A 57180-nucleotide genomic window follows, 5' to 3' on the forward strand; every position below is an offset into this window, starting at 1 on the left:
CAGTGACACGACAGGGATGGCGTCAATTACGGTAACTTTCAAACCCGGCACCGACATCAAACTCGCCCAGATGGATCTGCAAAACCAAATTAAAATTGTGGAATCCCGCCTGCCGCAGTCGGTAAGACAGAATGGGATAAATGTTGAGGCAGCTAATTCCGGTTTTTTAATGATGGTGGGGTTAAAATCGCCAAGCGGAGCCTATCAGGAAGCTGACTTAAGCGATTATTTTGCAAGGAATGTTACTGATGAACTCCGTCGCGTATCTGGTGTAGGTAAAGTCCAGCTTTTTGGCGGAGAAAAGGCACTCCGCATATGGCTGGACCCGATGAAATTACACAGCTATGGGCTCTCTGTTACGGATGTATTAAGCGCCATCAGTCAACAAAACGTGATTGTTTCACCGGGCAGAACCGGAGATGAACCCGCGACGAGCAGTCAAGAGGTGACCTATCCAATAACGGTAAAAGGGCAGCTCTCTTCGGTTGAAGAATTTCGCAATATCACGATTAAATCACAGGTCTCAGCCGCCCGGGTGACACTGGCAGACGTTGCCCGCGTGGAATCCGGGTTGCAAAGTTACGCATTTGGCATCCGTGAAAATGGCGTGCCTGCAACGGCTGCCGCCATTCAGTTGTCTCCTGGCGCAAATGCGATTAGTACTGCGTCGGGTATCCGCGCGCGGTTAACAGAACTGTCCGGTGTGCTTCCCGAGGGAATGACATTCACCGTGCCTTTCGATACGGCTCCATTTGTAAAGCTATCGATATTGAAGGTAGTTGAGACATTTGTTGAAGCCATGGTTCTGGTCTTTTTCGTGATGCTGCTTTTCCTTCACAAGATACGCTGTACGCTTATTCCTGCGATTGTGGCACCCGTGGCGCTGCTCGGCACATTTACCGTAATGCTATTAAGCGGTTATTCCATCAATATTTTAACCATGTTTGGAATGATACTGGCCATCGGGATTATTGTTGACGATGCTATTGTTGTGGTGGAGAACGTCGAACGACTGATGGAAGACAAAAAAATGTCTCCACAGGATGCAACGCGAGAAGCGATGCGTGAAATTACGCCGGCAATCATTGGTATTACGCTGGTGCTCACTGCGGTGTTTATACCAATGGCCTTTGCCAGCGGTTCTGTGGGTATTATTTATCGACAGTTCAGCATTTCGATGGCGATATCCATTTTACTGTCGGCATTCCTGGCGCTGACGTTAACGCCTGCGCTTTGTGCAACCCTGCTCAAACCACATGGTATTCATCAGGGTAAAAGCAGCGTATTTTCAGCGTGGTTTAACGCTCACTTTCATCGCCTGACTTCGTTTTACGCCACTGGTCTGGGATTTGTACTGAAGCGTACTGGCCGTATGATGATGATCTACGCTGCATTATGTTTGGCATTGTTTGCCGGGCTGTCCACCTTACCATCATCATTTTTACCTGATGAAGATCAGGGTTATTTTATGTCCTCAATCCAGCTTCCTTCTGATGCCACGATGCAGCGGACGCTTAAGGTCGTCGATACATTTGAAGAGGAGATCGCCCATCGGCAGGCGGTAGAAAGTAACATTATGATTCTGGGATTTGGTTTTTCAGGGTCAGGCCAAAATTCGGCCATGGCATTCACCACCCTCAAGGACTGGAGACAACGCAAAGGAACCACGGCACAGGAAGAAGCTGACCATATTCGGTCCCAAATGGCAAACGTGCCGGACGCCGTAACAATGAGTCTGCTGCCTCCGGCTATTTCTGATATGGGAACCTCATCCGGGTTCACTTATTATTTACAGGACAGAGGGGGGAAAGGCTATCAGGCACTCAAAAAGGCGGCCGATGAGCTTATTGTACAGGCAAATCATAATCCTCACCTTGCCGATGTCTATATTGATGGACTTGGTGAGGGAACAAGCCTTTCCCTGCATGTCGACAGGGAAAAAGCGGAAGCCATGGGGGTTTCGTTTGATGAAATAAATCAAACCATTTCCGTTGCAGCAGGTTCCAATTATGTTAATGACTATACCAATAATGGTCGGGTTCAGCAGGTTATCGTCCAGGCGGATGCGCCATACCGGATGCAGCCTGAACAACTTTTGGCTTTGTCTGTTAAAAACCGTCTGGGGCAGATGCTTCCATTATCCACTTTTGTGACGCTTTCGTGGAATGTTGCACCGCAGCAACTGATACGCTATCAGGGATATCCTGCCATACGCATAACCGGGAGTTCCGCACAGGGAAAATCGTCAGGTACCGCAATGGCGGCAATGGACAATCTGGCTAAGCACTTACCACCGGGGTTCGCCGGTGAGTGGGCGGGAAGTTCGTTACAGGAAAAAGAGTCTGCATCACAGCTTCCGGGTCTTATTGTGCTCTCGGTACTGGTGGTATTCATGGTGCTGGCTGCTCTTTACGAAAGCTGGTCCATTCCCTTCGCGGTCATGCTCGTTGTTCCTCTGGGGCTGCTCGGCGCTGTGCTGGCCGTATCCGTTACAAATATGACGAATGACGTCTTTTTCAAAGTGGGTCTGATAACCCTGATTGGACTTTCCGCCAAGAATGCGATTCTGATTATCGAGTTCGCGAGACAATTGATGAAAGAAGGAAAGAGCCTTATTGACGCCACATTGACGGCTGCAAAGCTACGCTTACGGCCAATTCTGATGACTTCTCTGGCTTTCACATTAGGTGTTGTTCCGCTGATGCTTGCCAGTGGAGCCAGCGACAGCACGCAGCATGCGATTGGTACCGGTGTATTCGGCGGGATGATTAGCGGAACGCTACTGGCCATTTTCTTTGTTCCGGTATTTTTCGTGACGATCACACGATTTACAGGCATGCGAAAATACAGACTGGGGAATAGCCGGAACGGCTAATCTCTGCCCTGTGTTCCGGCCAGTTTAAAGCAGACTTCTTGCTGAACTGGCTGGCATTACATTATCAAGGACATTATGACCATCATTACCACTCAAAGATTAATCATTCGCCATTTTAAGGAAGAGGATGCGGCAGCTCTTTTCGATTACCTCTCTTCACCACGTACTCCTTGCTTTAAGGATGAAAAGTTACATTCACTCGCTGAGGCAGAGGTCGACGTGGCTAAACGAGCCTCTGACCCAACACAGTTTGCCGTTTGTCTAAATGAAACCGATACGTTAATCGGACATCTTTTTGCGGACAATAGCAACGAGCCAGACAGCAATACCTGGTCAGTAGGCTGGCATTTTAATCAACGTTTTGAACATCAGGGATATGCAAGCGAGTCAGTTGCTGCACTGTTTGATTATTTATTTAAAGTAAAAGGCGCCAGACGTTTGTATGCCTGGGTGGAAGATTATAATTACTCCTCTCAAAAACTATGCGAGCGACTACTTATGCGACGTGAAGGATGTTTTAAAGAATTTGTCTCCTTTGAAAACGAGGAGGGTAAGGCAAGGTATGACGACACATACATCTATGCGTTACTGCATAAAGAATGGACGAAGTAGAGGACGAAGAAAAATGTCCGCTCCTCGCTCATGGCGGACCTTTGGCTCAGTTAACAGTTCGCGCCGTGCCAGAAGCGGATCTCGCTTACTGCCAGGTATCAGTATTTACGGGAAGCAGATCAGCAGGCTAGGGATATCTATTATTGAGTATTGAACTGAAATCGTATGTATTGGATTTAAAATCGTTTGCGGGTGGGATATAGGCATTGAGCTTTTTACTGATGCTTGATACTCTCAGAGCACAAGCAGCGACCCAACACCATACTATAAAAGCCACAATAACGACGTATAGAGATTTCAAAATCTCTATACCATCACTCTGTGAAGAACCTCTGTATATCTCAGCACCGATATATAATAGCAACGATATTAACACAAAAGGTATTATCCACTTATGGAATTTATGAGGGTATATATTCCCGTTAGTAATTGTGTACATGCCCTGATAACGCAAGACTGCCTTCAAGGACGGAATTAATGACTGTGCATAATCGGAACTCAAGCATATGATTTTATAAGATAAATGCCAATCTCTATGCAGTCCGAACGACTGTAGGCGGAACTGCTGTTCCGCCTTTGCTAACGGATCGGAGATGGGTACAGAAGAGGTTCTAAGCCATTCGACTGCTTTTATCTGCTCGGAGGATGAGCGTGAAAAAAAGTCTCTGCGATGAAACTGAATATACTTTTTTGTAATCGCTCCAATGATAGTAAGAATGACTGCGGAAACCACTTGGTTACTAAATAGGTCCTTTATTACCGATATCATAGCTTTTCTCCTGCTTATCTAATTTCTAAAAGAGATAATATTTTATTTTTTAAAAGCTAAAAAATTTGGTTCCTCAATTTTATAGCAACTACAGTTCCTTTCAAAAGATCTCAGTCTAAAGAATACTACTTTCTCCGGCAGCAACTCCATTACCTGTGGTTTAACACGTAGCATAAAGTCATCAATGGAGCTATCCCGTTCCCGAACTTCCGCTCCTCGCTCAAATTAGACCTTCATCCCAGTCAGATTGCCCACGTCGTGCCAGAAGCGTAAGTAGGAACGCCAGAAGCCCGCAAATATTGATGCTTCGTTTTGCTGGGATGCTTACACCCAAACAAAAAAAGCCCCTGCGCGAAAGCAGGGGCAAGCCATGTCAGAGCTTATTTTTTATTAGTTAAATACCATCCCGCCGTCGATCAGCAAGGACTGACCGGTCATGTAATCAGAATCCGGGCTGGCAAGATAGGAGACGCAGGCGGCGACATCTTCCGGCTCGGACAGCCGACCGAGAGTGATGCGTTTGGCGAACTCGGCGGTACCGTAACCCAGCGGTTTACCGGCGGCTTCGGACACCTGGCGGTCAATTTCGGCCCACATTGGCGTTTTGACAATCCCCGGGCAGTAGCCGTTGACCGTGATGCCCAGCGGCGCGAGGTCGCGAGCGGCGGTCTGGGTTAAGCCGCGTACCGCGAATTTGCTGGAGCTATACACTGCCAGCTCCGGGTTGCCGACGTGGCCGGCCTGGGAACAGGCGTTGATGATTTTCCCGCCGTGCCCCTCTTTCTTAAAGGCCTCGACCGCCGCCTGGATGCCCCAGATCACCCCTTTGACGTTGATGTTGTAGACTTTGTCGACAATCTCCGGGGTGATGGACTCGATCGGCGTGGACGGCGCCACACCGGCGTTATTGACGATGACGTCGAAGCCGCCCAGCGTTTTGCGTGCCTGTTCGACGGCGGCAAACACCTGATCGCGGTCGGAGACATCCACTTTCACCGCCACGGCGTGTCCGCCGGCCTGGTTGATTTCGGAGGCGACCGCTTTGGCGGTGGCATCGTTATAATCGGCAATGGCCACGGCAAATCCATCCTTCACCAGACGAAGCGCGATAGCTTTACCAATCCCCTGGCCGGCGCCGGTAACAAGTGCGACTTTTTTCATTTTCCTTTCCTTATTGTGATGACTTACAGAATCTGACTCAGATGCAGCTGACCCATCAGCAGCGGGTTATCGCGATAATCCACCGGGATGGCCACCACCGCCGGGCCGTCGACATCCATCGCCGCGCGCAGGGTCGGTTCCAGCGCCTCGGCGCTTTCCACGGCAAACCCTTTGGCGCCGAAGGATTCGGCATAGGCTTTAAAATCCATCGGTCCGAACTCGACGCCGGACAGGCGCTGGTATTTTTTCTCTTCCTGGATGGCCACCATGTTGTAGCCGTTATCGACCCAGATGAGATGCAGCACGTTGGCTTTCAGGCGGACGGCGGTCTCCAGCTCCATGCTCGACTGCAGGAAGCCGCCGTCGCCGGAGACGGAGACCACTTTGCGCTCAGGATTGACCAGCCAGGCGCCGATGGCCCAGGGCAGGGCGACGCCCATGGTCTGCTGGCCGTTGGAGATCATCACCTGACGGGCGCGGAAGCTGTACAGGTAGCGGGCGATCCAGATATGGAAGCTGCCCATGTCCACGGTCAGCGTGACGTCGCTGTTGACGATATCCTGCATGGCGCGAACGATGCGCAGCGGATGCAGGGCAAACTGATTCAGCTGCGCGCCGCGGCGGTCCAGCAGCTCGCGCTGGTGCTGGCGGTCGCGGAGGATCTCCGCCGCCTGCGGGGAGAGCACCAGCCGGTGATCGATATTTTGCGCCAGCTTGTTGAGGGTGCCGGCGATATCGCCCACCAGCTCGACATTCGGGGTATAGTTGCGCTCTTCATAGGCGGGCAGCACGTCGATATGCACCAGCGTCGCGTTGCCGCTGTTCCACATCGCCGGTTCATATTCCACCGGGCTGTAGCCGATGCAGATCACCAGGTCGGCGAGCTGCAGCAGACGGTCCCCGGCCTGGTTGTTAAACAGCCCGACCCGGCCGGCGAAGCGAGAGAAGTTATCCTGATTCACCGCCCCGGCGGCCTGATAGGTGCTGGTGACCGGAATATGGCTGGCCTCCAGCAAACGGCGCAGCGCCGCGCTGTTTTCCGGCTGGCTGGCCATCAGGCCGAGCAGGAAGATCGGGTTCTTCGCCTGAGCGATAAGCTTCGCCACCTGATCGATGGCGTCATCCGGCGCGGCGCCCATCTGCGGTGCCCGGCTGGCCGGCAGCACTTTACCGCTGACCGGACCATCGACCACATCCTGCGGCAGGCTGACGAACGCGCTGCCCGGGCGGCCCTGCTCGGCGGCACGGAAGGCGTTGGAGACCACTTCCGCCAGCGCATCCGGCGCCGTCACCTCGACGGCGTATTTGGTGACCGGGCTGAACATCGCCACCGTATCCATACTCTGATGGACCTGCTTCGCCTTATCGGCGCGTTTCACCGCGCCGCCCAGGGCGACCACCGGGTCACCTTCGCTGTTGGCGGTGGCCATGCCGGTGATCAGATTGGAACAGCCCGGACCGGAGGTGACCAGCGCCACGCCCGCTTTGCCGGTAATGCGTCCGACCGCGGCGGCCATAAACGCGGCGTTGGCTTCGTGGCGTACCGGAATAATGCGAATCGAGGAATCCAGCAGTGAGTCGAACACCTTGTCGATTTTGGCGCCGGGGATGCCGAAGATCTGACGTACGCCCTGAGCTTCCAGCTGGCTGACGACGAGATCGGCGCCGTGCGCCCACTGGCGTACCGGATACTGTTTGTCCATGTGAACCCCTTAACTTTCTACGGAACGGATGGCGGCATCGAGATTATCGGGATGCAGATTGGCCTGCAGGAACGCGCTGTCGGCGGGCAGGTCGATCATCAGCTTGTGAATTTCGCCGAAGGTCAACACCCCGTGATCGAGCTGGTAATCCAGCAGGTGACCGCCGCCTTTGCGGTCATCGGTAATAAAGTGCTCGTGATACCCGGCGACGTTGATCCCCTGCATATGCTGCGGGGTACGGAAGCCGACCAGCACCCCTTCGCGCTGGTTAAAGCGGAACACCGGCTGATCGTCGAGGACGTCGGTCATCGCCCGGTACGGCGGCGTCTGGCGCGGCACAGTGCGGGTATGGGCATGGCGGAAATGGCCGTCGATGCGCAGGGCGCAGAACAGGTTGTCAGAGGGAATTTGCTGGTCAATAACGTCGTGCAGTTGCTGGCGGCTCACCGGATGGTCAAAGGTTTTGCGGTACTGCGGCTGAAACCAGGTCATCACCGCGAACGGCGTTTTCTGCTCCGGCTGGGCTTTGCGCGCGCTACCGTCGGCGCGCAGCTGATAGACCTGACTGCTGAAGGCGATCAGCTCCCCGTCCAGCTCATTAAAGGTGCCGAGGCCGAAATCGCCGTGTTTCAGCAGGTCCGCGATGGTGGTGCTGCCTTCGTAAACCCCGCTCAGCAGGGCGCTCATGAGCGATGTCTGATAGAGCACGCTCTCCGGATGCTGTGCGGAAAACGCCCGTAGGGTTTCGCACAGACTCTCTTCGCAGGTGCATTCAGCAGAGTGATTCATATACCACTTCCTCGTTCAACAAATATAAGAAAGGTTAAATAAATGTTGACCCGATTCAGCTCACAGTTCCAATATAGAAACCATGCTGGTTTGAGACGTTTTCGATATGGAACTTCGTTATCTTCGTTATTTTGTCGCCGTCGCCAGGACGCGGCACTTCACCCAGGCCGCCAAGGAGCTGGGTATTTCACAACCTCCGTTAAGTCAGCAAATTCAGCGACTTGAACGAGAGGTGGGGACCCCGCTGTTTCGGCGTTTAACCCGCGGGGTGGAGCTGACGGAAGCGGGAGAGTCGTTCTATGAGGATGCCCGCCAGATCCTCGCCATGAGCGATGCGGCGCTGGAGAAGGCCAAGGGCATTGCGCGCGGGATGAACGGCAGCCTGTCGCTAGGCATTACCAGTTCTGATGCTTTCCATCCGCAAATCTTCACGTTGCTGCATCGTTTTCAGCTCGACCACCCCGGGGTGACCCTGCACCAGATGGAAGACAATATGGCCAATCTGATGACCGCCCTGAGCGAGGCCGAGCTGGATATCGCCTTCGTCCGTCTGCCGTGCGAGAGCAGTAAAGCCTTTAATCTGCGGATTATTGATGAGGAGCCGATGGTCATCGCGCTGCCGCGCGATAACCCGCTGGCGACGCAGCCGACCCTGGCTCTGGAGCAGCTGCGCGACGTGGCGCCGATCCTCTTCCCGCGGGAGGTGGCCCCCGGGCTGTATGAGCTGGTGTACAACAGCTGCCTGCGCGCCGGAATCGACATGGAGCGTGCCTGGCAGTCGTCGCAGATTTCGTCGTCGCTGAGCATGGTCAATGCCGGGTTCGGCTTCGCGCTGGTTCCGCAGTCGATGACCTGCATTCAGCAGCCGAACGTCAGCTATCACCCGCTCAGCGGGGCGCCGCTGAAGACCGACATCGCCATCGCCTGGCGGCGCTTTGAGCGTTCGCGCACGGTGAAACGCTTTCTGGCGATGTTTTAATTGTCTCCCCTGATAATTGGCAGGCCGCATGCTCTTGCTTTCACGTTACAGTTAGGCGGTCTTTCAGTGCTTGTACAAACAGGGAAGGATTATGAAAAAAAGAGTGATGCAGGTGATGTTGCTTGCGGTGCTTAGCGGCTGCACGCCGCTGCACCCGTCCGATTGCCATAAAACCTCGGCCGTCGGCAGCTGTAACTCCGGACGTTTTAGCGACGAGGATGAATATGGGCAGCAGGCAAGGGCGATTAAAAACGCGCTGGAGGCCCAGCTTGCCGATCGATATGCGTGGCACGGGAAAAAGTGCCGTCTGCATCTTGAGTTTGCCCGCGATGGTAAACTGGAAAAAATCGACGCCGTCGAGGGAAATAAAGCATACTGCGCCGCGCTGCGCGAAGCGGCAGCACGGGCGACCTTCCCGGCATTTACCAGTCAGCAAGTCTATGATGCCTTTGCCCGGTCACGTTTTAATATGCAGGGAGACTAGATTGAGGAAAGTCTTTTTTGGTTAACTAACTAATAATTTCCCGAGAGAAAGGAGGGGTAATATTAATATGTAACTGCAATGTGTTTTTTATTGTTTTCAACAGTAGGCTATTGTATTAGCTGATTAAATTAATGCTTTTAAGTATTTCAGGAAATAGAAATTGAATTTCACAGGGTTAAATCATTTGCTGCCTTAAACAAGGAGTGGTCAGTGAATAAAATTAATTTACAGGTGTGGTCAACATTCAGACTTTACGGCAAAATTTGTGAAAATTGCTCCGGCGCAATGGCACTGTGTTTGTTGCAAGCGCTGGCAATGTTGGGTTGTCTCAGCAACCGTGGTGTGGGGGGGGGCATATTACTGGCTATTAACGTTTATAGCTGTTTTAGCCACCGTTGGTTTCCTGGGGTCTCTCATTAGTATTGGTAACACCATCTGTTTCTATACCAGAGACCGGAAAATCGAGTGTTATATCATTTATGCTGTTTTTTATCCTGTGGTGATTGGCGTATTGATCACTGCAGCTGCCACCTTGAAGTCAATTGGCGGTTAGTCAGCCTGTCGCTGCAGTAACAGGGGAGCCATTACCAGACTCCCCGAGTTCGTCTACTGCGCCACCCAGCCGCCATCCATGTTCCACGCGGCGCCGCGCACCTGGGCGGCGGCGTCGCTGCACAGAAACAGCGCCATTTCGCCCAGTTGCTGCGGGGTGACAAACTCCCCGGAGGGCTGTTTTTCCGCCAGCAGCTGGGCGCTGGCCTGCTCCGGATCGACCCCCTCGGCGATGCGCTTATCGATCTGCTGCTGCACCAGCGGGGTCAGCACCCAGCCCGGGCAGATGGCGTTGCAGGTAATGCCGCTGCGAGCGGTTTCCAGGGCCACGGTTTTGGTCAGGCCGACCACCGCGTGCTTGGCGGCGACGTAGGCCGATTTCTCTTTCGACGCCACCAGGCCATGCACTGAGGCTATGTTGATGATGCGCCCCCAGTTGCGCTGGCGCATACCCGGCAGCGCCAGGCGGGTGGTGTGGAAGACGCTGGAGAGATTGATCGCGATGATGTCGTTCCATTTGTCCACCGGAAACTGATCCACCGGGGCGACGTGCTGGATGCCGGCGTTATTGATCACAATATCGACGCCACCGAAGGTGCTTTCGGCATAGTGCATCATCGCCTCGATCTGCCCGACGTCGCGCAGGTCGGCGTCGTGATAGCCGGGGATCTTGCCCAGCGCGGCGACTTCAGCGCGGGCGTGGCTGCTGTCGCCGAAGCCATTGAGTACCACCTGCGCGCCCGCCTGAGCCAGCACTTTGGCGATCCCTAAACCGATCCCGCTGGTGGAGCCGGTGACCAGCGCCGTTTTACCGTGCAAATTCATTTTATTACTCCTTCAATCTGGTATCAGACAATGCCGGTCACATAGAACGTGGCAATGACAAACAGTACCGCGAGGCTTTTGATCACCGTGATGGCGAAAATGCCGCCGTAGGCCTGGCGATGGCTCAGGCCGGTGATCGCCAGCAGGGTGATCACCGCCCCGTTATGCGGCAGGGTATCCATGCCGCCGCTGGCCATGGCGGCGACGCGGTGCAGGACCTCGAGCGGAATATTGGCGGCGTGGGCGGCGGCGACAAAGGTCTCGGACATCGCCGCCAGCGCGATGCTCATCCCCCCGGAGGCCGAGCCGGTGATCCCGGCCAGCACCGTGACGCTGATCGCCTCGTTTAACAGCGGATTGGGAATGGCCGCGAGGGCTTTCGACAGCACCAGGAAACCCGGCAGGGCGGCGATAACCGCGCCGAATCCGTACTCAGAGGCGGTGTTCATCGCCGCGAGAATAGCGCCGCCGACCGCCGTTCGGCTCCCCTCCGCCAGCCGGCCGCGGATATTGCGATAGCCGCAGACCAGCACCAGCACAATGCCGGAGAGCAGCGCCGCCTGTACCGCCCAGATGGCGGTGATTTTCCCCACTTCGGTGACGATAGGCTTCGCCAGACCCGGCAGGGTGAGCTCATGGCTGGCGCCGTACCACTGCGGGATCCAGTGGGTAAACAGCAGATTCAGTACCCCTACTAACAGCAACGGGGCGATAGCGATCAGCGGATGCGGCAGATCGATGTCATCCGGGGTTTCCGGCTCATTTTGCAGGTCGGTCCCATAGCCTTCGCCGCGGGCCTGCGCTTTGCGGCGCTGACGCTCCAGCCACAGCAAACCGAAGATGATGATGAACAGCGAGCCGATAAGCCCCAGCCAGGGGGCCGCCCAGGCGTTGGTGCCGAAGAAGCTGGTGGGAATAATATTCTGGATCTGCGGCGTGCCGGGCAGGGCGTCCATGGTAAATGAGAATGCCCCGAGGGCGACGGTGGCCGGGATCAGCCGTTTGGGGATCCCGCTCTGTCGAAACAGTTCGGCGGCGAAAGGGTAGACGGCAAAGGCCACCACAAACAGCGACACCCCGCCGTAGGTCAGCAGGGCGCACACCAGCACGATCACCGGGATCGCGTGGCGGCGTCCGAGGATGCGGATGGCGGCGGCGACAATCGACCGCGAGAACCCCGACAGCTCAATCAGCTTGCCGAACACGGCGCCCAGCAGAAACACCGGGAAATAGAGCTTCACGAAGCCGACCATTTTTTCCATAAACAGGCCGGTAAAGGCCGGGCCGACCGCGCCCGGGTCGGTGACCAGCACCGCGCCGAGGGCGGCGATCGGCGCAAAGAGGATCACGCTGTATCCACGGTAGGCCGCCAGCATCAGTAACGCCAGCGCGGCCAGGGCAATTATCACACTCATCACGACGTCTCACTCTCATTGTTATTGTAGGGGTACAGAACGCGATACTAGGGCTTCAGGGCATAGCGAAGCTGATGTTCCCGGCGCGACTGGATGCGCTGTTGCCGCGCCTCATCCCAGCGGTAAAAGCCTTGCCCACTGCGGGCACCGGTGTCGCCTCGCGCCACCTTCTCCGCCACCAGCGACATCATCTCCGTCCCGCTGGCCAGCTCTGGCAGCAGGTGCTGGCAAATATCCTGGACCGTTGCCAGCCCGGTCATGTCCGCTGCCTCCAGCGGGCCGACCATCGCATAGCGGCGGCCCAGCGAGGCGCGCATCACCTGGTCCACCACCTCGGCAGAGGCAATGCCGCTGTGGACGATATGCAGTGCTTCGCGCAGCAGGGCGAACTGCAGCCGGTTGCCGACAAAGCCCGGCGCGGCGCGATTGAGCACCACCGCTTCCAGCGCGCAGGCGGCGCAAAAGTCGCTCACCTGGCGCGCCAGATGGGGCAGCGTGGCGCTCCCGGGCACCACTTCCACCAACGGGATCAGGTGCGGCGGATGCCAGAAGTGGGCGATCAGCAGCCGTTCAGGGTGGCGCATGCCCTGCGCCAGCGAGTCCGGCGGCAGGCCGCTGGTGTTGCTGGCGATAATCGCCTCGTCGGCGATCAGCGTTTCCAGTTCGGCATACAGGGCGTGCTTCAGTGGTAGCCGCTCGGGGATCGCTTCTATCAGCAGCGTGGTGTCGGCCAGGGCATTCAGCGCTGGGGTGGGGGTCAGACGGGCCAGCACGGCGTCGCGGTCGGCGGGATCCTGCTGACCGCTGGCCTCCAGCTCGCACAGGATGGCGCTGGCCACCGCCGGAACCTCGGCGAGACGCTGCGGATCGGTGTCATACAGGCGGACGGCGTGACCGTGACGGGCGAAATGACAGGCGATGCCGACGCCCATCAGTCCCGCGCCGAGTACCGCCAGGCGTGGTGTAAACATAGTAGCTCCTGTTAACGTTGAAGGGTCATGGCGATGCCCTGGCCGCCGCCGACGCACAGGGTTGCCAGCCCTTTGCTGGCGCCCCGGCGCTGCATCTCATGCACCAGACTGACGAGGATCCGGCAGCCGGAGGCGCCGATGGGATGGCCAAGGGCGATGGCACCGCCGTTGACGTTGACCTTCTCGCTATCCCACTCAAGCAGCTGACCGACGGCCAGCGCCTGGACGGCAAAAGCCTCGTTAGCTTCGATAAGATCCACCTCGTCCAGCGTCCAGCCGGCGCGCTGCAGCGCTTTGCGGCAGGCGCTCACCGGGCCGATGCCCATCACCGATGGGTCGACCCCGGCGACCGCTGAGCTGACAATGCGCGCCAGCACCGGTAGCCCGAGCGCGTGCGCTTTATCGACGCTCATCAGCAGGACCGCCGCGGCGCCGTCGTTCAGCGACGAGGCATTCCCGGCAGTGACGCTGCCGTCAGCGGGACGAAACGCCGGGCGCAGCTGGGCCAGCTGCTGCTCGCTGGTCTCCGGGCGCGGTTGCTCGTCGTCAGTCACGATTCGCGGCGGCTTTTTGCCCTGCGGGACGCTGACCGGGACGATCTCCTCACGAAAACGCCCGGCGGCGATGGCGGCCGCCGCTTTGCGCTGGGACCCGGCGGCAAAGGCATCCTGGCGCTCGCGGCTGATGTCGAAGGCGTCGGCGAGGTTCTCGGCGGTAATGCCCATGTGGTAGTCGTTAAAGGCGTCCCACAGGCCGTCCAGAATCATGCTGTCCTGCAGGCTGGCGTGGCCGAAACGCAGGCCGTCGCGGGCGCCGTGCATCAGGTAGGGGGCATTGCTCATGCTCTCCTGGCCGCCGGCGATGACGATCTCGGCGTCGCCGCAGCGGATCGCCTGCACCGCCTGCTGAACCGCTTTCAGCCCGGAGCCGCACACCAGATTGACGGTGACCGCCGGGGTGTCCACCGGCAGGCCGGCCCGCAGCGCGGTCTGGCGCGCCGGGTTCTGCCCGCAGCCGGCGGTGAGCACCTGGCCGAAAATCAGTTCGTCCACCGCCGCGGCGGGCAACTGGCCGCGTTCAAGCAGGCTGCGTACCACCGCGGCGCCGAGGTCGACGGCGGAAAGAGGGGCGAAGGCGCCGCGAAAGCTGCCGACCGGGGTGCGTACTGCAGCAACAATGGCAATATCGGTCATGGTCTCTCCTTAGCTGAAGCGCATTTCGCGCACATCGTCGGCCACGATCAGTCGTCCCGCCGTTTTACGCATCACCTCGTCGGGGCTCACTCCCGGGGCCACTTCGCGCAGGACAAACGCGCCGTCGACAATGTCCAGCAGGGCCAGGTCGGTGAGCACCCGGCGAATACAGCCCACGCCGGTGAGCGGCAGAGTGCACTGCGGCAGCAGTTTGGATTCACCGTTTTTTGAGGCGTGGGTCATCACCACGATGATGTTCTGCGCGCCGGCCACCAGGTCCATGGCGCCGCCCATCCCCTTGACCATTTTTCCAGGGATCATCCATGAGGCGATGTTGCCGGCGACGTCGACCTCAAAGGCGCCAAGAACGGTCAGGTCGACGTGACCGCCGCGGATCATGGCGAACGACTGGGCGGAGTCGAAGATGGCCGCCCCGGTTTGCGCGGTGACGGTCTGCTTGCCGGCGTTAATCATGTCGGCGTCGATTGTGGCTTCGTCGGGAAATTCGCCCATCCCCAGCAGGCCGTTCTCCGACTGGAGCATCACCTCAATACCGGCGGGAATGTAATTGGCCACCAGCGTCGGGATACCGATCCCGAGGTTGACGTAGTCGCCGTCGCGCAGCTCCTGGGCGACGCGCATCGCCATTTGTTCACGGGTCAGCATCTCAGTGCCCTCCGGCGCGCAGGGTGCGCTGTTCAATACGTTTTTCGAATTGCCCGACGATCAGCCGGTCGACATAGATCCCCGGGGTGTGGATGGCGGAGGGCGGCAGTTCGCCCGGCGGTACAATCTCTTCCACCTCCACCACCGTAATACGCCCGGCGGTGGCCATCAGCGGGTTGAAATTCTGCGCGGTATGGCGATAAACCACATTGCCGTACCAGTCGGCTTTCCAGCCTTTGACCAGCGCGAAATCGCCGCGGATCGCCTCTTCAAGGATGTAGTGCCTGCCGTCGAACTGGCGCACCTCTTTGCCTTCGTCGACCGGGGTGCCATAGCCGGTGGCGGTGTAAAAACCGGGGATCCCGGCGCCGCCGGCGCGAATTTTTTCGGCCAGCGTTCCCTGCGGGGTGAGCTCAACCGCCAGCTCGCCGCTCAGCACCAGCTGTTCAAACAGCGCGTTCTCCCCGACGTAAGAGGCCACCACCTTGCTGATCTGGCGTGACTCCAGCAGCATACCGAGACCGAAGCCGTCGACGCCGCAGTTATTGGAGACCACTGTCAGCCCCTGCACCTGGCGACGCTGCACCTCGGCGATCAAGTTCTCGGGAATGCCGCACAGGCCGAAACCGCCAGCAAGCAGCGTCATGCCGTCCGTTAACCCTTCCAGCGCCGCTTCATAGCTGGCGACGCGTTTATCCAGTCCTGCCATCTTGTCTCTCCTGCCTTGCGATAGCCTTATCATTGGCGCTGGAGACTGATTTGATAATTTTGAATTTGTGACCCACTCATTTGGAATTTTAATTAATTTCCTGTTAACTAATTTTTTTCAATTAGTTAACAGGAAGAAAAATGAGAATGAGTGTCAAACAGTTACGCGCGTTTTTAGCGGTAGCTCACACTCTGAATTTCGCCCACGCCAGCGAAAGGCTCAATTTGTCGCAGCCAGCCCTCAGTTTGACCATCAAGGGGTTGGAGGAGGCGCTGGGTGGCGCGCTGCTGCAGCGCAGCACCCGCAAAGTGACCCTTACCCAGGAGGGGGAACTCTTTCTGCCGATGGCCCGTCAACTGCTGGCCGACTGGGATAACGTCGAGGAGGCCATGCGTCAGAGCTTTACCCTGCAGCGGGGTAAAATTTCGGTGGCCGCGATGCCGTCGTTTGCCGCCAACGTCCTGCCGGAGGCGCTGAAGGCCTTTCGCGACCGCTATGCCGGCGTGAACGTCACGGTGCATGACGTGATTAATGAGCAGGTGATCGAGATGGTGCGCGAGGGGCGAGTGGAGATGGGCATTGCCTTCGAGCCATCGCCCACCCACAACCTGCTGTTTACCCCGCTGGCGGTGGACCGCTTCGTGGCGATCGTTCCCCGGCAATCGCCGCTGGCGAAGAAAAAGCAGCTCACCTGGCAGGAGCTGTTGACCCTCGATTTTATTACCCTTCAGCGTCCCTCGGCGGTACGCTTGATGCTGGAGGAGGCGCTGGCGCGCAGCGGTCGCCAGCTGGACGTGGCGCTGGAGAGTCACCAGTTGGTGACGGTGGGAAGAATGGTGGCCAGCGGCCTGGGGGGCAGCGCGGTACCGGCGCTGTGTAAAACGCAGATGACCTCCCTGGGGGCCGTCTGCATCCCGCTCAGCGATCCGCCGATTGAGAAATGCGTCGGCGCGATCCATGCCGGGCATATGCCGCTGTCAAAGGCGGCGCAGGCGCTGCTGGATACGCTGAAAGGGTTCTTGCCGACCTGAGCAGGCGGGAGGGGCAAAAAAAACCGGCCTGCTGGCCGGTTTGACAATCAGATTTTGCAGGCGTCGCCGCAATCGTCATCGGCAACGATCGCCTGCGCTTTTTTGTCCGCTTCTTCCAGACGCTCCGCGTTGCGTTCTTCTGCTTCATCCAGGCCGCTGAAGACCAGGTTGTCGAGATCAATTTCCATAAGTTACCTATCGTTGCTGGTTTTTAATCAGCGTCAAGTATAGGGCAAAACCGCCAGCGGATGTAGCCGCTCTCCGCGCCGAACGCACAGAGCGTTAAGTCGCTGAGCGCCAGGCTTCCCCTACCATAAATAACCGTTGACAGACTGGCGTTGGCTTTATTAATCACCAGGCAGAATGATTTCCTGTGTATATATTAAATGAAAGGACAACGAAGGAGTAATTAAGCGTTGACGAAAAGCTTTTATGTTAATATGCCCGCGATTATGGATGAATCTATGGATCTTAATCAATGGAACATACTGTTGCAGGCGCCATCAAAGAATGGCGTAAACATAATAAAGTGATCGGTCAGGTCAAAATAAACTATAAAAAAATTTTACGAAAATGCAGAGAGCTCTCGCTCGCAGGAGGTAAATACAGAGAATATCAAGAACTTTGTGCAAAATATCAGTGCGCGCGGTTGACAGCCGTAACCAAAGGGCTGGTGCCTTTCGAGGATAAACCATTTAAGGCGTATCTCAATAAACGGCTGTCAAAACGACGCAAGCTGGATATTGCCCACGGTTCACTGAATTTTATTGAGAAAACGTTTCACCCTGATGTCTTGCCGCAGCTGTACAATGTGGCGGATTTTGGTCGCGCGATGTTCTCTATTCCTTTGAAAAATGGCGATAATCTTGACGTTAAGCTGTTGGCGTCGCCGTTTCAGGAGGAGGGGGAGCTGATGCTGCAGCTGTTTCTCGGTGACCGGCGCGTCTATAGCGTCTGTTTTTCCTGTACCGATGATGGCCGCGCCTATATTGGCGGCATCCAGGGCGGGAAAGATATCACCAATGACGAAGTGAAGGTGCTGACTAAAGAGCTGCATGGCACGCGGCCGAAAAATATCATCATGAGCGTGCTGTATGGTTTCCTGCGTTATTTCAGCATCACCACCGTCTACGCGATCGATTCCGATTACCACGTGAAAAGCGATCTGGTGAAAGCCAGTTATTCATCGCTGTGGCTGGAAATGGGTGGTGAGAAACAGGATCGCGGCTGGTATAAATTACCGGCGCAAGAGATCAAAAAAAGTATTGAAGAGGTGAAAAGTAAGCACCGCAGCCAGTTTATTAAGCGCGAAGGTGTCAAGGAGTTGATTCAGCTCGATATGGCGAACGCCCTGCAGCACATTACGTTGCGAGCACGGGTGAATTAACGCCTCTCATACGCCAGCCGGGCTGCAGGGGGCTGCTGTCCGGCTGGCGATTTCCTCTTTCCCCAGGTCGCTGTGCCGTAGGTTACTGCCCGCTCTCGCCGATTGGCGGTGACGCGGAGGCGGTGAGCAGCGGAGCGCTGCGCCACCATACCATCAGGGCGACAATCGCGATAACGCTCAGCACGCCGAAGGCGGTGGCATAGGAGTAGTGCCCGGCGATAGACCCGGTTAACGCCGGACTCATTGCCGCCCCGGCGCCCTGCATCAGCATCACCACGCTCTGTCCGGCGTTAACGTGCCCGCTGCCGCGCAGCAGCGAGACGATAAAGCTGGGCACCGCCACCCCCAAAATCCCTGCCGCCAGGCCATCAAGAATTTGCACCGGGACCATCATCGCCGGGGCGTCGCTGGACGCCGCCAGCGCCGCGCGGATGGGCATGATCAGCAGCGCCAGCAGGATGCATCGCCAGTAACCGTATTTGTCGATGCTGCCAGCGACCCGGATGGCCACCGGGATCATCACCACCTGCGAAATAATCACCGTGGCGGCAGCAAACAGTCCGGGATTGAGGTGTCCGGGCGCGGCGGCGATCCGCATGCTCAGCATCGGCAACAGCGCGGCATTGGCGAGATGGAACAGCATCAGGGTCACGCCGGCGATCAGCAGCGGCGTATGGCGGAACAGGATGGCAAACCCCGGCAGGGAGGGCGCGGATGCCGCTTCGATGCCGCGGGCGGCGTCATCGTCTATATCGCCGCCGCGGATCGCCAGCAGGGCGACCAGGGTAAGCAGCGTGGTACAGGCCATCAGAATGAAAATGCCGCCGATGCCCCAGTACCAGGCGATAGCCCCGGCCATTAGCGCGGTGAAAAAATTCCCCGCGTGGTTGAAGGCTTCGTTTTTCCCCATCTGGGCGCTAAAGCCGCGCTGTCTGGCAAGACCGAGGGTAATCCCGGCGATCAGCGGTCCGACAAAGGCCGCGCAGATGCCGCTGGCGACTTGCGAGAGGCCGACCACGCTGGTCTTCTGACTAAACCAGAGCAACAGGGTGGTGAGGGTGATCACCAGGCAAACCCCGGCCAGCAGCAAGCGCTTATGCCGCGAGCTGTCGGTGATGAAGCCGGCGGGCAGGGTCGCCAGCAGGCCGGCGATACCGCCGACGGACATCAGCAGGCCAATGTCCTCCGCCTGCCAGTGACGCTGGGTGAGAAAGATCCCCAGAAACGGGCCGAGGCCGTCGCGCACGTCGGCAATAAAAAAGCTGGTCAGACATAAAGCCCGCAGAGAACGAAGCGACATTTTCTACCTTTAGCATGCACGATCTGCGCGTCGGAATGGCCGGGTCGTGGTTACCGGATGCCTTCATCCTTTATCGCACAGTTCGATGAAACAAAAATGTCCCGCGCTCGTCGGGTACCGTGGCTATGCAACATACCCGCTTGCGGCGGCTTTCGCCAGAGGCGTACGAAAGTTCTGTAGCGGCGCAACCGCGACCTTGTCAGGGTCACGCCTCAGGAGGATCAACCTCCCCGGCTTTGACGATCTGCAGGGCGGCGGGGCTCGCCACGGTGCCGCTGGCAGTAATAAACCCCGGATGGACGGCCTCGCCACTGGCGCTGTCCACCAATGCAATATGCGGCGCGCTGTGCAGCACGTGCTGGTGGCCCCATTCCATCAGGGCGAACAGCACCAGCGCCAGGCTACGGCTTTTATCGGTCAGAACATATTCATACCGTTCGCGGGAGCCGGCTTCCCGGTAAGGCACTTTGCTGAGCAATCCCGTTTCGGTCATGGTTTTTAACCGGGTGGTGAGCGTCTGGCGGGTGATATGGGTGTGCGACAGCATCGTTTCAAAGCGCGTCACGCCGTAAAACGCTTCGCGGAGGATCAACAGCACCCAACGGTCGCCGAGGATTTTCGCCCCTTCCGCCAGGCCGCACAGCGCCGGGTCGAGGTAGGGCAGTGATTTATTTTTTGACATCGCGAGAATGACCTTCTACTCTGAGTTTGAATTTTAGACCTAGATGCTAAGGAGAATAGCGTGCCATTTGTTAACGTGCAAACCATTAAAGGGATCATGACCGCGGAACAGAAAAGTGAACTGCTGCGACGGATGACCGATCTGCTGGTGGAGATTGAGGGGCTGGGCGATCCGCAGTTCCGCCAGTCCGTCTGGATCCGCATTGACGAACATGACCCGGAGCAGTGGAGTCTGGGGGGCGTCCAGCCGACGGCCGCGATGATCGCGGCGAAATTTGCCGCCGCGCGGCGCGACGGATCCCCGGAATAAAACGGGCGGCGAAGCCCGGCCCGGCGATCTGACGCAGAAGAGGGGACAGATCGCCGGGTGATATTGCGATTCGCTATGGTGCAAAAGCGCATTTTGCGGCTAAGGTAACGGTCAGGGAACCCAACAAGCAGGGCGCGATGCCAGACGGCCAGCCTGGCGCCACTCTCAAACCGGTGAAAACAACGGATGTCTACAGAACACATGCTGCCGCTGGCGGTGCAGAACAAAAATATCCTTCGCCTGGCTGCCGCTCAGGCGCTGGCCGGCGCCAACTCGGTGGTCTTCTACGCCACCGGCGCGATTGTGGGTAACGCGATTGCCCCCAGCCCGTCGCTGGCCACGCTGCCGATCACCCTGTTTGTGCTGGGGATGGCGGCCTCCATTCTGCCTTTCGGCGCGCTGGCGCGAACTCGGGGCCGCAAAGCGGCGTTCAGGCTCGGGACTGGCGCCGGGGTGGTGACCGGACTGACGGCCGCGCTAGCGGTAGTGCTGAATTCTTTTCTGCTGTTTTGTCTCGCCGCGATGCTTGGCGGCGCCTATGCCGCCGTGGCGCTCAGTTTTCGTTTTGCCGCCACCGACGGCGTCGCCCCGGCGCGTCGCGCTCGCGCGCTGTCGCTGGTGATGGGCGGCGGCGTGGCCGCCGGGATCATTGGCCCGATGCTGGTCACCGGCACCATGCACCTCTGGCCGGCACATACCTTCGCCGTCACCTTCCTCGCTCAGGCGCTGGTTGCAGTGCTGGCCGCCTTTCTGTTGAGAGGGGTGACGCCGGCGGAGCCCACCGCGGCCAGCGTGCGCGGTGGGCGGCCGCTGCGCGAGATTGTCCGCCAGCCGGGTTTTGCCACCACGGTATTCAGTGGCGCGGTGGCCTATATGGTGATGAATTTTCTGATGACCGCCGCGCCGCTCTCCATGCATATGCACGGCCTTTCCCAGCAGGCCGCCAACCTTGGGATCCAGTGGCATGTGATGGCGATGTACGGCCCGGGATTTTTCACCGGCCGGCTGATCCAGCGCTTCGGCGCAGTGCGAATGGCGGCTGCGGGATTGCTGATCACCGCCGCGTCGGTGGCGGTCGGCCTGAGCGGTCTCGGCGTGTATCATTACTGGCTGTCGCTGATTTTGCTCGGCATCGGCTGGAACTTTGGCTTCACCGGGGCTTCGGCGAAAATCATCGATTTCCACCGCCCGGAAGAGAAGACCCAGGTTCAGTCGCTCAACGATTTTCTGGTCTTCGGCGTAATGATCGTGGGGTCGTTTTCCTCCGGGGTTCTGCTCAACGCCTTCGGCTGGAACGCCGTGCTGTGGGGCTCCCTGGTCCCGGTTGCGGTGGCGTTGTTGACCCTGCTGCTGCGCCCCTTATCCCCACCCCGCGCGTAGCGCCTGGCCTGCCGCTGCGCAGGCCGTCTTTTGCTTTTTTCAGCTATGCATTGCTGAAATTCATCTAACCCCGTGCACGTAAAAACGTCACAGACGCTACATGCTGTAGTAATCTCTACAACATGACAATGCATCTCTTGATCCTTAACCTGACGACGTCTCAAGCCACGCTGCGCATGCGTGTCTGGCGAACCCTGAAGCAGAGCGGGGCGGCGGTCCTGCGCGATGGGGTCTATCTGCTGCCCGACGTGCGCCAGGGCTATGACACTTTCCTCAGCACCTGCCAGGCGATCCGCGCGGAAGGGGGGACCGGGTATGTTTTCACGATTGAGGCGGCGGAAGAAGAGGCGCTCAGGCCGCTATTCGATCGCCGCGAACAGTACGACGCGCTGTTGCAGGATCTGCAGGCGCTGCAGGGGACGTTATCCAACGACGAACTGGCGGCTCAGCTGAAACAGCTGCGTAAAATTCAGCGTGACTACCGACGGATCGAGGCCATTGATTTCTTTCCGGGGGCCGCCCGGGAGCAAGCCGCTGAGCGACTGGCCACTATCGAGCAGGTCATTAATCAGCGGCTATCGCCGGACGAGCCGCAGTCGGTGGCGGGCGAACTGAGCCTGCTGGACAGAGGCGCCTTTCGCGGCCGGCTGTGGGCCACCCGCCGACGCCCGTGGGTCGATCGTCTGGCCAGCGCCTGGCTTATCCGGCGCTTTATTGACGACGAGGCGCGGTTCCTGTGGCTGGCCGCGCCCGAGACCTGTCCGGCGACGGCGGTCGGTTTTGATTTTGACGGCGCGCCATTCAGCCATGTCGGCACGCTGGTGACCTTTGAAGTACTGGTCCGGCGTTTTGCGCTGGAGGCGGTGATCCCCGACAGTCTGGGGCGGTTGATCCACTTCCTGGACGTCGGTGGGGTACCGACCCCGGAGGCGGCGGGCGTGGAGAGTGTTCTTGCAGGGCTGCGGGAAACCATTACGGACGATGACCAACTGCTGGCGACAGCTTGCTCGCTGTTCGACGGCTTACTGAGGTCCTGTGAAATGAGGTCTGGCAATCATGAGCAAAACGGTCGTTCTTCCGCAGACTGACAGTCCTTCCGTCGTCGCTTCCGTCTCCTTCTGGCAGGCATTTCGCTTTTGGCTCAAGCTTGGCTTCATCAGCTTCGGCGGGCCTGCCGGGCAGATCGCCATGATGCACCAGGAGCTGGTGGATAACCGACGCTGGATATCGGAAGGGCGATTCCTGCATGCGCTCAATTTTTGTATGGTCCTGCCCGGCCCGGAGGCCCAGCAGCTGGCGACCTATATCGGCTGGCTGATGCATAAAACCTGGGGAGGCGTCATCGCCGGGGTGCTGTTTATTTTGCCCTCTCTGCTGTTGCTTATTGTCCTGGCGTGGATCTATCTCGTCTGGGGGGATGTCGCGGTGGTGGCGGGGATTTTTTATGGCATCAAACCCGCCGTGGCGGCGATAGTATTGCAGGCGGCGCACCGCATCGGCTCGCGGGCGCTGAAAAATGGCGCCTACTGGGCCATCGCTGCCGCTGCTTTTGTCGCTATTTTTGCGCTGAACGTTCCTTTTCCGCTGATTGTCCTCGCCGCGGCGATAGTGGGTTTTATCGGCGGACGGCTGGCGCCGGCGATATTCGGCAAGGCGGACGCCCACCGTGCGCAAACTCACCCGGGCGGTGCGGCCATCATTGATGACACGACGCCGATCCCGGCCCACGCCATTTTCAGCTGGCGGCGTACCTCTCAGGTGCTGATCGCCGGGATGCTGCTGTGGCTGGTGCCGATGGCCGCTCTGACGCTAATGTTGGGCTGGGCGCATCCGCTGACCCAGATGAGCTGGTTCTTTACCAAAGCCGCGCTGATGACCTTTGGCGGGGCATATGCCGTCTTACCTTATGTTTACCAGGGGGCGGTGACCCACTATGGCTGGCTGACGGCAGGGCAGATGATGGACGGCCTCGCCCTTGGGGAATCGACCCCCGGACCGTTGATCATGGTGGTGACCTTTGTCGGGTTTGTCGGCGGCTACACCAAAGCGGTGTTGGGCGTCGATGATGTGCTGCTGGGGGGCATCGCGGCGGCGTGCCTGGTGACATGGTTTACCTTTTTGCCCTCGTTCATCTTTATTCTCGCCGGTGGGCCGTTTATTGAAACGACCCATAATAAGGTGGGATTTACCGCGCCGTTGACCGCCATCACCGCCGCGGTGGTGGGCGTTATCCTGAATCTGGCGCTGTTTTTTATCTGGCATAGCGTCTGGGGACCGTCCGGTTTCGACCCGTGGTCCGCAGCCATTGCCCTGGGCGCCGCCGGGCTGCTGTTTCGCTATAAGTGGAAGCTGACCTGGGTACTGGCCGCCGCCGCCGCAGTAGGGCTTATCGTCCATATGGCGGGACTGTCCGGCGCAGGATAAGGTCGGCGTTGGGCTGAGAGAAACGTGGCCAGATGGGGGATTGGGGAGGGAGGCCAGTGCCTGAGCTGGCCCTGGCCGGATGGGTGGCAATTATTTATTTACGGGAGGCTCCACCGCGAGATGCAGTTGACAATATTGCTCAACGCCCGCCTTTAGCATGTTAATAATCACCAGCAGCGTGGGTAAGTAAGGCACCAGTTTAACTAACAGCGAACTGATGGGTTCATCAATAATCAGTGCCAGCAGGGTATCCACTTTCTTTTTCCAGGTGGTGTTATATTCCACGCAAAAATTTTTAATATCGGCTGGTTGCGTAGAACGGGCAATCTTTTCGAGTTCCTCGATGGCGTTGAGGGCCGCTTTTATTTTCTCAAGTTCAGTTTGTTGAGTCATGTTAGCCTCACGGTAATCGGAAAAATTAGCTCATTATTTAAATGGATTAAATAACAGCCACGGTAAGGTGTCATCGTACAGCGCTTTCACCGGCACCACGGATAAGTGGAAATGTTTATCGTGCGGGCTGACGCCATGGTAATCCCGCCATACCCAAGGCTGGACAGAAGCGCTAATGATCCGTTTGTTCCAGATAATATATTTAATTCGTTTGTCTTTGCTGGCGACCAGCGCATCGACAATCACCTGAGCATCACATTTATGTTGAGGATCGTGGGTAATATCGATAGCCGTTACCACACCAATATTTCCATCTATCACCTGCGGATTATGATCCGAGTTGGTGTGGGCATGATGTTCATCACCAATGGTGCCATCGCTGTCCTTGTTGCGATGCGGAGCATATTGATTAATCTGATCTCTGAGTATCAGCAGACTCTTTGCGACACGCCATACCATGTTATTTACCCTCCGGATTGAAACAGGGGTTTGAGCTGACCGGCTCTGCGCCATGAACCACGTCCTGATGAACCGGAGAAGGGGGGGCAGGATCGGCGACTGGATCCGCTACTGGGTCTGCTTTTACGCTGCTGACTTGTTGCTTTTTCAGGTTTTTCACTTGCAACAGATAATTAAGAATGACGTTCCAGAACGCCGATCCGCCGCTTGCCATCAGGCCAATACATAATGTCATCAGGTCCGGATGTTTAATGGCCGAGAAACTGCCGGCGACGAAAGGTTGGGTCAAAAACGCCGTCAGAATACCGGCAACCACCGCTAATATCTGCAGGGCAGATTTGCGTCGTCCTTCGATGACCGGATCCTGATTTTCCAGATTAAGCCAGGGAAAATACCCTTTGATTATCTCTACCAGTCTTTCCGAGGCGATACTGATGGCGATCAGCATCGTAATGATGTTTTCAAGTTGCGAAGAAATAGCATCGCTCATATTATCCTCACTATTGCTGTGTTGAATAAAAATAATTTACAACGTTTTTATCATGTGCTTAATTCATAGGGGCAAATTTATGTCGACTCATTTTACGGTCATTTTTTGTCGGACGCGTAATAAACAATCCACCAGAGCGTGTTCGGAATAACTATTTAATCCGGCACGAAAACTGAACCGCGGAATTAACCCGCGATAATAAATTTATCGTCGCTTTTTTGATGAGTATAACGGAGGAAACAGAGACGCCACTCATTCATATGAATGAGTGGCGTAAAAATACTCGCCGCGCGGGCAGGAGGAAGAGAAGCGGGCCAGCGACCGGTTAGCGCGCCCCGCAATGGGGCGCTCAGGTCGTGGGGGTTTCGCGGGTGGCCAGTGCCAGCGGGTTGCTGTCCAGCTCCAGCTGGTCGCGCAGCGCCCAGCCGCGCAGCTTGCCGGGGTTAAGCAATCCCGCCGGGTCGAGAGACTGTTTCACTGCCACGACGTCGGGGCGAATCACGCCCTGTTTGCCGTCCTCAACCTGCAGCACGTGGGGGTTGTTAATCTTGACGTCGTTGTCGCGAAATATCTGCATGATGGCGTTGAGCCGCGCGGGCGTGGTATAGCGCACCAGTTGCAGACCGCTGGCGGTGAGATTGCCCTCGATATCGCGCAGGAATTCAATATGGGAAATCACCTCCCCGGCGAAGTGCTGCTCCATCTGTAAAATTTGCTGCGGATAGCGCAGCGGATCAAACGCCGTCTGGAGATAAGTCAGCGTATTGTCCACCTTGAGCGCATGCAGGGTGGTGTGGTTCCAGCAGTATTCCATTAACGAGGCGTTTTGCGTCCGGGCCTCGTCGCTGGCCTGACGGATGGCGTTGCTCCCGCGATGGCGCTGTAACAGGCTGGCGCAGAGTCCTTCGCTCTCCTCGGCGATCAGGCTGATAACCGCATGCTGCCCGGTGCGGTAACGATCGTTGAGGTGGCTAAAGTAGTCGGCGATCGGCGTGGCCAGCAGCGCGACCTGACGTTTCACCAGCCCCGGCGAGCGGACGCAGGTGTTGGCATAGTTCAGCGCATCGGCGAAATCGTCAAACACGTCCAGGCGTTCAATCCACTGGTGCATGGGTGCCAGCGCCAGCTCAACCTCCAGGATAATGCCGTTGGTGCCGTAGGCGTGATGCAGCAGCAGCGCTTCGGGAGCCGGGATGGTCAGTACGCGGGGGACCGGCTCGACGGTCATCACTTTGACGCTGAGCACATTGCCGGGCGCCGCCAGCGGCCCATAGTTGATGGAGCCGATGCCGCCGAACCCGCCGCCGTAGAGGCCGCCCAGGCTCGCCAGTCGGTAGGTCGACGGCATGCAGCGCAGCTCCCATCCTGTTGGGCGGGCGGCGGTTTCGATGTCTGCCAGACGAATGCCGGCCTGGGCGCGTACCGTGCCGTTGCCGAGGGCGACGATCTGGTTGAGTCCGGTCATATCGACCAGCAGCCCGCCTTCGAGGGGGACCAGTTGGCCATAGTTGCCGGTGGCGCTGCCGCGCAGCGTCAGCGGCAGCTGGTGCTGCGCGCAGGCGGCGACCAGCTGCCGCAGCTCCTCTTCGTCGCGTGGGCGAACCACCGCGTCCGCCTGTTTCCCCGCCAGTTGCTCAGTGAGTACCGGACTGAACCAGTGAAAATCGCGGGAAAGCCGTTTGATCTTCGCCGGCTGTAAGGTCCACTCCAGCGTCGGGAGTGCCTGCTGGATCGCCGCGACCGCGTGTTGACGCTGCTCATCAGTCATCATTTTTCTTCCTGTTCGTCAGCAAAACATTAATGAGATTGCACGGCTTCGCTTTCATGCCAGGCGCTGAGCGCCCGGCGCGAAACCCAGGACATCACGCCAAACAGCGCGATCCCGGCGAGAGAGATCAGCAGCAGCGCGGCAAACATCAGCGGAATATCCAGCTGGTAGCCAGCCTGCAGGATCTGATAGGCCAGACCGGTATTGGTCCCGCCGGTCCCGGCGACAAACTCCGCCACCACCGCGCCAATCAGCGACAGCCCACTGGAAATACGCAGCGCGCCGAAGAAATAGGGCAGCGCCGAGGGGATACGCAGCCGCACCAGCGTTTGCCAGCGGCTGGCGTGATTGAGGCGAAAATAGCTCAGCAGGCCGGGGGAGACGCTGCGCAGGCCCTGAGTGGTATTGGAGATGATGGGAAACACCGCCATCAGGGTGGCGCACACCACCAGCGAGAGCGTGGCATCCTTCACCCAGATGATGATCAGTGGGGCGATGGCGACAATCGGCGTCACCTGCAAAAACACGATGTAGGGAAACAGGGCGGTTTCCACAAAGCGGTTCTGCACCAGGATAAACGCCACCGCGGCGCCAATGACAATCGACAGCAGAAACGAGATCAGGGTGATCTTGAGGGTGAACAGCAGCGCCAGCAGCAGCGGCGTGAGATGTGTCCACAGGCTTTCCAGCATCACCAGCGGCGACGGCACCAGAAAGGCCGGGATGCGAAAATAGCTCACCGCGCCCTGCCACAGGAGCACCACCGCCACCGCGACGAGGGTCGGATAGAGAATTTTGAGAAAACGCGGATGCTGGACCCACGGCGTTGAGGTTGTGTTTTTCATATTATGACTCCATACCGGACTGGCTGGCCTGCAAAAGACTGTCCTGCAGCTGACGGGCATACAGGGAAAAGGCCGGACTGACGCGGAACGCCTCGCTGCGCGGGAACGGCTCGCGGATGGCGATATCTTCGACCACCCGTCCGGGACGGGCCGCCATCATGATCACCCGCTGTGAGAGAAACACCGCTTCGTGGATCGAGTGGGTGACGAACACCACCGTCAGGTTCTGCTCCTGCCAGAGACGCAACAGGTCGCTGTCGAGTTTGTTACGCGTAATTTCATCGAGCGCGCCGAAGGGCTCATCCATCAGCAGCAGCTTTGGCCGGGTGACCAGGCCGCGGGCGATGGAGACGCGCATTTGCATGCCGCCGGAGAGTTCGCGCGGCAGGACGTCGGCGAATTTGCCCAGCCCCACCAGCTCAAGGACTTCACTCACCCGGGTATTACCTTCCGCGCGCGGCACGCCGGCCAGATCCAGCGGCAACCTGACGTTATTGCGCACGCTGCTCCACGGCATCAGGGTGGCTTCCTGGAAGACGAACGAGAGCGGATGCTGGGCTTTCTCCCGACTGTCGCGCCGCCACAGCATCAGCTTGCCGTCGCTGGGCTCCACCAGGCCGGCGACCATCTTCAGCAGCGTACTCTTCCCGCAGCCGGACGGGCCGAGCAGGGTAATAAACTCCCCCTGATTGATGGTCAGGTTAACGGGCAGCAGCGCCCGGGTGCCGTTGCTGTAGATCTTCTCCGCCGACAGCACCTCGATGGCCGGGGTGGCAGAGGCGGGCGTAAAGCGGGTGTCGCTCATCACGGTCAGTTTCGGGGCGGTATTCATGGCATCACTCCGGCGTCTTTGACCATCTCCAGGGTGTAAGTCTGCTCAAACGGCACCTTACTGGCGTCGATCAGTTTGTTTTTCACCAGCATGTCCCAGGTTTTCTTCAGCCGCGGCTCGGTGATGATGCCGATGCCGCCGGTCTTAGCATCGCCGCCGGTCACCAGCTGGTACTGCTTCATCTGGGCAATACCAAAGGCGATCTGCTCGGCGCCCATTTGCGGATTTGCTTTAGCGATCAGACTGTTGCCGGGGGTGGGATCCTGCAGGTAGCTTTTCCAGCCCTCCATGGAGGCTTTGACGAAGGCCGCCACCGCCGCCGGACGTTTGCGGATGGTGTCCGCCATACAGATAATCGAGTTGCCGTAGGGCGGGTAGCCCCAGTCGCTGAGCGGATAGACATAGAACGGCTGCCCGCCTTTGGCGACGGAGAACGGCTCGGAGGTCACGTAGCCCTGCTGCACCAGATTTTTATCGGCGAGGAACGGCTGGACGTTAAAGGTATAGGGGCGCACTTTGCTGCCAGCCAGACCCAGCTCGCTCTTCGCCCACGGCCAGAAAGAGGTATAGGCCTCGGTGGCGAGCAGGAAGGTTTTGTCTTTAAGCTCCGCCGGGTTCTCCACTTTATCATGGGTGATAAACACCGTCGGCGAGTGCTGGAACACGGTGGCGACGGTCACCGCATGTACCCCGGCCTGCCAGGTCTCAAGCGCCTGACCGTTGTCGCCAAGGGTACAATCCGCCTGACCGGCCGCCATCAACTGCATGACGTTGATCTGCGGACCGCCCATTTTAATCTCGACATCGAGACCGGCGTGCTGATACAGCCCGGTGGCCTGGGCCTGGTAAAACCCGCCGTGCTCGGCCTGGGCATACCAGTTGGTGAGAAACGTAAACTTCTCCGCCGCGAAGCAGGAGGCTGAGGTGGCGAGGGCGGCCACGGTCAGCAGGGTAAAAACGGGCGTCGATCTGGTATTCATCAGGGCTCCTTGGATTCAGCAGCGAAAGAGGGGGGTAGGGACTGCACAAAGCCGTGCCAGTGCTGTTTGCCCCAGGTCGGTTCGCGACGTTCGACCCAGGCCATGCGGTGGATCTCGATGATCGCTTGCGCCCAGCTGGCGGCGAGGGAATCGAGAAGTCCTTCGCCTTGCTCCCGGGTCGCTGGGGTCGGGTCGCCAATCACCCCGCTGGGGCCAAAGTCATAGGACGCCCACGCCGCCGCCGGACGGCCTTTCGACAGGGTTGGGCAGGGGAATTCCGGCGGGAAGTTGGCGACCGCCCGTTCCATATGAACGCACTCCGGCGCCAGCGCCAGCATCAGCGCCGTTTCGCTATGCCCGGCGTGCATCGCCATCCGCTGTTCATGCGGACTGAGAAACTGTTTTTCGCAGTTGGGCACGTTGAACACGTCGTGGGAGATGGCGATGAAATCCCCGTGGCGCAGGCGCATTTCCCGGCTGGCTATCTGCAGGATCTGCGGCTGGCCGCCGTGGCCGTTGATCATCAGCAGCTTGCGAAAACCGGCCCGATAGAGGGATTCGGCGATCTCCAGCACGGTATGCAGCAGCGTATCGCCGCTGAGGGTCAGGGTGCCGGGAAAATGCAGATGCTCCTCTGACTTACCGTAGGTGATCGGCGGGATGGCGTAGGCCGGGATCGCTGCCGGTAGCCGGGCAAGGGCATGGCCCGCCACGCCGGAAGATATCACGCTGTCCACCGAGCAGGGCAGATGCGGGCCGTGCTGTTCGATCGCCCCGGTGGGGAGGACGATAACCGTGTTGCTTTTATCCGGCAGGGCGGCCACGTCCGTCCAGCTCAGAAAAGGGAGAAAGCGCGCTGCAGGAATGTAACCGTTAATCATCGCGGAGCCTCGGAGTTAAATGACGGGGGTAACCAGACGGTTGCTTCAACTTCAATCAATACCGTGGCGTCGGGCAGCATTTCGCTGACCTGGACCACGGTGGAAACAGGCGGTTGGTCGGGATAAAACAGCTTCCTGACCCGGCTGTAATAGGGAAAATGGTCAAGGTTGCGAAAGTACTGCACCAGCTTGATAACGTCGCTCATCTGCCCTCCCGCGGACTCCACGGTGCGGCGGATGCTTTCCAGTACGTACCAGCTCTGGGCGAGGATCGGGCCCTGTTTCGCATCGGTCGAAAATTCGCCGGTCGCCCCCAGCAGCTCTCGCACCGGCTCAGGCACATCCTGAAAGCCGTTGACGATGGTGCCGGTCAGGGGATTGACCGGAATAATGCCGGAGAGAAAAATAAAATCACCGGCTCTGCGCCAGGCGGCATATCGCGCCAGCGGCGCCCCCGCGCCTGCTTCAAGACTCATGTGCCATCTCCTCTTGCCACACGCGCCGGTGGGTTAACCTGCCGTGGTTAACCACCAGACGGGCGGCGCTGTTTAAAGGCCAGGTAAAACGGTCGCTACCCGGGAAAATCACCACGCTGGCCGCCGCGCCGATGGCAAAGGGCGCCGCGTCTGCCGGCGAACCGGTTAACGCCGCGCGATCGCAGATCAGCCGCGACTGCCGGTCGAACAGGTCGCTGAGCTGGGCGCCGAACAGGCCGCAGGCCAGGGTGTCCAGCGGGTCATAGCTCCCCGCCGGACAGAAGGCATCCTGTACGTTGTCGCAGCCGAGCAGGGTGGCTACGCCGGCGGCCTGCGCCTCGTGCAGCAGGGTGATCCCCCGCTGGCGCGGCGTGCGACCGAACGTCGCATCCTGCAGCAGCAGGTTGGTCATCGGCAGAGCGATAAGGGTGACGCCGTGCGCCGCCAGCTGGCGCAGGATCGGCGCCGCCTGTTCGTCGCTGCCGGCGGCCAGCGCGCAGCCGTGGCTGCAGCAGATATGCCCGGGAAAAGGGTGGCGGGAGAGATGGTCCGCCAGCCAGGTCAGCCCCTGAGACACCTCGCTGAGCTCCTCATCAATATGCAAATCCAGATCCAGCTCCCAGCGGGCCGCGCTACGCAGCAGGTTTGCCATGGCGGCGGCGTCCCAGTTGGAGGAGTGGATGAAGCCGCCCAGCAGGCAGCGCTCCCCGCTGGTGGCGACCGTTCGGGCAATGGCCCCGGCGTCCGCCGGATCGCGAAACAGGGTCAGCGGGACCAGCGCCACCCGCTCCAGGGTGATGCCGACGGTGTCGAGGCGGGCGATCTCCTGCCAGGCGTCCGGTGCGTCGGCGGTAAACCAGTCGATATGGCTACGCAAATGGGTCACGCCATTCGCTGCCGCCCGGGCCAGCGCGGCGGACGCCCGACGTTGAATATCCGCCCTGGTCCAGTGCTGGCGATCCTCGTGCATGGCGTGGATCGCCGCCAGCAGCCCGGCCTGCGCCGGACGGCAGCGTTCAATGGTAAAGGTCTTGTCCAGATGGGCATGAGGTTCCACCAGGCCGGGGAGCGTCAGGGCCCCCGCCAGGTCCCACAGGCCGGGAGTCGGCTGGTCGGTCGGGGTCAATACGGCAATCCGGCCGTCACGAAAGGCCAGGTCCGCCAGAAGCGGTTCACCGCTGGCCTGCGTCGGCCAGCCATCGGGCAGCGCCCAGGCCGGGAGTCGGGCGCGGCTGATCCCGGCGAGCGGCGCGGAAGAGGAGGGGAACGTCATCGTCAGTCTCCTCACAGATCCAAAACCAGAACCGGCGATTTCGCCCGCGAACAGCAGAGCGTGATCTGGTCGTTGCCCGCTTTCTCTTCCGCCGTCAGCACGCTGTCCCGGTGTTCGGGGATCCCGTCGAGGACCCCGGTAATACACGACCCGCACATTCCCTGCTCGCAGGAGAGCATCACCTCCACGCCGGCATGCTGTAATACCTGAGCAATCGTTTGATCCGCAGCCACCTGCAGGCGCTGCCCGCTGGAGGCCAGCTCAATATAAAAAGCATTTTTCGCCGCAGTATTATTTTCCGTCGCGGGAGTAAAACGCTCGAAGACGAATTGCGACGGCGACCAGCGATATTCCTCCATGACCGACTGCAGTCGCTGAATAAAACCCTCCGGGCCGCAGGCGACCACTGTGGTTTCAGGATCGGGCGTGGTTAAGCAGGCGGGGATCCGCTGGCGAAACGACGCGCCTTCCTCGCTACAGTGGATCGCCACCGTGCCGCCCGCAGCCAGCTGGGTCAGGCGCGGGGAGAAGGCCGTCTGGCGCGCGCTGGCGACATAATAATGCAGCTCCAGCGCCCCCTTTCTGGCGGCAATCGCTTCAGCCATCGCCAGCAAAGGCGTGATGCCGATACCGCCGGCAAACAGCAGGTAGCGCCCGGCCTGCGGCAGGGGAAAATGGTTGCGCGGAGGCGAAATGGAGAGCCGATCGCCGGCTTTGAGCTGCTGGTGCATATAGCGTGAGCCGCCGGTGGAGGTGTCAGCCAGCCTGACGCAAACTTCATAGTCTTTGCCGCGGTCAGGCATGCCGCACAGGGAATACTGCCGTGGGCCAACGCCGGGAATAATAATATCGATATGCGCCCCGGCAGAGTAGGCCGGTAATATTTCCCCGGCCGCCGCCTGCAATATTACGGATAGATTTCCCTGTCCGTTGGGGCGTATTTCCCCGACCGAGACCGAAATAAGATCGTGGCTGTGCATTAACGTTTACTCTCCCTCATTCCGCTGTCTGCAGGGCGGCCAGGGTCGGCGAAGAGATCACTCCCCCTTCGCAGTAAACTGTCCGGCGTGCAAGAAAATGGGTGAAACGATCGTTTCTCCGCTATGAATGCTACGGTATTGTGATAAAACTGTTGCGTCCAGAGCTTTGATTCGCACAACCCGTTGCAAAAAAGAGAGCACCCAAACCATGTTTGCCTTCTCCCGATTTCTGCTCTATTTCACCGAAGTGGCCCGTCAGGGATCGTTTCGTAAAGCGTCAGAGGCGCTGCATGTATCGGCGTCTTCCATCGACCGTCAGATTTTGCGCGTGGAACAGGAGCTGGCGATGCCGCTCTTCGAGCGCCATCCCACCGGGCTGCGGCTGACCGCCGCCGGGGAGCTGCTCCTGCACGCGGCCAATAACTGGAAAAAGGACTTTACCCGGGTCTGCGAGCAGCTGGATGACCTGCGAGGGTTGCGGCGGGGGCATGTGCGTATCGCTACCATCGATGCCATTAACCGGCATTTTTTTTCGACGATGCTCAAAGAGGTGCATAAACATTATCCCAACATCTCTTTTACATTGACCACCATGAACAATATCCACATTCAGCAGGCGCTGATCTCTGGCGAGGCGGATTTCGGCATCATGCTCAATCCCCAGACCTCCCGCGAACTGCAGGTGCGGGCGTTTGCCGAGATGAATATGGGTATCGTAGTGCCGACCGGCCATCCGCTGGCCAGCCGCAGCGCCGTGCGCTTTAGTCAGTGCATCGACTACCCGTTTATCCTGCCGTCCGCCCCATTGATGATCAGCGAGCCGGTGGAGGCGCTGGTGAACATCAGCGGCAACGAGGTGAAGGAGGTGGCGGTGTCGAACAACATTCACATGATCCGCACCCTGATCAAAGAGCAGATGGGCATCGGCATCCTGTGTCGGCTGGATATTCTCGATGAGATCGAGTCCGGCCAGCTGGCGTTTGTACCGCTAACCGATCCGCAGCTTAAGCCTTTCACGCTGGCGCTGTGCGTCTCGCCCGCCCGCCAGCTTTCCCTCGCCGCCTCGATGATGTTGAACCAGCTGGAGATGCTCTTCAGTCAGCTGTGAGCGACCAGGCAGGCACTAAAATCATTCATTAACGCACCATGATGGTGCTTTTTTTGTGTGCATGAATCAAAGGTTGCATGCCCAGGGGCGGCGGCGCAGGCGATTTCTCGCGGCCGCTCGCGGGGCAATCAAATCTGGCATTGTTTTTGTATAACTGAGTGTGAGTAGAAGCGGTCAGTACGGGTTATCCATACGGGACATTGCTCAGTCACCATGTCGCGGTTCAATGTTGACCGGGATGGGAGGCTGAGCCGTGGTTTGCTCGCCCCTCTCCCGGCATGAAGAGGAGAGGGATAATGAAAAGTCGTGCACGCCTTCCCCGGGGCTTTCGCTGGCTGGGCCTGATGGCTCTCGGCGGTGTCTCGCTGGCCGTTCAGGCCGAGGAGAAAATCGTTCTGCTGACCTCCTGGTACGCTCAAGCGGAGCAGGGCGGTTATTATCAGGCTCAGGCCACTGGGCTGTACAAAAAATACGGTCTCGACGTCGAGATCCGCTCCGGCGGACCGCAGGTCAACGGCATGCAGTTGCTGTTGTCGAAGCGGGCCGATGTGATCATCGGCTACGATCTGCAACTGCTGGAAGGCATTCAGCGCGGCTTCCAGGCGAAAGCCATTGCCGCGCCCTTTCAGTACGATCCCCAGGGGCTGCTGACCCATGCCGATGTCACCTCCCTGCAGGGGCTGAAAGACAAAACGCTTCTGGTCTCCAGCTCTGGTCAGGCGACGTGGTGGCCGTGGCTGAAGGCGCAATATCAGCTGAGCGACGCGCAGGTTCGCCCCTATACCTTCAATATTCAACCCTTTGTCGTCGATGACGCTGTCGCCCAGCAGGCCTATGTCAGCTCCGAGGTGTTCCAGGTGCAGAAGGCTGGGGTGAAGGCGAACTTCTTCCTCTTTTCCGAACACGGCTATCCCCCCTACGGCGGCATTCTCATCGCCCGCCCGGATACCATCGCCGAGCGTAAAGCGGCGATGGCGAAGTTCGTCCGCGCCTCGATGGAGGGTTGGGTGAGCTACCTCAACAATCCGGCGCCGGGAAATGCGCTGATTAAGCAGGACAATCCGAAAATGACCGACGATCTGCTCGCCTGGGGCGTGACCCAGATCCGTGAGCATCACCTGATCGACGGCGGGGATGCCGCCAGCCAGGGCTGGGGCACGATGACCGACGCGCGCTGGCAGAAGACCCGCGATTTTATGGTCAGTACTGGTCTGCTGGCGGCGGCCACCGACTGGAAACAGGCCTACACCACCGAATTTGTCCAGGCCATGCAGGTTAAACCCTGAGGAGCAACGTCATGTCATTAATGATTAAAAATGCCCATGCCATCCTCAGCGGCTTGCCCGGAGAGGCGGCGCGGCTGGCCGGGCCGGATATTCGCATCCGCGACGGCAAGATTGCGGCCATCGGCAGCCTGACCCCGCTGCCGGAAGAGCGACTGATTGATGCCCGCGACTGCGTGATCTATCCGGCGTGGGTGAACACGCACCACCATCTTTTTCAGTCGCTGCTGAAGGGCGAGCCGCAGGGGCTGAACCAGAGCCTGACGGCCTGGCTGAGCGCCACGCCGTACCGCTTTCGCGCGGCCTTCGATGAACACACTTTTCGTCTGGCGGTGCGCATTGGTCTGGTGGAGCTTCTGCGCTCGGGCTGCGCCAGCGTGGCGGATCACAACTACCTGTACTGGCCGGATATGCCCTTCGATACCTCGGAGATTGTCTTCAGCGAAGGGGAAGCGCTGGGGATGCGTATCGTCCTGTGCCGGGGTGGGGCGACCCAGGGCCGGGCGGTGGAGCAGGATCTGCCGGTGGCGCTGCGTCCGGAAACCTTCGACGGCTATATGGCGGATGTCGAACGGCTGGTCAGCCGCTATCACGACCCCCGGCCCGATTCTCTGCGCCGGGTGGTGATGGCGCCCACTACCATACTGCACTCCGCGCCGGGCGCCCAGCTGCGGGAGATGGCGAAGCTGGCCCGCCAGCTGGGGATCCGGTTGCACAGCCATTTATCGGAAACCGTCGATTATCTCGACGCCGCGCGGCAGAAATTCGCCATGACGCCGGTGCAGTTCTGCGCGGAGCACGACTGGCTGGGAAATGACGTGTGGTTTGCCCATCTGGTGAAGCTGCTGCCGGAGGAGATTGCCCTGCTGGGCCGCACCGGAACCGGCATTGCTCACTGCCCGCAAAGCAACGGCCGGCTGGGCAGCGGCATCGCCGATCTGCTGGCGCTGGAGCAGGCCGGGGTTCCGGTCTCGCTGGGAGTGGACGGCGCCGCCTCGAATGAAGCGGCGGATATGCAAAGCGAAGCCCATGCCGCATGGCTGCTGCAGCGCGCGCGCAAGGGGATGCTGGCGCAGCCGCGCTACGCCGGGGGCACCTTTGAGGGCGGGGCCGATGCGGCCACGGTGGAGGATGTGGTGCGCTGGGGCAGCGCCGGCGGCGCGCAGATCCTTGGCTTAGCGCAGAGCGGCACCCTGCAGGTCGGCATGCAGGCGGACCTCGCCATTTACCGGCTGGACGATCCGCGCTACTTCGGCCTGCATGATATGGCTATTGGGCCGGTGGCCTGCGGTGGGCGCGCCGCGCTGAAGGCGCTGCTGCTGAATGGCCGGCCCATCGTGGAAGATGACGCCATTCCCGGTCTCGACCTTGACGCGATGCGCCACGACGCGCTGGCGGCCGTCCGTACCCTCCAACAGCGCGCCGCTGTTTAACTGATAACAGGATAATGACGATGACCTCAACCACCCAGAATCAACGCTACGCCTTACAGGAACTGGAAAAAGAGGCGCTGATGGGCGCCCAGGGCGAAGAGACCTTCGCCCGCGAAGTGCGCTGTATCGACCTGTCGAACTTTGCCGAAAGAAAAAATGACATTGCCGAACAACTGTGGGAGGCGGCGGTGGAGATTGGCTTCTTCCAGGTCAGCCACCATGGTATCCCGCTGGCGGATATCCGTCAGGCGTTCAGCATGACCGAGGCGTTTTTCGACCTGCCCGACGAGGTGAAGCGCCAGTATCCGCTGGCCGGCAACGCCGGCTGGGAAAGCAAAGCGCAGGTTCGGCCATCGACCCGCACGCCGGATCAAAAAGAGTCGTATCAGATCACCCGGCCGCTGATGGCCGGGCGCTGGCCCAGCGATCGGGAGTTGCCAGCATTCCAGCAGACGATGCTCGGGTTTGAATCGCAGTGCTGGCAGTTGGGGATGAAGATCCTCTCCTGCTTTGCTTTGAAGCTCGGTTTTCCGGAATCGTTTTTCACCACCGCGCACGATCCGCAGCGAGACACCTACCAGAGCACCTTGCGTATGCTGCATTACTATGCGACCGAGCAGTCGCAGCAGGGGATGTGGCGGGCCGGCGCGCACACCGATTTTGACTGCCTGACGCTGCTGTTCCAGCGCCCCGGTCAGGGCGGCCTGCAGGTTTGTCCCGGTAAAGACCGCGAAAGCCAGCAGTGGACCAGCATTGAACCGCGGGAGGAGGTGATCACCTGCAATATCGGCGATATGCTGATGCGCTGGAGCGACGACCAGCTGCCGTCTAACTTCCACCGGGTGAGAAACCCGCTGCCGCACGAATATCAGGGGCCGCGCTACAGCCTGGCGTTTTTCTGCCAGGCCAATAAAGATGTCGAGATCCTCGGGCCGCAGAGAAAGTACCCGCCCATCAGCGCCGAGGATTATCTGCAGCAGCGGATCCAGGCCAATTTCGCCAAAGGGTAAGATGCTCCCTTGAATGGTATACCTGCCGCCGGCTTTCGCTGACGCGGCGGCAGGATATCTGGCGTTGGGCTTTTCAGCTACCGTGTTAAGTTCCCTGGTGTCGTTGAAATAACTGAAGAACATCTCCCTAAGCGTCAGCAGCAAGCTACCTTGGTTAAGGCCCTGGAAATCACGTCCTTTACGTTGTAAACGCCGTAAAGCCAGCTCACCGGGGTTAAAGGGATTACCTTAACTTCTTTATTGTTGTTAGTGGGTTAATGCTAACCAGGGCAGGGGGGCAGAATTTATAGCTCGGTAACCGGCTACGCCGGGCTTTCGGCGCCATTTGACTCCACAGACACATGTAACCTCATCTGGCACCCTCATGCCGCTGACGTGGTATTCAGAAGCTTCCCGATGCTGTAGGTGTTAACGTCTGCTCTGTGCCATGTATAGTCATTCACACCCTGAGAGTTACACTTTTAAGTGATTCAGGGTATGCGCTTATTGGTTACGAATATTGTGCCAGAATCATGTGATTTGATGATTGCTGCTTTGCTTTCGAGCCAGTAAGTGCTCCACGTTCGCTAACGAATACTCAGGGCATGCAGAAAAAATGCTGACTATATTTCTTTCGAAGAGCGTGGAATGCATACCAATCCCCGATAAAAAGGAGTTGGTGATGACTGCGAAAGATCAATTTGCTGCTCATGTTGGTTTGGATTGGGCGGATAAAAAACACGATGTCTGCGTTCAGTTTAAAAACGGTGATCGCATATTCCATGTGATTGAACATACGCCTGAGGCACTTGATATCTGGCTCAATGAGTTACACCAGAGGGCGAAAGGCAGGATTGCTATTGCCGTTGAGCTGAAGAAAGGCCCGGTGGTGTATGCACTCCAGAAGTACCCATTTGTCACTGTTTTTCCAGTACACGCGTTGTCACTGGCCCGCTACCGACAGGCTTTCTGGCCCAGCGGTGCGAAGGATGATCCGCAGGATGCTGAGCTGGCATTAGACCTGATGCTACGTTATCCCCACAAGATAAAAGCCATTGAAGTCGACAATCCGGATATCCGATTACTCCAGCAATTAGTTGAGCAGCGCCGACTGCTGGTCGAAGACAAGCGTCGCTTTGTTAATCGGCTCATCAATACGCTTAAGCAGTATTACCCTCAGCCCCTGAAATGGTTCTCCCATCGGGACAGCTCCCTGTTCTGCGAGCTAATCATTCGCTGGCCGAGTCTGCAACAACTCAAACGGGCTCGCAGCGATACTGTCCGTCATTTTATGAATGCTAAAGGTGGTCCTGCTGTTGCATATACCGAACAGCGGGTTGCAAGTATTACCAGCGCTATTCCCCTGACCACAGATAAAACTGTCATCGAGGCAAATGCATTGATGGCAACAGCACTTGCATCCCAAATCAAACTGACAGGCGACCTAATCAGAACCTACGATGAACGTATAGAATCCTTATTTGATACGCTTCCGGATGCAGAACTGTTCAAATCACTTCCTGGAATGGGACCGTGTATGGGCCCACGGATGCTTGCAGCACTGGGTGATAACCGCGACCGCTTCAACAGCGCCGAAGAAATTCAAAACTACGCTGGCATCGCACCAGTAACCGAACGAAGTGGTCAAAAATCCTGGGTACACTGGCGTTGGCAGTGCGCGAAATTCGTCCGACAGACATTCGTGGAATGGACTGCGAAGACGGTTAACTCATCGTACTGGGCCAGACTTTATTACCAGGGCCAGCGAGAAAAAGGGAAATCTCATCAGTCAGCGATCCGGACTCTGGCATTTAAATGGATAAGGATCATTTACCGCTGCTGGAAGACCAGAACCCGGTACGACGAAGCGAAATATTTGCTGGCACTGGAAGCGCGAAAGTCGCCCTTACTGAAGCCATAAAAAGCTTGTCGAATGTCTCAGGGCGTGAAGCGGACGTTATCTATCAAACTCTCGATGGGTGTATTTAAAACATATGGTAATTGATTATTATTTTTTACCACGTCATAATGAGGATGTATTGATAAAAAATTTAAGATGGTAAATATGACTGACGAAACGACTGGATATGTATATATATTGGAGGTTTCTGATATTGACTTACCTGTATGTAAAATTGGAATGACGACCAGAGATCCAACCTCCCGATGTGATGAGATAAATAAGAGCTCAACAGGTGATTTTATTTGGGCTGTTTCTCACTCTATTTTTGTTAGTGATTGTAAAAAACTAGAAAGATTAATTCACGATAAGTTAAGTCCCTTGCGGCAAAAAAGAAGAGAGTTTTTTAATTTACGCGCAGATGATGCATACAAAGCAGTAGTGTCAATTTTTGAATCTCAGGATGAGATAAAAATGATGATTGAGTTGGAGTCGAAATCCTTATCAATAATTAACCCGGACCATAAAGTTAAAAAGAATAACAGAGATCTCTCCAAACATGGTTCTGATGAGTATGCAGAGATATTACAGTCTTTTTGCGAAGTTCTGGGTGTGAAAGGAAGGGCTTTTGGCCAGCTCAATAAACCATTTTTTGGTATGAGCGATGGAAATGAAGGCGTCCAATGGAATATTTCTGTCTGTACGCAAAATAATAATATCCGTATGGGCGTTAATCTTGAAGGTATAAAATACAAAGATTGGCCTATAGCTAAGCTTATTAAATCAGAGTTGGCAGTCCCTGGGTTGCTAAGTGTAATACAAAAATTAGATTCTGAAGACGAAATTAACATGACTTTTTATCGGGATGCCTGGCAGGTGGTTTCTAGACCTGAAATTAGAGAGAAATATATAGGTGGCAAGGAATTTAACCTCAATGAGCTGACTCATGGGGAATGGGAACGTATTTTAAATGAAGCTTTAAATTGCTTGGATAAAGAACGTGATTATAAAGGGAGAAATATGCAGGATGTTACGATGGTAAACAAAAATGGTAGTGTTCTTGTTCGTACCATGCCAGTTTCCCCTCATTTAACAATATGGTCTCCATTAATAATTAACGATAATATTGATGATGCAATCCGAAATAAGTTTAATCAATTGATTCATATTCATCATTGGATGATGCAGTTAAGTTGAAAAGTTGAGCTTGTTTTGTCCGCTCCTCGCTCACAGCAGACATTGAACTCCCAGCCAGGAGCGCACATTTTGAAAGCCATCAAGTCCTTAGTTTGATGCCCATCGGAATTGTTTACTTTACAATACCAGCTACGAACAGCCTAACTAAAGCCAGGTGATCACGTGCATTCAAACATGATTGAATACCTTAATATTTTCGTACAGGTTGTTGAGCAGGGCAGCTTTACAAGGGCCGCTGACATTCTGCAGATTCATCGTCCCACCGTGAGCAAAGCGATACAGCAGATAGAGGACGACCTCGGCGTAAAACTCATCCATCGCACTACTCGTAAGTTGAGCGTTACGGCTGAAGGGGAGGCGTTTTATCATCGCGCCAGGCTTGTATTGTCTGAAGTTAATGACATGATGGCGAGTTTTTCACCTACCCTTCCACCTCGGGGGCGGCTCAGGCTTGATGTCCCGCTGGCGCTGGCTCACGCCATACTGATCCCTAATCTCAAACATTTCCAGTCACTGTATCCTGACATTGATGTCATATTGGTTTCATCGGACAAAAAAACTGATCTAATCACGGAAGGGGTGGACTGTCTTGTCCGCCTGGGTGAACTTCAGGATTCGAGTTTTATCTCCAGACGTCTTGGTGACATCAGGATGGTCACCTGTGCAGCCCCGTCTTACCTGCAACAACATGGACGACCGGAAACACTTGCGGATCTGGAGCAGCATCGGGCAATAAACTTTTTCAGCGACCACAGTCGTGATGTGATGGAATGGAAATTTACTAAGGACGGGAAGATTGTTTCGTTGCGTCCCGTAGGCAGCATGCTGGTTGATAATTCAGATATTCTGCTCTCCTGTGGACTGGCGGGCCTCGGCATAATCCAGGCCACCTTTAACGCCCTTGCCCCACATATTGCTTCCGGCGCTCTTGAAGAGATTCTGACGCAATACCCTTCTGTGTCTAAGCCCGTGTCGGTGCTGTATCCGGACAGGCGCTACCTTTCGCCCAAAGTACGGGTCTTTATCGACTGGTTCAGTGAAGTTCTGACCATCCAGAACCGCTGAAACCAATGGATTGTTAACAGATAATTAATACTGAAGTTCCCTGTCAGCTATTTTTGGTACGTTTATAGCAGCGTAGATTGTCAGTAAATGAACCGGGCATGTCTTCAACAATATTCTAAAGATGTGCTGATAACTGACGAGAGCTGAATATGTCTAAAGTTGTTACCTTTAACCGCACCGGTGGTCCGGAAGTTTTGGAAGTTATAGATGTGGAGGTGCCCGCACCAACAGCGGGTGAAGTTCAGATTCGCGTACATGCTATTGGTCTTAACCGTGCAGAAATCATGTACCGTAACGGTCAGTATGTCATTGAACCGGAATTTCCAGCACGCCTGGGTTACGAGGCCTCGGGCGTCGTGCAGGCCGTTGGTGAGCATGTTGAAGGGATTGTTACTGGAGATCGGGTCAGCGTTATTCCTTCGTTTATGTTTAATGAATACGGCATGTACGGCGAACTGGTCAATGCCCCGGTAAATGCTGTGGTGAAGCATCCTGAAAACCTTTCCTTCGAGGAGGCTGCTGCAAGCTGGATGATGTATGTCACTGCATATGGCGCACTGGTTGAATATGGCAACCTTCAGGCTGGGCAGAATGTTGTGATCCGCGCAGCATCAAGCAGCGTAGGACTGGCTGCCATACAGATAGCTAACATGCTGGGTGCTAAACCCATTGCGCTTACCCGGACTGCCGAAAAAAGAGACATGCTTCTAAAAGCTGGTGCCGCCACTGTTATAGCTACCGCTGAGCAGGATATGGTTGCGGAAATCAATCATGCGACAGATAGCATGGGCGCCCATATTGTTTTTGATCCTGTCGGTGGTCCGGACGTGGCAAAACTGACCCAGGTGATGGCACCGCAAGGTATGTTCTTCCAGTACGGTGCGCTAGACAGTCGCGACCTGCTTGTGCCTGTCTTTGATATTCTCGGTAAGCATCTCACGCTGCGTGGATATGAGCTGTTTGAAATTACGACAGACCCTGGAAAAATGGCACGCGCAAAATCCTTCGTCACCGAAGGTTTACGTACCGGCAAACTGAAACCTGTCATTGATAAAACATTCCCGCTTAAAGATATTGCGGATGCACAGCGCTATATGGAAGCAAATGGACAGGTTGGCAAAATCGTCGTAGTTGTTGAGTAAATCTCAAACCGACTAACCGTTCACCCAGATGTGCTGGTATGAAAGGTGAAGCGGAGAGCCATGTGCTGCAGATCAGGATTCATCGGTGCAGACTTTTCTGACCTTAGGGGAAGGGGGCGGCACACTCTGCTTCAGTGGGGGTAGCTAATCACCACAAATTGTTAGACACAAGGGATAGGCGTTGCCGATGCGGGTGACAAAGGTATCTCTGCCGCAGCCATAAAATCGATAAAACAGCGTATTCTCGGTGACAGGTAGCGGCTGGCGGGCCACAGGACCGAGAAATGCCCATCCTTGACGCAACAGCCTGGCAACACCTCCTGCAGTTGTCCCTCATTGATGGCCTCGCGCACGACAAAATCAGGCACATAAGCGATGCCCATTCCCGCCGCGCTTAAGCGAATGGCGGCCTCAATGTTATTGACCGTCATAACGGCAGCGGCCCTGAAATCTCCCGTCAGCCGCATACCGCGCAGTTCCCAGGGCTGGATCAGCCCCGTCGCGGGGAAGCGGAAAAAAATGCACTTGTGCGCCGCCAATTCCGCTGGCGAGCCGGGGACGCCGTATTCCGTCAGATAGGCCGGACTGGCGCAGAGCACAAAACGAAAGCCTCCCAGCTTTCTGGCGATCAAGCGGGAGTCCGCTAATTCACCGCTGCGGATAGCGACATCAAATCCTTCATCGATCAGATTGACCAGCCGGTCACTAAAGTCGAGATCCAGTTCAACCTGCGGATAAAGACGGGTAAAGGCGGTGAGGGCGGGGAGCAGCAGGCGGTAGCCGATGACGGGCAGTGAAATCCTCAGTTTGCCGGTGGGCTGTGAGAGACTGCTCGTCAGCTCTGACTCGGCCTCCTGGATCTGCTCAAGGATACTCTGGCAGCGGGACAGAAACGCGGCCCCCTCCGCCGTCAGGCTGACATTTCTGGTGTTGCGGTTGAACAGCCGGACCCCCAGTTTATGCTCAAGCCGGGCGACATTCTTACCCACCGCCGAGGCTGAAATGCCCAGCAACCTGGCGGCCTGAACAAAGCTTAGCGTTTCGGCGGTGCGGACAAAGGACGTCAGCGAGGTGAGACTGTCCATCGATTATAAACCTTATGTCTCTTAAGAAGATATTTTCAGTCTATTTATCGGCATTAACATCCGCAATAGGATGGCGACAGTTTATTCCTTCCTTGCCACCTTATGAGGGCCGCCAGATGTCACGTACCGCCAGAACACCTTCCCGATACGCCAGCGCCCTGGCAGCGCTTTCTGTCTTTATGGCGGCCATGCTGCTGCCGTTAAGTTTTACCGGCGGCGTCATGACCACCCCCGCGATACAGCAGTCGCTGGGCGGCTCTCCCGCTGCGCTGTCGTGGCTGACCAATGGCTTTATGTTGACCTTCGGCAGCTTTTTGCTGGCCGCAGGCGTGACGGCGGATGCCATCGACAGAAAACGCATTTTCATTGCCGGCGCCGCGCTGTTTTGCCTGAGCAGCCTGCTGTTTTGCCTGACACACGATCTCTTGCTGTCAGGCATGCTGAGGTCACTGCAAGGCCTGGCCGCGGCGATGATTTTAGCCAGCGGCAGTGCGGCGCTGGCCCAGCTCTATGACGGCGCTCAGCGGACCCGGGCATTCAGCATCCTGGGCACGGTGTTCGGCGCCGGCCTGGCGTTTGGCCCGCTGCTGATCGGCTTCATGACCGACGCGGTGGGCTGGCGCGGCGTATACGCCCTGTTTGCGCTGCTTTCGGCAGGGGGGCTGCTTATCGGACTGGCGTATCTGCCCGCGGCAGAAAAAAGCGAGCCGCGGAAACCCGACAACCTCGGCTTAACCCTGTTTACGCTGGCCCTGATGTTGTTTACCTCATCGCTCATGGTCATTCCTGCCTGTGGTTTTTTATCGCTGCCGACGTTGACCTTGTTCATCGCGTCGGCGGGACTGTTCGTGGCGTTTGTCGTGCGCTGCCAGAGGGTGAACAACCCGGTGCTGGACATCTCCCTGCTACGCCATCCGCGTTTTGTCGGCGTACTGTTGCTGCCTGTCGCCACCTGCTGTTGCTACGTTGTCCTGCTGATTATTGTTCCACTGCATTTTATGGGCGGAGAAGGGATGAGTGAGTCGCAGAGCGCGCTGTATCTGATGGCGTTAACCACGCCGATGCTGGTTTTTCCTTCCGTTGCAGCCCTGCTCACCCGCTGGTTTTCCCCCGGGATGGTGTCCACGGGAGGACTGATGATGGCCTCCGTCGGGTTGCTGTTGCTGGGAGAGGCTTTTCACAGCCAGCACCTCCCGCGGCTGGTGCTGTCGCTGATCCTCTGTGGGACGGGGGCAGCGCTTCCCTGGGGGCTGATGGACGGCCTGGCGATTTCCGCTGTGCCGGTGGCGAAAGCCGGTATGGCGGCAGGCCTGTTCAACACCGTTCGTGTTGCCGGAGAGGGAATCGCCCTGGCGATAGTCTCCGCGGTATTAACGGCAAGCAATACCCTGACGCTGCAGAGTCACGTTCACGGGTATGCGCCTGAGGTGATTGACCGCGCCGCAGGCTGGCTGGGGGCCGGCAATATGCCGCAGGCGGCTGCGCTTTTGCCTGACTTTTCCCTCCGGGCACTGCGCGAGAGCTATGATTCTGCTTATACGCTACTGTTTAGCGGGCTGGCGGTCGTCACCCTGCTGTGCGCATTGATGGTCTGGCGGATGCTATGCCGGAAGGGGAGCGCTTTCCAAACCCGCAACAGCGAATCCTGAACCCCCTTGATAGCGCATTGGCGTCATGCTTCCCGGTCTGCTTAGCGAACCGGGACTGTCATTGTTTCGCTGGCGGAACTATGCTGATTAGGGCGGCCACATGCGCCGCTCCGGCCGCGGAAACAGTGACTCACAGGTGTCGTTATGGCGATTGATCCGGAACTGATTTACATCGAGATCCTGGAAACGGTGCTGATGGCCACCCTGGATCCTGATTTGTGGAAATCGGCGTTGCAGAAACTGGCGTTACTGACCGGCCATCAGTACGCGGCATTTCTGTTTTATGACAAAGGCAATGCCCATCTGTTGACCGATTCATTCCTGCTCGAGGAGAAGGTCTTTACCGCCTATCGCGATGTATTTCTGGCTATCGATCCCGCCGAAAAAATATTGACCGCGTTACCGGTCGGGCAAATATATCGGGACCGCGAGTATTTGGGCGATAAGTTTATTGCCGGCAGCGTCTATTACAATGAATTTCATCACCCCAACGACCTGAATAATCTCACCAGCGTCAAGCTGTGCACCATCAATGGCTATGCCACCTATCTGTCACTGATGACGGCCAATACGGCGGCTTATCCGCAGCCGGTGCAGTTTGAACTGTTCAGGCGCCTGATCCCGGCGTTAAAAACCGCCTGCCAGCTTCACGCCCGGTTTGAACAGCTGCGGGACACCATAAAATACCAGAGCGCGGTGATGGACAACGGGATCTACCCGGTATGGCTGGTGGATCATGGCGGTAAAATTCTCTACGCCAGCGCGCATGCTGAACGCTACCTGCGCGCCAACGCCCGCCTCTCCTGGTATAGCGGGGGCGATACGCTGTGCCTCAATACCGACAGTAAAAAACTCAAACGCGCCATCGAGCAGGCCACCCGGACGGCAGAGCCGCCGAAGGCAGGGCTGTGCTATACCGCCGGGCGTCAGCCGAAACCGATCCTCGTGATCCCGGCGGCCCGCCTTGCCGGGGTCGCCTGCGTGATTATTCCCGAGCCGTTTCTCACCGGCAGCGCCTTGATGGAGCTGTTTAACGTTAAGCCCGCCGAGAATGCGGTGGCGGAGCTGCTGGTGCGGGGCATGACGCCGGATGAATGCGCCTTACATCTGGGCGTATCCATCGCCACGATCAGAACCCACCTCAGCGCCCTGTACCGGAAAACCCATACTCGTCATCAGGCTGAACTTCTGCTGATCCTCCGCGCGATTCACGGCTGATTTATTTCATCCACTCATTCATATGAATGAGTGAGTCTGTTATTGCCGCCATTATAATCCTCATAAAACGAATGAAGGATTTAATCGCTCCCTGAGCGGTCAGTCCGTATATCTAATTCCTGCTGGATGGGAGTGGTTAATATGTTTTTCTTTCGTGTGATAGCCATCGTGATTTTATTCCCCGCGTTAATATCCTGCACAACGCAAAAAGCACTAAACGAAACCGGGAAGGAGATTGATAAAGGCCATTATGGTGTCGCGACATGGTATGTCGCGACCTTGCCGATTGCCATGCTTTATGACGTATTTACTCTCGGCGGTACCAGCGATCCGCAAACGGGATATAATACGGTCGCCAGCGTCGCGAATAAACAACCGGTGACTCAATTATCCCACAGTTCATCAGGTTCGCGATCTCAAACCACAACTCAAAGCGCGGCTGGCGGTTCAGTCTCGACCGTCGCCACACCGCAAAACGCCGCCCTGAGAACGGCGTCTTCGCAAGGGCAGCCATCGGTTTCTTCGTCAGTTAAATCCTATCCTCCGGCCGATAATTGCCTTACCCGTGACTCGACGTCGAATTCATTGGCTGACTTCTGGATTAATCATTGTGGCTTTGCCGTTACCGTGATGTGGTTTGATGCGAATGATTGCCGTACAGGGTGTATGGATGGCGTAGGGGCGAATTCACGCCAGACAATAACAAAAGGAAGGGCGGGAAGCGCTTATACTTCAGTGGCTTGTCCTAAACCTTCTACACCAAAAGGACCCGATGGCATTCATCAATGGGCCAATGAAGGGTACCATCAATGTACTTCCTGAGCCGTGGATAACGCCAGGCCAGAGGCATCCTGGCCTGGCTATCCAGGTCTGCCGAGCGGGCGCCAACGTTAGCAGGAGCAGCGCCAGCTCACGTCGCTCACTATCAACAGCATGACTCAGCCAGCAGAGCATCGCGCCGTCTGGATCGCCATCAGCGCGGCCACGACCAGCATCCCGGCGCTCAGGCAAAAGGTGCTCTCATAGCCCAGATGATCAAATAAAATACCGCCGACCGTTGAGCCAATGGCAATGGAAAACTGCACTGTCGCGACCATCAGTCCCCCGCCTGATTCGGTATCCGCTTTGGTGGCATGGGCGACCCAACTCCACCAACCCACCGGCGCTGCCGTGGAGAGTACGCCCCACAGGGCCAGCAGAATCGATACCGCGACAATGTTTGTCGCCAGCGGGATCAGCAGCAACGCAATCAGGGCCATCAGTAGCGGAATAATCATTAACGTTTTATAGAGCTGGTTTTTAATCACCAGCCCAATAGCCGTGGTTCCCGCCAGTCCGGAAATACCGATTGCTAATAATATTAGCGAGATGGTCCTGGCATCGACCTGAGCGATCAGTTCGAGGTACGGCCGAATATAGGTGAATAAGGTAAACTGCCCCATGAAAAAAATACCGGCCGCGCCCATGCCGATCGCCACGGAACGATCGCCCAGCAGTCTTCCCAGACCTGAACCGCTGGCGGCCTGATGCGATCCCGCTTTCATTGAGGGAAGGCTTATCCACTGCCAGATAAAGGTCACCACCGCGATGGGCACCAGGCTCAGAAAGGCACCGCGCCAGCTGGTGACTGACGCCAGATAGCTGCCAAGCGGTGCAGCCACGACGGTGGCAAGCGCATTGCCGCCATTAAAAACGGCCAGAGCGCGCGGAACCTGACTAATATGGACCAGCCTGACCGCCGTGGCGACAGACATTGACCAGAAGCCGCCAATGACCACCCCAATCAGTGCGCGCCCCAGCATGTAGATACTAAAATTCGGCGCCATTGCCACGATTAAAGCAGAAATCCCCATCAACGCGGTCAGCAGTAACAGCAGATATTTGCGGTTCATTTTTCCGGCCAGCTTGCGAATAAGCAGGCTGGTTAAGACCGCAAATATTCCCGAGATCGTCATTCCCTGACCCGCGGTGCCTTCGGTGATCCCCAAATCCAGAGCGATGGGGGAGAGCAGACTCACCGGCATAAATTCTGAAGCGATTAGCGTAAATACGCAGAGTGTGATGGCAAATACTCCCGTCCAGTTGGAGGAAGGGCTTTTTTCATCAGCATAAGCTGAATGATTTCTGAGATTCATAATGGGGTTTATTACACCTTAACGTTTACGGCAGGCGTCGCTACCTTCTTTATCGGTAGCGAATTCAATACGGGTTGGATTATAAAAACTAAAATTAGGCATATTGACTCCTGTGCGCCGGGTTAGTCCCGGCGTAGAGATTAAAATGGAGGTCAATTTAAAATTATTTCAGGCTGGCTTTAAAGAAGCTGTCCAGTTTATCAAACGGAATTTTCCCGCTTTGATTGTCATATAAGTCCACGTGGTTCGCACCCGGAACAATGACCAGCTCTTTGGGTTGAGCCGCTTCCTGGTAGGCGGTTTCCGCAAAGTAACGCGAATGCGCTTTCTCACCGGTAATAATCAGCACTGGCCGTGGCGAGATTTCCTTAATATGATCCAGCTGCGCGAAATTCATAAACGGCATCGGGGTTGTCACTGACCATGCTCCGGCGGAGTTAACCGACCGCGGGTTATACCCACGCTGGGTGCGATAATAATCGAAGAACTCACGAGTAATGGGATCGGCATCTGCTTTCAGCGTTGCTGGCAGGATAGTTTTATCCCGGACTACGTTACCCGCTTTATCAAAGCTGACATTGTGGCTCTCATAAGCAGGCACGCCATTCTCGGCGTCTTTCCAGCGCTGCAGGCTCATGTTTTCCAGTACTTTGCTACGCTGTTCCGGGGTATAGCTATCCTGGAAGCCTTTACCCCACAGGCGCGACATATCATACATCACCGAGGTGGCGACGGCCTTGATACGTTTATCCATGGCTGCCGCGCTGAGGTTCAGCCCGCCGTAGCCGCAGACGCCCAGCAGGCCAATGCGATGCCGATCAACGATATCCAGCAGACCCAGATAGTCGACGGCTGCCATGATATCTTCCGTGTTGATATCGGGAGAGGCGATATTACGCGGCTCGCCGCTGCTCTCGCCGGTATAGGAAGGGTCAAAAGCCAGGGTGACAAAACCACGCTGGGCCATTTCCTGAGCATAGAGACCGGATGACTGCTCCTTAACGGCACCGAATGCCCCACTGACCGCCAGGGCAGGAAGCTTACCGGCCGGGCGCTTTTTCGGCACATAGACGTCGGCGACAAGGGTAATGCCGTAGCGGTTTTTAAACGTGACTTTTTGATGGTCGACGGCGCGGCTCAGCGGGAAGGTTTTATCCCAGGTCTGAATGAGCTTAACATCTGCGTCGCCTTTCATGGGCAGCGTCAGGTCTGCAAAGGCGGCATTTGAGCCAAACAGCATCGCCATCCCAAGGATCAATCCCGTATGTCGCGTTCGATGAGAAAAAGCAGCCATAAATACTCCTGAAGGGTGTGAAGTGCAGACCAGGATGTCCCGCTCTGTGTGAGTGTTGAAGGCGCTTATAGTAGAGAACTAAAGCTGTTCTGATTAGCGGGTAAAACCGCACTTCATTAATGCATCCATGTTATAAATAAAACCATTGAGACCGACCAGACACAGGAGCCAGGGTGGATATTTTTCGTCGTGAGGATCTACACCATCTCTATCTTTTTTATCATGTGGCGAAAGAGGGGGGATTTACCCGCGCCGCGGCCAGACTGGGCCTCGCCCAGTCGAGCATCAGCCGCAGCATTACCATGCTGGAGAAAAGTATTAATCTGCAGTTACTGGTAAGAAGTACCCGCAAGGTCGCGCTCACCCCGGCCGGGGAAAAACTGTTGCGTTCGCTCGATCAGGGTTTCGGTCAGCTGGAGAATGGCTGGATACTACTGAATCAGCTCAGGGAGAAACCTGCCGGAACCGTGCGCATTAACGGTAGCAGGCAGGCTATCGAACAACTGTTGCTACCGCGATTGCAGTCGTTACGCGATGCTTACCCGGATATTGAACTGGAACTCATTGAAAATAATACCTTTGTGGACATTGTGAAGGAGCGATACGATGCCGGGGTCCGCTATGGCAGTATGGTCAACGAGGATATGGTCTCCGTGCGTATTGGCGCCGATGTGCCGATGCGGGTTGTCGGTAGCCCCGATTTCCTCCGCCAGCATGGGACCCCCACGCATCCCCGCGAACTCGAAAAGTATCCCTGCATTGGCTATCGCATGTCGGATGGTTCACCGTGGGGATGGGAGCTGCATGATGGCGATCGGTTGTACCGACATAATCCCGCCGGAGGGTGGGTATTCAGCGATGCCGGCACCGTCATTAAAGCCGCGACGCTGGGCGTGGGGCTGGCCTATGAAGCGGCGGATCTGATGCAGGACGAACTGGCAAGCGGTCGGCTGATACCGGTTCTGGAGAATTACAGTCATACCTTCCCGGGGTTTCATATCTATTATCCGCACCGCAATGTGTCCAGTGCGCTGCGAGTGATTATCGACATCCTGAGGGACTATCCCGGGGCGGACAGCCGCGCTAACGGACCCGGCTGATCCCTCGCTGGCCATTTTCTATCAGGCTCATGGTTACGTTGACGGGCTCATTCCTCTGGGGAGACTGGACGAGCCTGACGCATTACCTCTGCAGCCTTTATCATACCCGGCACGATTCGAATTAGCCGCGGAAGCATCCTCCGGGAGTGATTAGCAAGACGTCATGGCGACGGGCAGGACTGCGTCATTCGCCATGAAGCCGTTCCCCTGCGCCACTTGCGCAGAGGGACATCACATGACGAGACTCAGGAATGATGGTCGCGTAGGAAAACCGTCAGCACCTCTTTCGGCGGCACGCCGCCGCATTCGCCAATCATCCAGCCCACCGCCCCGCGGTGATAGGCGCCGTGAAAGAGCATGTGGTTCAGCATCTCCATCGCGGTCATATTGCCGTCACCGCCGTCGACAAATTTGAAGGCGATACGTTCGTGGAAATCAGCGGGGGTCATGGCGCTGACATACTGAATGTATTCGTCCGTACAGGCGGTCATGGCCGTTTCCAGCTCATCAACGGTTGGCGTCTCGGGGGTATTCAGCGCGGTGTAACCGTGCGGCCTGCCGCGCAGGTTCGCCCGGAAAATCATGTCAACGACATGGATATGGTTCATCAGCCTGATGGTCAGGTGACGTTTCTCGCCATATACCGTACCGTCAATCGCGCGGATCGCCTGTAAGGTGGCAAGGTCAATCCAGCGCTTATATTTCAACAGCGTCACTACTGTGTCTTTGTCCATAGTCTGTCCCGGGTTGGTTGAACCGTTATCATACTGGTTATGCCGGTGAGTCGTCACGCTCCAGCGCCAGGCACAAAAAAGCCTCGCCGGGGCGAGGCTTTTCAATAAGCAGGTGATTTAGTCAAACACACCGTTAATCACGGCGGTGACGATGACGGTGCTCAGGGCGACCAGCACCAGGTCATCGCCGACCGCGCGCCATTCATAGCCAGGATAATAGGGCAGGTCGTTAATCATGGAAGCCGGCAGGGTCTTTTTCGCGATCCCCGGAGGCAGCGGTTTGCCGCGGGCGACGTTTTTGGCGATACCCGGCGGCAGTGCCTGATAGCCGACCAGACCGTAGTTCACGGCAAGGGAGCGCGCTCGTGAAAAGCTGATATCGCTGTCGACATGGTCGGGTTTACCGTAGTTTTTACGGTTGCCATGATCGTCAGTGGACTGACCTTTATTCTGGCCTTTATTACCATGGTCGCCATTATTGCCGTCATTGCCATGGTTACCACTATTCCCGTGATTACCACCGCCGTTGCCGTTACCCGGGTTGGCATAGACTGGCGCGGCCAGCACGGCAAGAGAGATAACCGCCGCCAGTGCTGTTTTGAGAGTGCGACGCTTAAGCATGATGCTGTTTCCTGAATGGGGAGTACACGCTTAAAAAATAAGAGAAAGCTATGCCCCTGGCAATCTCATCATTTCTTATTTTTTGCCGGTTTTTAATCACCGGCGGGAAAGATAAAGGGAAAGGGATAGCGGGACGCGGACAAGCAATTCCATTGCTGCGTTTTGACAGACGGGCGACCGCGCCCCGCTAAATGTGTTGCCGACAGGATCGCTCCCGGGCGTAGAGAAAAAAATGCCCGAAGCCATCGGGCAAAAATGAACAAAAATATTACGCTTCATTCATAACGCGTCTCACAAGACGGGGCGGATAGTAAATCCTGGCGCTGCCGCGCACAATCGGACGGTTGTTTAGAAATAAATAACCCCATCGACTGTGCTCAGGACGCGACCCAATGGCAGGCGACCCGATGACCCGGGGCCACCTCGCGCAGCGCCGGAGCCTCTCTCCGGCAATGTTCGCTGACCTGCGGGCAGCGGGATGAAAAGCGGCAGCCGGCGGGCGGATTGGCCGGATCCGGGATCTCGCCTTGCACCAGCGCCTGCGGTTCGCTGTGCGGATCGAGGGTTGGCACCGCGGCCAGCAGGGCACGGGTATAGGGGTGGAGGGGGCGGCTGAACAGCGCATCGCGGCTGGCGCTTTCCACCAGCTGTCCCAGATACATTACCGCCACATCGTCACATAAATGCTCCACCACCCCGAGGTCGTGGGAGATAAACAAGAACGTGACACCGCGGTCGTCGCGCAGGTCGGAAAACAAATTGATGATCTGCGCCTGAATCGACACATCAAGGGCCGAGATGGGCTCATCGGCGACGATAAAATCCGGGTTGAGGATCAGCGCCCGGGCAATACCGATCCGCTGTCGCTGGCCGCCGGAGAACTGATGCGGAAAGCGGGCATAGTGCTCCGGCGCCAGGCCGCAGATCTTCATCACGGCTATCACCCGGTCATACAGCTCATCGCGGGTGCACAGCTTGTGCTGCAGCATGGCTTCGCCAATCGCGTCGCCAATACGCAACCGCGGGTTCAGCGAGCTGTAGGGGTCCTGAAACACCAGCTGCATTCTGGGCCGGATGGCGCGCAGGGCAGGCGCGGTCAGGTCGGCCAGCTCCTGACCGTGAAATTTCACGCTGCCGGCACTCTTCTCATACAGGCCAAGCAGCGTCCGGCCGACGGTGGTTTTACCACTGCCGGACTCGCCCACCAGGCCAAAAATGGTGCCCGGACGGATGTTAAAGCTGACGCCGTCCACCGCGCGAAGCTCGCCGGTCTGCTGGCCAAACAGGCCGTCGCGCAGCGGAAAATATTTTTTCAATCCATCCACTTCAATAACATAGCGTTCGCTCATGCTGTCGCCTCCGCAAATTCGCTGTAAAAGCAGGCGGCCCGCTGGCGCTCACCGAGCAGCGGCGGAATCGCCTCCCGGCAGCGCGCTGTCGCCCGCTCGCAGCGCCCGGCAAAGGCGCAACCCGCCGGCAGGGCGGCCAGATCCGGCACCTGGCCGGGAATAGAGTACAGCCGCCGACGCCTCTCACCCGGCACCGGGCGGGAGGCGATCAGCCCGCGCGTGTAAGGATGTTGCGGATGCCGTAGCACCTCTGCGGTGGCACCTTGTTCCACGATCCGTCCGGCATACATCACCACTACCTGCTCGGCCATCTGCGCGATCACTCCCAGATCGTGGGTAATCAGCATCATCGCCATCTGGCTGGCCCGCGCCCGGTCACGCAGCAGGCGCAGGATTTGCGCCTGCACGGTGACGTCCAGCGCGGTGGTCGGTTCGTCGGCAATCAGCAGTTTGGGCTGACAGCTCAGCGCCATGGCGATCATCACCCGCTGCAGCATGCCGCCGGAAAGCTGGTGAGGATAGCGGGTCATCAGGCTGTCGCCGCGCGCCAGGCCGACCTCGCTTAACAGCTGGATGGCCTGCTGCCAGGCGGCTTTCGGCGTGGCGCCGAGGTGGCGGATCAGCGGTTCGCACAGCTGTTCACCGATGGTCAACACCGGGTTCAGGGCCGACATCGGTTCCTGAAAGATCATGGCCAGCTGGTGGCCGCGCAGGTCGGTCATCTGTCTGGCTTTCAGCCGCAGCAGATCGCGGTCCGCGAAGCGGATCTCGCCGCCATCGATGCGCGCCGCCTGCGGTGGCAGGAGACCCATCAGCGCCATGGCGGTGACGCTTTTGCCGCAGCCGGATTCGCCCACCACGCCAACGGTTTGCCCGGCCTGAATGGTGAAAGAGACCTCCTGCACCGCGCGCACGCGAGTGCGTTCGCCGGCGAAAGAGACGGAGAGATGATGAAAGGCGACTAACGGCGTGGTCATTTCAGCCTCGGTTTCATATTGGGATCCATGGCATCGCGCAGGCCATCGCCCAGCACGTTGATGGCGATCACGGTGATAAAAATGGCGATGCCCGGCGGCATCCATAGCCAGGGGCGGCGCTGGAAATCGATCAGGCTATTGGCAGCATCCATCATATTGCCCCACGACGGCGTCGGCGGTACCACGCCGAGGCCGAGATAGCTCAGCGCGGATTCACTGAGAATGGCGTTGGCGACGGCCATGGTCGCCATCACCACCAGAATCGGAATGGTATTCGGCAGCAGGTGGCCAAACAGCCGGCGACGCGCTGACAGGCCCAGCACCTGGGTGGCCAGCATAAAATCGCGTTCGCGCAGGGAGAGACATTGTCCGCGCACCAGCCGCGCCAGTCGGGGCCACTCCAGCAGGCTGAGCATCACCACCACCATATAAATGCGCGAGTCCGGCGAAAAATCGAGCTCAGAAAGCATCGCCCCGGCGACGATCAACAGCGGTAACCCGGGGATAGTCATCACCAGGTCGGCCACGCGCATGATCAGTTTGTCGGTCAACCCGCCGACATAACCCGAGAGGGCGCCGAGCAGGTAGCCGAGGCACACCGACATCACCATGGTCAGCAGGCCGATAATCAGCGAGATGCGCCCGGCCAGCAGCAGGCGGGTGTAGACATCGCGCCCGAGGAAATCGGTCCCCAGCCAGTGTTCCGCCCCGGGCGGTTGGTTGATGCTCAGGGCATCGGTGGCATCATCTCTCCACGGCGACCAGACGGGCCCCAGCACGCACCACACCGCCATTACCGCCAGCAGGATCAGGCAGAACATGGCCAGCCGGTTACGGCGCAGCTGTCGCCACCCCTGTCGCCAGGGAGAGGGGGTCATGTGCGCCAGCGCCGGGATAGCCGCCTGCCGTTGGCGGCGACGGGAAGCAAAGTAAGACAGGATCATCATGACCTCACCCGAATACGCGGATCGGCCCAGGCGTACAGCACGTCGGCGAGCAAATTACCAACGATCGTCAGCACCGCCAGAAACAGGGTAAACCCCATCAGCACCGGATAGTCGCGGGCGGCCAGCGAGTCGATATGGATGTGGCCTGCCCCCGGCCAGTTGAACACCTTCTCGGTAATGATCGCCCCGGAGAACAACCCCGGCAGCTCGAAGCCCAGCAGGGTGATAATCGGCAGCAGGGCGTTGCGCAGGGCATGTTTAAGGATCACGGTGCGCTCCTGCAATCCCTTGGCGCGGGCGGTACGGATAAAATCCATTTTCACCACGTCGAGCATACTGGCGCGCACATAGCGCGTCAGGC

53 protein-coding genes and 3 pseudogenes (1 of these 56 only partly in view) are annotated in these 57180 nt (G+C 57.5%); 23 read left to right on the top strand and 33 right to left on the bottom strand.

The features are described from left to right. Both kexD and CWM53_RS22435 read left to right on the top strand, forming a co-directional pair. The coding region (kexD, locus tag CWM53_RS22430) for a multidrug efflux RND transporter permease subunit KexD (RefSeq protein ID WP_165785120.1) at window positions 1-2875 on the top strand (2875 nt) is incomplete at its 5' end. A gap of 75 nt (window positions 2876-2950) precedes the next feature. Next, window positions 2951-3487, top strand: a complete 537-nt coding sequence (locus CWM53_RS22435; protein ID WP_004151178.1) for a GNAT family N-acetyltransferase — start codon at window positions 2951-2953, stop codon at window positions 3485-3487. Between the two features lie 127 nt (window positions 3488-3614). Here CWM53_RS22435 and CWM53_RS32090 read toward each other — a convergent pair whose 3' ends face one another. The 4 genes from CWM53_RS32090 to budA all read right to left on the bottom strand — a co-directional run bounded on the left by CWM53_RS32090 (window position 3615) and on the right by budA (window position 7909). Next, window positions 3615-4256 carry a hypothetical protein gene (locus CWM53_RS32090; RefSeq protein ID WP_100729559.1) on the bottom strand — a complete coding sequence of 214 codons (642 nt, stop codon included), beginning with the start codon at window positions 4254-4256 and terminating at the stop codon, window positions 3615-3617. A 390-nt stretch (window positions 4257-4646) separates the two neighbouring features. Next, on the bottom strand, window positions 4647-5417 hold the full coding sequence (locus CWM53_RS22445; RefSeq protein ID WP_008804546.1) for a (S)-acetoin forming diacetyl reductase: 771 nt from the start codon (window positions 5415-5417) through the stop codon (window positions 4647-4649). Window positions 5418-5440: 23 nt separating this feature from the next. Further along, a complete protein-coding gene (gene alsS, locus CWM53_RS22450) occupies window positions 5441-7120 on the bottom strand; it encodes an acetolactate synthase AlsS (RefSeq protein WP_060876476.1) in 1680 nt (559 codons plus the stop codon). A gap of 9 nt (window positions 7121-7129) precedes the next feature. Next, window positions 7130-7909 (bottom strand): acetolactate decarboxylase, encoded by a 780-nt coding sequence (gene budA / locus CWM53_RS22455; protein ID WP_008804548.1) that lies wholly within the window; start codon window positions 7907-7909, stop codon window positions 7130-7132. 106 nt (window positions 7910-8015) lie between these two features. Here budA and CWM53_RS22460 point away from each other — a divergent pair, with 106 nt between their 5' ends. Next, entirely contained in the window at window positions 8016-8888 is an 873-nt protein-coding gene (locus tag CWM53_RS22460) for a LysR family transcriptional regulator (RefSeq protein ID WP_004145376.1), read from the top strand. 91 nt (window positions 8889-8979) lie between these two features. Continuing rightward, window positions 8980-9372, top strand: coding sequence for a cell envelope integrity TolA C-terminal domain-containing protein (locus CWM53_RS22465; protein WP_100729560.1), 393 nt, complete (start codon window positions 8980-8982; stop codon window positions 9370-9372). A gap of 606 nt (window positions 9373-9978) precedes the next feature. Here the strand turns inward: CWM53_RS22465 and CWM53_RS22475 are convergent. The 6 genes from CWM53_RS22475 to CWM53_RS22500 are packed head-to-tail and all read right to left on the bottom strand — an operon-like array spanning window position 9979 to window position 15703. Then, entirely contained in the window at window positions 9979-10749 is a 771-nt protein-coding gene (locus CWM53_RS22475; protein WP_074385615.1) for a 3-hydroxybutyrate dehydrogenase, read from the bottom strand. A gap of 23 nt (window positions 10750-10772) precedes the next feature. Then, the gene (locus CWM53_RS22480; RefSeq protein WP_206052718.1) at window positions 10773-12167 is read right to left on the bottom strand and encodes a GntP family permease; all 1395 of its coding nucleotides are present in this window, start codon (window positions 12165-12167) and stop codon (window positions 10773-10775) included. 44 nt (window positions 12168-12211) lie between these two features. Then, window positions 12212-13135, bottom strand: coding sequence for a 3-hydroxyacyl-CoA dehydrogenase family protein (locus CWM53_RS22485; protein WP_100729561.1), 924 nt, complete (start codon window positions 13133-13135; stop codon window positions 12212-12214). 11 nt (window positions 13136-13146) lie between these two features. Further along, window positions 13147-14328: an acetyl-CoA C-acetyltransferase gene (locus CWM53_RS22490; protein ID WP_100750871.1), complete on the bottom strand. Its 1182-nt coding sequence runs from the start codon at window positions 14326-14328 to the stop codon at window positions 13147-13149. A 9-nt stretch (window positions 14329-14337) separates the two neighbouring features. After that, window positions 14338-14994, bottom strand: a complete 657-nt coding sequence (locus tag CWM53_RS22495; RefSeq protein ID WP_012541466.1) for a CoA transferase subunit B — start codon at window positions 14992-14994, stop codon at window positions 14338-14340. Between the two features lies 1 nt (window position 14995). Further along, a complete protein-coding gene (locus CWM53_RS22500) occupies window positions 14996-15703 on the bottom strand; it encodes a CoA transferase subunit A (protein WP_100729563.1) in 708 nt (235 codons plus the stop codon). 140 nt (window positions 15704-15843) lie between these two features. Between CWM53_RS22500 and CWM53_RS22505 the strand changes: the two genes are divergently transcribed. Then, window positions 15844-16734, top strand: coding sequence for a LysR family transcriptional regulator (locus tag CWM53_RS22505; RefSeq protein ID WP_012541468.1), 891 nt, complete (start codon window positions 15844-15846; stop codon window positions 16732-16734). A 47-nt stretch (window positions 16735-16781) separates the two neighbouring features. Here the strand turns inward: CWM53_RS22505 and CWM53_RS22510 are convergent, their stop codons facing one another. Beyond that, window positions 16782-16922: a hypothetical protein gene (locus CWM53_RS22510; protein ID WP_002908189.1), complete on the bottom strand. Its 141-nt coding sequence runs from the start codon at window positions 16920-16922 to the stop codon at window positions 16782-16784. A gap of 290 nt (window positions 16923-17212) precedes the next feature. On the opposite strand from CWM53_RS22510, the gene CWM53_RS22515 reads away from it, so the two are divergent. Further along, a complete protein-coding gene (locus CWM53_RS22515; protein ID WP_100729564.1) occupies window positions 17213-18121 on the top strand; it encodes a DUF535 family protein in 909 nt (302 codons plus the stop codon). An 82-nt stretch (window positions 18122-18203) separates the two neighbouring features. Here the strand turns inward: CWM53_RS22515 and CWM53_RS22520 are convergent, their stop codons facing one another. Then, window positions 18204-19421, bottom strand: coding sequence for an MFS transporter (locus CWM53_RS22520; protein WP_100729565.1), 1218 nt, complete (start codon window positions 19419-19421; stop codon window positions 18204-18206). Between the two features lie 205 nt (window positions 19422-19626). Next, window positions 19627-20103, bottom strand: a complete 477-nt coding sequence (locus CWM53_RS22525; protein WP_061154321.1) for a winged helix-turn-helix transcriptional regulator — start codon at window positions 20101-20103, stop codon at window positions 19627-19629. A gap of 60 nt (window positions 20104-20163) precedes the next feature. On the opposite strand from CWM53_RS22525, the gene CWM53_RS22530 reads away from it, so the two are divergent. The 4 genes from CWM53_RS22530 to chrA all read left to right on the top strand — a co-directional run bounded on the left by CWM53_RS22530 (window position 20164) and on the right by chrA (window position 24216). Then, window positions 20164-20412, top strand: a complete 249-nt coding sequence (locus tag CWM53_RS22530; protein ID WP_032418869.1) for a tautomerase family protein — start codon at window positions 20164-20166, stop codon at window positions 20410-20412. Window positions 20413-20598: 186 nt separating this feature from the next. Continuing rightward, entirely contained in the window at window positions 20599-21792 is a 1194-nt protein-coding gene (locus tag CWM53_RS22535) for an MFS transporter (RefSeq protein WP_227521732.1), read from the top strand. 128 nt (window positions 21793-21920) lie between these two features. After that, complete coding sequence (locus CWM53_RS22540) at window positions 21921-22880, top strand: chromate resistance protein ChrB domain-containing protein (protein WP_100729567.1); 960 nt, start codon at window positions 21921-21923, stop codon at window positions 22878-22880. Then, window positions 22849-24216, top strand: coding sequence for a chromate efflux transporter (gene chrA, locus CWM53_RS22545; protein ID WP_100729568.1), 1368 nt, complete (start codon window positions 22849-22851; stop codon window positions 24214-24216). Before CWM53_RS22540 ends, chrA begins: the two co-directional genes overlap by 32 nt. A 90-nt stretch (window positions 24217-24306) precedes the next feature. On the opposite strand, the gene CWM53_RS22550 is transcribed toward chrA, so the two are convergent. The 11 genes from CWM53_RS22550 to CWM53_RS22600 all read right to left on the bottom strand — a co-directional run bounded on the left by CWM53_RS22550 (window position 24307) and on the right by CWM53_RS22600 (window position 33593). After that, on the bottom strand, window positions 24307-24609 hold the full coding sequence (locus tag CWM53_RS22550) for a hypothetical protein (protein WP_100729569.1): 303 nt from the start codon (window positions 24607-24609) through the stop codon (window positions 24307-24309). Between the two features lie 33 nt (window positions 24610-24642). Further along, window positions 24643-25068 carry a hypothetical protein gene (locus tag CWM53_RS22555; RefSeq protein WP_100630616.1) on the bottom strand — a complete coding sequence of 142 codons (426 nt, stop codon included), beginning with the start codon at window positions 25066-25068 and terminating at the stop codon, window positions 24643-24645. Between the two features lies 1 nt (window position 25069). Continuing rightward, window positions 25070-25558 carry a hypothetical protein gene (locus tag CWM53_RS22560; protein WP_100729570.1) on the bottom strand — a complete coding sequence of 163 codons (489 nt, stop codon included), beginning with the start codon at window positions 25556-25558 and terminating at the stop codon, window positions 25070-25072. 349 nt (window positions 25559-25907) lie between these two features. Then, window positions 25908-27329 (bottom strand): FAD-binding oxidoreductase, encoded by a 1422-nt coding sequence (locus tag CWM53_RS22565; protein WP_100729571.1) that lies wholly within the window; start codon window positions 27327-27329, stop codon window positions 25908-25910. Between the two features lie 26 nt (window positions 27330-27355). Next, on the bottom strand, window positions 27356-28171 hold the full coding sequence (locus tag CWM53_RS22570; protein WP_004175779.1) for an ABC transporter permease: 816 nt from the start codon (window positions 28169-28171) through the stop codon (window positions 27356-27358). A gap of 1 nt (window position 28172) precedes the next feature. Then, on the bottom strand, window positions 28173-29003 hold the full coding sequence (locus tag CWM53_RS22575) for an ABC transporter ATP-binding protein (protein ID WP_004175785.1): 831 nt from the start codon (window positions 29001-29003) through the stop codon (window positions 28173-28175). Continuing rightward, entirely contained in the window at window positions 29000-29983 is a 984-nt protein-coding gene (locus CWM53_RS22580; RefSeq protein WP_100729572.1) for an ABC transporter substrate-binding protein, read from the bottom strand. The genes CWM53_RS22575 and CWM53_RS22580 overlap by 4 nt, the downstream gene beginning before the upstream one ends. Beyond that, window positions 29983-30864 carry a creatininase family protein gene (locus CWM53_RS22585; protein WP_100680456.1) on the bottom strand — a complete coding sequence of 294 codons (882 nt, stop codon included), beginning with the start codon at window positions 30862-30864 and terminating at the stop codon, window positions 29983-29985. The genes CWM53_RS22580 and CWM53_RS22585 overlap by 1 nt, the downstream gene beginning before the upstream one ends. Beyond that, window positions 30861-31340: a RidA family protein gene (locus CWM53_RS22590; RefSeq protein ID WP_082227951.1), complete on the bottom strand. Its 480-nt coding sequence runs from the start codon at window positions 31338-31340 to the stop codon at window positions 30861-30863. The genes CWM53_RS22585 and CWM53_RS22590 overlap by 4 nt, the downstream gene beginning before the upstream one ends. Next, window positions 31330-32613 (bottom strand): amidohydrolase family protein, encoded by a 1284-nt coding sequence (locus CWM53_RS22595; protein WP_100729573.1) that lies wholly within the window; start codon window positions 32611-32613, stop codon window positions 31330-31332. Before CWM53_RS22595 ends, CWM53_RS22590 begins: the two co-directional genes overlap by 11 nt. Before the next feature lie 11 nt (window positions 32614-32624). Beyond that, on the bottom strand, window positions 32625-33593 hold the full coding sequence (locus CWM53_RS22600) for a PDR/VanB family oxidoreductase (RefSeq protein WP_074385634.1): 969 nt from the start codon (window positions 33591-33593) through the stop codon (window positions 32625-32627). Between the two features lie 208 nt (window positions 33594-33801). Between CWM53_RS22600 and CWM53_RS22610 the strand changes: the two genes are divergently transcribed. The 8 genes from CWM53_RS22610 to CWM53_RS22645 all read left to right on the top strand — a co-directional run bounded on the left by CWM53_RS22610 (window position 33802) and on the right by CWM53_RS22645 (window position 43710). Continuing rightward, window positions 33802-34701, top strand: a complete 900-nt coding sequence (locus CWM53_RS22610) for a LysR family transcriptional regulator (protein WP_061154336.1) — start codon at window positions 33802-33804, stop codon at window positions 34699-34701. Window positions 34702-34997: 296 nt separating this feature from the next. After that, on the top strand, window positions 34998-35987 hold the full coding sequence (locus CWM53_RS22615) for an ABC transporter substrate-binding protein (RefSeq protein WP_100630610.1): 990 nt from the start codon (window positions 34998-35000) through the stop codon (window positions 35985-35987). A gap of 11 nt (window positions 35988-35998) precedes the next feature. Continuing rightward, window positions 35999-37417, top strand: a complete 1419-nt coding sequence (locus CWM53_RS22620; RefSeq protein ID WP_100630609.1) for an amidohydrolase family protein — start codon at window positions 35999-36001, stop codon at window positions 37415-37417. Between the two features lie 20 nt (window positions 37418-37437). Further along, the gene (locus CWM53_RS22625) at window positions 37438-38427 is read left to right on the top strand and encodes an isopenicillin N synthase family dioxygenase (RefSeq protein ID WP_061154339.1); all 990 of its coding nucleotides are present in this window, start codon (window positions 37438-37440) and stop codon (window positions 38425-38427) included. A gap of 661 nt (window positions 38428-39088) precedes the next feature. Then, window positions 39089-40327, top strand: a complete 1239-nt coding sequence (locus CWM53_RS22630; protein ID WP_100729574.1) for an IS110 family transposase — start codon at window positions 39089-39091, stop codon at window positions 40325-40327. A 144-nt stretch (window positions 40328-40471) separates the two neighbouring features. Next, window positions 40472-41503, top strand: coding sequence for a GIY-YIG nuclease family protein (locus CWM53_RS22635; RefSeq protein ID WP_074386174.1), 1032 nt, complete (start codon window positions 40472-40474; stop codon window positions 41501-41503). Window positions 41504-41677: 174 nt separating this feature from the next. Continuing rightward, window positions 41678-42568: a LysR family transcriptional regulator gene (locus tag CWM53_RS22640; RefSeq protein ID WP_077268382.1), complete on the top strand. Its 891-nt coding sequence runs from the start codon at window positions 41678-41680 to the stop codon at window positions 42566-42568. A 149-nt stretch (window positions 42569-42717) separates the two neighbouring features. Beyond that, window positions 42718-43710, top strand: coding sequence for a zinc-dependent alcohol dehydrogenase family protein (locus CWM53_RS22645; RefSeq protein WP_074385638.1), 993 nt, complete (start codon window positions 42718-42720; stop codon window positions 43708-43710). Between the two features lie 148 nt (window positions 43711-43858). Here CWM53_RS22645 and CWM53_RS22650 read toward each other — a convergent pair. After that, window positions 43859-44795: pseudogene (locus tag CWM53_RS22650) on the bottom strand (LysR family transcriptional regulator). Window positions 44796-44911: 116 nt separating this feature from the next. On the opposite strand from CWM53_RS22650, the gene CWM53_RS22655 reads away from it, so the two are divergent. The 4 genes and pseudogenes from CWM53_RS22655 to CWM53_RS30610 all read left to right on the top strand — a co-directional run bounded on the left by CWM53_RS22655 (window position 44912) and on the right by CWM53_RS30610 (window position 48484). Then, the gene (locus CWM53_RS22655; RefSeq protein ID WP_100729576.1) at window positions 44912-46444 is read left to right on the top strand and encodes an MFS transporter; all 1533 of its coding nucleotides are present in this window, start codon (window positions 44912-44914) and stop codon (window positions 46442-46444) included. Between the two features lie 144 nt (window positions 46445-46588). Further along, window positions 46589-46702, top strand: a pseudogene (locus tag CWM53_RS32095) (LuxR family transcriptional regulator); the annotation flags it as partial. 681 nt (window positions 46703-47383) lie between these two features. Continuing rightward, window positions 47384-47639 (top strand): annotated as a pseudogene (locus tag CWM53_RS32100) (transcriptional regulator). 164 nt (window positions 47640-47803) lie between these two features. Continuing rightward, a complete protein-coding gene (locus CWM53_RS30610) occupies window positions 47804-48484 on the top strand; it encodes a hypothetical protein (RefSeq protein ID WP_133124380.1) in 681 nt (226 codons plus the stop codon). 116 nt (window positions 48485-48600) lie between these two features. Here the strand turns inward: CWM53_RS30610 and CWM53_RS22665 are convergent, their stop codons facing one another. Both CWM53_RS22665 and CWM53_RS22670 read right to left on the bottom strand, forming a co-directional pair. After that, window positions 48601-49797 (bottom strand): MFS transporter, encoded by a 1197-nt coding sequence (locus CWM53_RS22665; protein ID WP_100729577.1) that lies wholly within the window; start codon window positions 49795-49797, stop codon window positions 48601-48603. 163 nt (window positions 49798-49960) lie between these two features. After that, complete coding sequence (locus CWM53_RS22670; RefSeq protein ID WP_413773676.1) at window positions 49961-50992, bottom strand: alpha/beta hydrolase; 1032 nt, start codon at window positions 50990-50992, stop codon at window positions 49961-49963. A 272-nt stretch (window positions 50993-51264) separates the two neighbouring features. Here CWM53_RS22670 and CWM53_RS22675 point away from each other — a divergent pair, with 272 nt between their 5' ends. After that, window positions 51265-52191: a LysR family transcriptional regulator gene (locus CWM53_RS22675; protein ID WP_100729579.1), complete on the top strand. Its 927-nt coding sequence runs from the start codon at window positions 51265-51267 to the stop codon at window positions 52189-52191. A gap of 245 nt (window positions 52192-52436) precedes the next feature. Here the strand turns inward: CWM53_RS22675 and CWM53_RS22680 are convergent, their stop codons facing one another. From CWM53_RS22680 to CWM53_RS22705, 6 genes are all read right to left on the bottom strand, one after another. Then, window positions 52437-52925 carry a DinB family protein gene (locus CWM53_RS22680; protein WP_040152537.1) on the bottom strand — a complete coding sequence of 163 codons (489 nt, stop codon included), beginning with the start codon at window positions 52923-52925 and terminating at the stop codon, window positions 52437-52439. Window positions 52926-53042: 117 nt separating this feature from the next. Next, window positions 53043-53546, bottom strand: coding sequence for an anti-virulence regulator CigR family protein (locus CWM53_RS22685; protein WP_100729580.1), 504 nt, complete (start codon window positions 53544-53546; stop codon window positions 53043-53045). A 377-nt stretch (window positions 53547-53923) separates the two neighbouring features. Next, entirely contained in the window at window positions 53924-54895 is a 972-nt protein-coding gene (locus CWM53_RS22690; RefSeq protein ID WP_100630600.1) for an ABC transporter ATP-binding protein, read from the bottom strand. Next, the gene (locus CWM53_RS22695) at window positions 54892-55872 is read right to left on the bottom strand and encodes an ABC transporter ATP-binding protein (RefSeq protein WP_100729581.1); all 981 of its coding nucleotides are present in this window, start codon (window positions 55870-55872) and stop codon (window positions 54892-54894) included. Before CWM53_RS22695 ends, CWM53_RS22690 begins: the two co-directional genes overlap by 4 nt. After that, window positions 55869-56819, bottom strand: a complete 951-nt coding sequence (opp4C, locus tag CWM53_RS22700; RefSeq protein WP_100630598.1) for an oligopeptide ABC transporter permease — start codon at window positions 56817-56819, stop codon at window positions 55869-55871. Before opp4C ends, CWM53_RS22695 begins: the two co-directional genes overlap by 4 nt. Continuing rightward, window positions 56816-57180, bottom strand: partial view of an ABC transporter permease gene (locus CWM53_RS22705; RefSeq protein WP_008804589.1) — the 3' end only. It continues 595 nt past the right edge of the window; 365 of the gene's 960 nt are visible here — the last part of the coding sequence; its start codon lies beyond the right edge, outside the window; its stop codon occupies window positions 56816-56818. Before CWM53_RS22705 ends, opp4C begins: the two co-directional genes overlap by 4 nt.

The sequence above is a fragment of the Klebsiella sp. A-Nf5 genome, from assembly GCF_002810545.1.
GTDB lineage: Bacteria > Pseudomonadota > Gammaproteobacteria > Enterobacterales > Enterobacteriaceae > Klebsiella > Klebsiella variicola.

Excerpts from the sequence above, each read along its gene's own strand:
- CWM53_RS22475 (WP_074385615.1), bottom strand. The coding sequence starts at position 10,749 with ATGAATTTGCACGGTAAAACGGCGCTGGTCACCGGCTCCACCAGCGGG.
- CWM53_RS22560 (WP_100729570.1), bottom strand. The coding sequence starts at position 25,558 with ATGAGCGATGCTATTTCTTCGCAACTTGAAAACATCATTACGATGCTG.
- CWM53_RS22680 (WP_040152537.1), bottom strand. The coding sequence starts at position 52,925 with ATGGACAAAGACACAGTAGTGACGCTGTTGAAATATAAGCGCTGGATT.
- CWM53_RS22595 (WP_100729573.1), bottom strand. The coding sequence starts at position 32,613 with ATGACGTTCCCCTCCTCTTCCGCGCCGCTCGCCGGGATCAGCCGCGCC.
- CWM53_RS22615 (WP_100630610.1), top strand. The coding sequence starts at position 34,998 with ATGAAAAGTCGTGCACGCCTTCCCCGGGGCTTTCGCTGGCTGGGCCTG.
- CWM53_RS22465 (WP_100729560.1), top strand. The coding sequence starts at position 8,980 with ATGAAAAAAAGAGTGATGCAGGTGATGTTGCTTGCGGTGCTTAGCGGC.
- CWM53_RS22585 (WP_100680456.1), bottom strand. The coding sequence starts at position 30,864 with ATGATTAACGGTTACATTCCTGCAGCGCGCTTTCTCCCTTTTCTGAGC.
- CWM53_RS22555 (WP_100630616.1), bottom strand. The coding sequence starts at position 25,068 with ATGGTATGGCGTGTCGCAAAGAGTCTGCTGATACTCAGAGATCAGATT.
- CWM53_RS22575 (WP_004175785.1), bottom strand. The coding sequence starts at position 29,003 with ATGAATACCGCCCCGAAACTGACCGTGATGAGCGACACCCGCTTTACG.
- chrA (WP_100729568.1), top strand. The coding sequence starts at position 22,849 with ATGAGCAAAACGGTCGTTCTTCCGCAGACTGACAGTCCTTCCGTCGTC.
- CWM53_RS32090 (WP_100729559.1), bottom strand. The coding sequence starts at position 4,256 with ATGATATCGGTAATAAAGGACCTATTTAGTAACCAAGTGGTTTCCGCA.
- CWM53_RS22485 (WP_100729561.1), bottom strand. The coding sequence starts at position 13,135 with ATGTTTACACCACGCCTGGCGGTACTCGGCGCGGGACTGATGGGCGTC.
- CWM53_RS22565 (WP_100729571.1), bottom strand. The coding sequence starts at position 27,329 with ATGATGACTGATGAGCAGCGTCAACACGCGGTCGCGGCGATCCAGCAG.
- CWM53_RS22620 (WP_100630609.1), top strand. The coding sequence starts at position 35,999 with ATGTCATTAATGATTAAAAATGCCCATGCCATCCTCAGCGGCTTGCCC.
- CWM53_RS22690 (WP_100630600.1), bottom strand. The coding sequence starts at position 54,895 with ATGAGCGAACGCTATGTTATTGAAGTGGATGGATTGAAAAAATATTTT.
- CWM53_RS22570 (WP_004175779.1), bottom strand. The coding sequence starts at position 28,171 with ATGAAAAACACAACCTCAACGCCGTGGGTCCAGCATCCGCGTTTTCTC.
- CWM53_RS22435 (WP_004151178.1), top strand. The coding sequence starts at position 2,951 with ATGACCATCATTACCACTCAAAGATTAATCATTCGCCATTTTAAGGAA.
- CWM53_RS22600 (WP_074385634.1), bottom strand. The coding sequence starts at position 33,593 with ATGCACAGCCACGATCTTATTTCGGTCTCGGTCGGGGAAATACGCCCC.
- CWM53_RS22520 (WP_100729565.1), bottom strand. The coding sequence starts at position 19,421 with ATGTCGCTTCGTTCTCTGCGGGCTTTATGTCTGACCAGCTTTTTTATT.
- CWM53_RS22580 (WP_100729572.1), bottom strand. The coding sequence starts at position 29,983 with ATGAATACCAGATCGACGCCCGTTTTTACCCTGCTGACCGTGGCCGCC.
- CWM53_RS22670 (WP_413773676.1), bottom strand. The coding sequence starts at position 50,992 with ATGAAAGGCGACGCAGATGTTAAGCTCATTCAGACCTGGGATAAAACC.
- CWM53_RS22645 (WP_074385638.1), top strand. The coding sequence starts at position 42,718 with ATGTCTAAAGTTGTTACCTTTAACCGCACCGGTGGTCCGGAAGTTTTG.
- CWM53_RS22540 (WP_100729567.1), top strand. The coding sequence starts at position 21,921 with ATGCATCTCTTGATCCTTAACCTGACGACGTCTCAAGCCACGCTGCGC.
- CWM53_RS22515 (WP_100729564.1), top strand. The coding sequence starts at position 17,213 with ATGGAACATACTGTTGCAGGCGCCATCAAAGAATGGCGTAAACATAAT.
- opp4C (WP_100630598.1), bottom strand. The coding sequence starts at position 56,819 with ATGATGATCCTGTCTTACTTTGCTTCCCGTCGCCGCCAACGGCAGGCG.
- CWM53_RS30610 (WP_133124380.1), top strand. The coding sequence starts at position 47,804 with ATGTTTTTCTTTCGTGTGATAGCCATCGTGATTTTATTCCCCGCGTTA.
- CWM53_RS22510 (WP_002908189.1), bottom strand. The coding sequence starts at position 16,922 with ATGGAAATTGATCTCGACAACCTGGTCTTCAGCGGCCTGGATGAAGCA.
- CWM53_RS22685 (WP_100729580.1), bottom strand. The coding sequence starts at position 53,546 with ATGCTTAAGCGTCGCACTCTCAAAACAGCACTGGCGGCGGTTATCTCT.
- CWM53_RS22525 (WP_061154321.1), bottom strand. The coding sequence starts at position 20,103 with ATGTCAAAAAATAAATCACTGCCCTACCTCGACCCGGCGCTGTGCGGC.
- CWM53_RS22610 (WP_061154336.1), top strand. The coding sequence starts at position 33,802 with ATGTTTGCCTTCTCCCGATTTCTGCTCTATTTCACCGAAGTGGCCCGT.
- CWM53_RS22495 (WP_012541466.1), bottom strand. The coding sequence starts at position 14,994 with ATGCTGACCCGTGAACAAATGGCGATGCGCGTCGCCCAGGAGCTGCGC.
- CWM53_RS22695 (WP_100729581.1), bottom strand. The coding sequence starts at position 55,872 with ATGACCACGCCGTTAGTCGCCTTTCATCATCTCTCCGTCTCTTTCGCC.
- CWM53_RS22630 (WP_100729574.1), top strand. The coding sequence starts at position 39,089 with ATGACTGCGAAAGATCAATTTGCTGCTCATGTTGGTTTGGATTGGGCG.
- CWM53_RS22635 (WP_074386174.1), top strand. The coding sequence starts at position 40,472 with ATGACTGACGAAACGACTGGATATGTATATATATTGGAGGTTTCTGAT.
- CWM53_RS22490 (WP_100750871.1), bottom strand. The coding sequence starts at position 14,328 with ATGACCGATATTGCCATTGTTGCTGCAGTACGCACCCCGGTCGGCAGC.
- CWM53_RS22665 (WP_100729577.1), bottom strand. The coding sequence starts at position 49,797 with ATGAATCTCAGAAATCATTCAGCTTATGCTGATGAAAAAAGCCCTTCC.
- CWM53_RS22640 (WP_077268382.1), top strand. The coding sequence starts at position 41,678 with ATGATTGAATACCTTAATATTTTCGTACAGGTTGTTGAGCAGGGCAGC.
- CWM53_RS22550 (WP_100729569.1), bottom strand. The coding sequence starts at position 24,609 with ATGACTCAACAAACTGAACTTGAGAAAATAAAAGCGGCCCTCAACGCC.
- CWM53_RS22535 (WP_227521732.1), top strand. The coding sequence starts at position 20,599 with ATGTCTACAGAACACATGCTGCCGCTGGCGGTGCAGAACAAAAATATC.
- CWM53_RS22460 (WP_004145376.1), top strand. The coding sequence starts at position 8,016 with ATGGAACTTCGTTATCTTCGTTATTTTGTCGCCGTCGCCAGGACGCGG.
- CWM53_RS22625 (WP_061154339.1), top strand. The coding sequence starts at position 37,438 with ATGACCTCAACCACCCAGAATCAACGCTACGCCTTACAGGAACTGGAA.
- alsS (WP_060876476.1), bottom strand. The coding sequence starts at position 7,120 with ATGGACAAACAGTATCCGGTACGCCAGTGGGCGCACGGCGCCGATCTC.
- CWM53_RS22655 (WP_100729576.1), top strand. The coding sequence starts at position 44,912 with ATGTCACGTACCGCCAGAACACCTTCCCGATACGCCAGCGCCCTGGCA.
- CWM53_RS22500 (WP_100729563.1), bottom strand. The coding sequence starts at position 15,703 with ATGGCAGGACTGGATAAACGCGTCGCCAGCTATGAAGCGGCGCTGGAA.
- CWM53_RS22445 (WP_008804546.1), bottom strand. The coding sequence starts at position 5,417 with ATGAAAAAAGTCGCACTTGTTACCGGCGCCGGCCAGGGGATTGGTAAA.
- CWM53_RS22505 (WP_012541468.1), top strand. The coding sequence starts at position 15,844 with ATGAGAATGAGTGTCAAACAGTTACGCGCGTTTTTAGCGGTAGCTCAC.
- CWM53_RS22590 (WP_082227951.1), bottom strand. The coding sequence starts at position 31,340 with ATGAGTCTTGAAGCAGGCGCGGGGGCGCCGCTGGCGCGATATGCCGCC.
- budA (WP_008804548.1), bottom strand. The coding sequence starts at position 7,909 with ATGAATCACTCTGCTGAATGCACCTGCGAAGAGAGTCTGTGCGAAACC.